This is a genomic window from Streptomyces sp. NPDC001700, assembly GCF_053596435.1.
Genome location: NZ_JBSFGE010000039.1, coordinates 1 through 55,820, shown reverse-complemented (window position 1 = coordinate 55,820; position 55,820 = coordinate 1). Strand labels below are relative to the sequence as shown.

At 72.3% G+C, this 55,820-nt stretch carries 53 protein-coding genes, 1 rRNA gene and 2 riboswitches (1 of these 56 running past the window's edge); of the genes, 21 read left to right on the top strand and 33 right to left on the bottom strand.

Annotation, left to right across the window (positions count from 1 at the left end):
- Together ACWC5C_RS39930 and ACWC5C_RS39925 are read left to right on the top strand one after the other, a co-directional pair.
- Nucleotides 1–82, top strand: the end of a protein-coding gene (locus tag ACWC5C_RS39930; RefSeq protein ID WP_450883904.1) for a SpoIIE family protein phosphatase. It extends 2,432 nt beyond the left edge of the window; 82 of the gene's 2,514 nt are visible here — the last part of the coding sequence; its start codon lies beyond the left edge, outside the window; it ends in the stop codon at nt 80–82.
- Nucleotides 83–259: 177 nt separating this feature from the next.
- Nucleotides 260–1,576, top strand: a complete 1,317-nt coding sequence (locus ACWC5C_RS39925; RefSeq protein WP_450883902.1) for a GAF domain-containing protein — start codon at nt 260–262, stop codon at nt 1,574–1,576.
- A gap of 10 nt (nt 1,577–1,586) precedes the next feature.
- On the opposite strand, the gene aspA is transcribed toward ACWC5C_RS39925, so the two are convergent.
- The 4 genes from aspA to ACWC5C_RS39905 form a co-directional block, all read right to left on the bottom strand.
- Nucleotides 1,587–2,990 (bottom strand): aspartate ammonia-lyase, encoded by a 1,404-nt coding sequence (aspA, locus tag ACWC5C_RS39920; RefSeq protein ID WP_450883900.1) that lies wholly within the window; start codon nt 2,988–2,990, stop codon nt 1,587–1,589.
- Between the two features lie 43 nt (nt 2,991–3,033).
- Nucleotides 3,034–4,068, bottom strand: coding sequence for an asparaginase (locus ACWC5C_RS39915; protein ID WP_450883920.1), 1,035 nt, complete (start codon nt 4,066–4,068; stop codon nt 3,034–3,036).
- An 85-nt stretch (nt 4,069–4,153) separates the two neighbouring features.
- Nucleotides 4,154–5,617, bottom strand: coding sequence for an amino acid permease (locus ACWC5C_RS39910; RefSeq protein ID WP_450883898.1), 1,464 nt, complete (start codon nt 5,615–5,617; stop codon nt 4,154–4,156).
- 29 nt (nt 5,618–5,646) lie between these two features.
- Nucleotides 5,647–6,306 (bottom strand): FadR/GntR family transcriptional regulator, encoded by a 660-nt coding sequence (locus ACWC5C_RS39905; protein ID WP_450883918.1) that lies wholly within the window; start codon nt 6,304–6,306, stop codon nt 5,647–5,649.
- 250 nt (nt 6,307–6,556) lie between these two features.
- Between ACWC5C_RS39905 and ACWC5C_RS39900 the strand changes: the two genes are divergently transcribed.
- The 6 genes from ACWC5C_RS39900 to lnt all read left to right on the top strand — a co-directional run bounded on the left by ACWC5C_RS39900 (nt 6,557) and on the right by lnt (nt 16,040).
- The gene (locus ACWC5C_RS39900) at nt 6,557–7,864 is read left to right on the top strand and encodes an enolase C-terminal domain-like protein (protein WP_450883916.1); all 1,308 of its coding nucleotides are present in this window, start codon (nt 6,557–6,559) and stop codon (nt 7,862–7,864) included.
- Between the two features lie 521 nt (nt 7,865–8,385).
- Nucleotides 8,386–9,414, top strand: coding sequence for a sugar ABC transporter substrate-binding protein (locus ACWC5C_RS39895; RefSeq protein ID WP_450883896.1), 1,029 nt, complete (start codon nt 8,386–8,388; stop codon nt 9,412–9,414).
- Nucleotides 9,411–10,925 (top strand): sugar ABC transporter ATP-binding protein, encoded by a 1,515-nt coding sequence (locus ACWC5C_RS39890; RefSeq protein ID WP_450883894.1) that lies wholly within the window; start codon nt 9,411–9,413, stop codon nt 10,923–10,925. The genes ACWC5C_RS39895 and ACWC5C_RS39890 overlap by 4 nt, the downstream gene beginning before the upstream one ends.
- A 24-nt stretch (nt 10,926–10,949) precedes the next feature.
- Nucleotides 10,950–11,960, top strand: a complete 1,011-nt coding sequence (locus tag ACWC5C_RS39885; RefSeq protein ID WP_450883892.1) for an ABC transporter permease — start codon at nt 10,950–10,952, stop codon at nt 11,958–11,960.
- 37 nt (nt 11,961–11,997) lie between these two features.
- A complete protein-coding gene (locus tag ACWC5C_RS39880; protein ID WP_450883890.1) occupies nt 11,998–14,439 on the top strand; it encodes a SpoIIE family protein phosphatase in 2,442 nt (813 codons plus the stop codon).
- Nucleotides 14,436–16,040: an apolipoprotein N-acyltransferase gene (gene lnt / locus ACWC5C_RS39875; protein WP_450883888.1), complete on the top strand. Its 1,605-nt coding sequence runs from the start codon at nt 14,436–14,438 to the stop codon at nt 16,038–16,040. Before ACWC5C_RS39880 ends, lnt begins: the two co-directional genes overlap by 4 nt.
- Here lnt and ACWC5C_RS39870 read toward each other — a convergent pair.
- Together ACWC5C_RS39870 and ACWC5C_RS39865 are read right to left on the bottom strand one after the other, a co-directional pair.
- Complete coding sequence (locus ACWC5C_RS39870; RefSeq protein WP_450883886.1) at nt 16,015–16,917, bottom strand: Gfo/Idh/MocA family protein; 903 nt, start codon at nt 16,915–16,917, stop codon at nt 16,015–16,017. The genes lnt and ACWC5C_RS39870 overlap by 26 nt on opposite strands.
- Before the next feature lie 33 nt (nt 16,918–16,950).
- Nucleotides 16,951–18,150 carry an FAD-dependent monooxygenase gene (locus tag ACWC5C_RS39865; protein ID WP_450883884.1) on the bottom strand — a complete coding sequence of 400 codons (1,200 nt, stop codon included), beginning with the start codon at nt 18,148–18,150 and terminating at the stop codon, nt 16,951–16,953.
- 75 nt (nt 18,151–18,225) lie between these two features.
- On the opposite strand from ACWC5C_RS39865, the gene ACWC5C_RS39860 reads away from it, so the two are divergent.
- Together ACWC5C_RS39860 and ACWC5C_RS39855 are read left to right on the top strand one after the other, a co-directional pair.
- Nucleotides 18,226–18,879, top strand: a complete 654-nt coding sequence (locus ACWC5C_RS39860; RefSeq protein WP_450883882.1) for a TetR/AcrR family transcriptional regulator — start codon at nt 18,226–18,228, stop codon at nt 18,877–18,879.
- Between the two features lie 40 nt (nt 18,880–18,919).
- Complete coding sequence (locus tag ACWC5C_RS39855; RefSeq protein WP_450883880.1) at nt 18,920–19,432, top strand: DinB family protein; 513 nt, start codon at nt 18,920–18,922, stop codon at nt 19,430–19,432.
- A 14-nt stretch (nt 19,433–19,446) separates the two neighbouring features.
- Here ACWC5C_RS39855 and ACWC5C_RS39850 read toward each other — a convergent pair whose 3' ends face one another.
- Nucleotides 19,447–19,908: a hypothetical protein gene (locus ACWC5C_RS39850; RefSeq protein WP_450883878.1), complete on the bottom strand. Its 462-nt coding sequence runs from the start codon at nt 19,906–19,908 to the stop codon at nt 19,447–19,449.
- Between the two features lie 107 nt (nt 19,909–20,015).
- On the bottom strand, nt 20,016–20,996 hold the full coding sequence (locus tag ACWC5C_RS39845; protein WP_450883876.1) for a helix-turn-helix transcriptional regulator: 981 nt from the start codon (nt 20,994–20,996) through the stop codon (nt 20,016–20,018).
- Nucleotides 20,997–21,094: 98 nt separating this feature from the next.
- On the opposite strand from ACWC5C_RS39845, the gene ACWC5C_RS39840 reads away from it, so the two are divergent.
- A complete protein-coding gene (locus ACWC5C_RS39840; RefSeq protein ID WP_450883874.1) occupies nt 21,095–21,517 on the top strand; it encodes a DUF3224 domain-containing protein in 423 nt (140 codons plus the stop codon).
- Here ACWC5C_RS39840 and ACWC5C_RS39835 read toward each other — a convergent pair.
- From ACWC5C_RS39835 to ACWC5C_RS39815, 5 genes are all read right to left on the bottom strand, one after another.
- On the bottom strand, nt 21,502–22,197 hold the full coding sequence (locus tag ACWC5C_RS39835) for a uracil-DNA glycosylase (protein ID WP_385437585.1): 696 nt from the start codon (nt 22,195–22,197) through the stop codon (nt 21,502–21,504). The two genes, ACWC5C_RS39840 and ACWC5C_RS39835, sit on opposite strands and share 16 nt — an antisense overlap.
- Nucleotides 22,198–22,323: 126 nt before the next feature.
- Complete coding sequence (locus ACWC5C_RS39830; RefSeq protein WP_450883872.1) at nt 22,324–23,088, bottom strand: SDR family oxidoreductase; 765 nt, start codon at nt 23,086–23,088, stop codon at nt 22,324–22,326.
- Between the two features lie 20 nt (nt 23,089–23,108).
- Nucleotides 23,109–23,870 (bottom strand): 3-oxoacyl-ACP reductase FabG, encoded by a 762-nt coding sequence (fabG, locus tag ACWC5C_RS39825; protein ID WP_385437588.1) that lies wholly within the window; start codon nt 23,868–23,870, stop codon nt 23,109–23,111.
- 162 nt (nt 23,871–24,032) lie between these two features.
- Nucleotides 24,033–24,452, bottom strand: coding sequence for a DUF3037 domain-containing protein (locus tag ACWC5C_RS39820; protein WP_385437590.1), 420 nt, complete (start codon nt 24,450–24,452; stop codon nt 24,033–24,035).
- Complete coding sequence (locus tag ACWC5C_RS39815) at nt 24,425–25,249, bottom strand: HipA family kinase (protein ID WP_450883869.1); 825 nt, start codon at nt 25,247–25,249, stop codon at nt 24,425–24,427. The genes ACWC5C_RS39820 and ACWC5C_RS39815 overlap by 28 nt, the downstream gene beginning before the upstream one ends.
- Nucleotides 25,250–25,404: 155 nt before the next feature.
- On the opposite strand from ACWC5C_RS39815, the gene ACWC5C_RS39810 reads away from it, so the two are divergent.
- Entirely contained in the window at nt 25,405–25,896 is a 492-nt protein-coding gene (locus ACWC5C_RS39810; protein WP_450883867.1) for a Rieske (2Fe-2S) protein, read from the top strand.
- Here the strand turns inward: ACWC5C_RS39810 and ACWC5C_RS39805 are convergent.
- Nucleotides 25,883–26,512, bottom strand: coding sequence for a cysteine hydrolase family protein (locus ACWC5C_RS39805; RefSeq protein WP_385437596.1), 630 nt, complete (start codon nt 26,510–26,512; stop codon nt 25,883–25,885). The two genes, ACWC5C_RS39810 and ACWC5C_RS39805, sit on opposite strands and share 14 nt — an antisense overlap.
- Before the next feature lie 119 nt (nt 26,513–26,631).
- Between ACWC5C_RS39805 and ACWC5C_RS39800 the strand changes: the two genes are divergently transcribed.
- Nucleotides 26,632–27,099 carry a pyridoxamine 5'-phosphate oxidase family protein gene (locus ACWC5C_RS39800; protein ID WP_450883865.1) on the top strand — a complete coding sequence of 156 codons (468 nt, stop codon included), beginning with the start codon at nt 26,632–26,634 and terminating at the stop codon, nt 27,097–27,099.
- Nucleotides 27,100–27,115: 16 nt separating this feature from the next.
- On the opposite strand, the gene ACWC5C_RS39795 is transcribed toward ACWC5C_RS39800, so the two are convergent.
- Together ACWC5C_RS39795 and ACWC5C_RS39790 are read right to left on the bottom strand one after the other, a co-directional pair.
- A complete protein-coding gene (locus tag ACWC5C_RS39795; RefSeq protein ID WP_450883863.1) occupies nt 27,116–28,021 on the bottom strand; it encodes a LysR family transcriptional regulator in 906 nt (301 codons plus the stop codon).
- Nucleotides 28,022–28,108: 87 nt separating this feature from the next.
- Nucleotides 28,109–29,443, bottom strand: coding sequence for an aminotransferase class I/II-fold pyridoxal phosphate-dependent enzyme (locus ACWC5C_RS39790; RefSeq protein WP_450883861.1), 1,335 nt, complete (start codon nt 29,441–29,443; stop codon nt 28,109–28,111).
- 37 nt (nt 29,444–29,480) lie between these two features.
- Here ACWC5C_RS39790 and ACWC5C_RS39785 point away from each other — a divergent pair, with 37 nt between their 5' ends.
- The gene (locus ACWC5C_RS39785; protein WP_450883859.1) at nt 29,481–30,179 is read left to right on the top strand and encodes a pyridoxamine 5'-phosphate oxidase family protein; all 699 of its coding nucleotides are present in this window, start codon (nt 29,481–29,483) and stop codon (nt 30,177–30,179) included.
- A gap of 50 nt (nt 30,180–30,229) precedes the next feature.
- Here the strand turns inward: ACWC5C_RS39785 and ACWC5C_RS39780 are convergent, their stop codons facing one another.
- Together ACWC5C_RS39780 and ACWC5C_RS39775 are read right to left on the bottom strand one after the other, a co-directional pair.
- Entirely contained in the window at nt 30,230–31,285 is a 1,056-nt protein-coding gene (locus ACWC5C_RS39780) for an EamA family transporter (RefSeq protein ID WP_450883857.1), read from the bottom strand.
- A 32-nt stretch (nt 31,286–31,317) separates the two neighbouring features.
- Nucleotides 31,318–31,845, bottom strand: a complete 528-nt coding sequence (locus ACWC5C_RS39775; protein ID WP_450883855.1) for a Clp protease N-terminal domain-containing protein — start codon at nt 31,843–31,845, stop codon at nt 31,318–31,320.
- Nucleotides 31,846–32,080: 235 nt separating this feature from the next.
- On the opposite strand from ACWC5C_RS39775, the gene ACWC5C_RS39770 reads away from it, so the two are divergent.
- Both ACWC5C_RS39770 and ACWC5C_RS39765 read left to right on the top strand, forming a co-directional pair.
- Nucleotides 32,081–32,695 carry an HAD domain-containing protein gene (locus tag ACWC5C_RS39770; RefSeq protein WP_450883853.1) on the top strand — a complete coding sequence of 205 codons (615 nt, stop codon included), beginning with the start codon at nt 32,081–32,083 and terminating at the stop codon, nt 32,693–32,695.
- Between the two features lie 52 nt (nt 32,696–32,747).
- A complete protein-coding gene (locus tag ACWC5C_RS39765; RefSeq protein WP_450883851.1) occupies nt 32,748–33,176 on the top strand; it encodes a type II toxin-antitoxin system Rv0910 family toxin in 429 nt (142 codons plus the stop codon).
- 25 nt (nt 33,177–33,201) lie between these two features.
- Here the strand turns inward: ACWC5C_RS39765 and ACWC5C_RS39760 are convergent, their stop codons facing one another.
- A complete protein-coding gene (locus tag ACWC5C_RS39760; protein ID WP_450883849.1) occupies nt 33,202–33,849 on the bottom strand; it encodes a PadR family transcriptional regulator in 648 nt (215 codons plus the stop codon).
- A gap of 98 nt (nt 33,850–33,947) precedes the next feature.
- Between ACWC5C_RS39760 and ACWC5C_RS39755 the strand changes: the two genes are divergently transcribed.
- The gene (locus ACWC5C_RS39755; protein ID WP_450883847.1) at nt 33,948–34,763 is read left to right on the top strand and encodes a PhzF family phenazine biosynthesis protein; all 816 of its coding nucleotides are present in this window, start codon (nt 33,948–33,950) and stop codon (nt 34,761–34,763) included.
- 25 nt (nt 34,764–34,788) lie between these two features.
- On the opposite strand, the gene ACWC5C_RS39750 is transcribed toward ACWC5C_RS39755, so the two are convergent.
- Nucleotides 34,789–35,622, bottom strand: a complete 834-nt coding sequence (locus ACWC5C_RS39750; RefSeq protein WP_450883845.1) for a CPBP family intramembrane glutamic endopeptidase — start codon at nt 35,620–35,622, stop codon at nt 34,789–34,791.
- 127 nt (nt 35,623–35,749) lie between these two features.
- On the opposite strand from ACWC5C_RS39750, the gene ACWC5C_RS39745 reads away from it, so the two are divergent.
- The gene (locus tag ACWC5C_RS39745) at nt 35,750–37,612 is read left to right on the top strand and encodes a substrate-binding domain-containing protein (RefSeq protein WP_450883843.1); all 1,863 of its coding nucleotides are present in this window, start codon (nt 35,750–35,752) and stop codon (nt 37,610–37,612) included.
- A 6-nt stretch (nt 37,613–37,618) separates the two neighbouring features.
- Here the strand turns inward: ACWC5C_RS39745 and ACWC5C_RS39740 are convergent, their stop codons facing one another.
- The gene (locus ACWC5C_RS39740; protein WP_450883841.1) at nt 37,619–39,121 is read right to left on the bottom strand and encodes a glutamate--cysteine ligase; all 1,503 of its coding nucleotides are present in this window, start codon (nt 39,119–39,121) and stop codon (nt 37,619–37,621) included.
- Nucleotides 39,122–39,579: 458 nt separating this feature from the next.
- Here ACWC5C_RS39740 and ACWC5C_RS39735 point away from each other — a divergent pair, with 458 nt between their 5' ends.
- Together ACWC5C_RS39735 and ACWC5C_RS39730 are read left to right on the top strand one after the other, a co-directional pair.
- Complete coding sequence (locus ACWC5C_RS39735; protein ID WP_385437621.1) at nt 39,580–40,167, top strand: hypothetical protein; 588 nt, start codon at nt 39,580–39,582, stop codon at nt 40,165–40,167.
- A 267-nt stretch (nt 40,168–40,434) separates the two neighbouring features.
- A complete protein-coding gene (locus ACWC5C_RS39730) occupies nt 40,435–40,641 on the top strand; it encodes a DUF5999 family protein (protein WP_385437646.1) in 207 nt (68 codons plus the stop codon).
- A 94-nt stretch (nt 40,642–40,735) separates the two neighbouring features.
- On the opposite strand, the gene gcvP is transcribed toward ACWC5C_RS39730, so the two are convergent.
- A complete protein-coding gene (gcvP, locus tag ACWC5C_RS39725) occupies nt 40,736–43,642 on the bottom strand; it encodes an aminomethyl-transferring glycine dehydrogenase (RefSeq protein WP_450883838.1) in 2,907 nt (968 codons plus the stop codon).
- Nucleotides 43,643–43,703: 61 nt separating this feature from the next.
- Nucleotides 43,704–43,831, bottom strand: a riboswitch (glycine riboswitch).
- Nucleotides 43,832–43,929, bottom strand: a riboswitch (glycine riboswitch). It lies immediately after the preceding riboswitch.
- Nucleotides 43,930–44,072: 143 nt separating this feature from the next.
- On the opposite strand from gcvP, the gene ACWC5C_RS39720 reads away from it, so the two are divergent.
- On the top strand, nt 44,073–44,390 hold the full coding sequence (locus ACWC5C_RS39720) for a PRC-barrel domain-containing protein (protein ID WP_039936641.1): 318 nt from the start codon (nt 44,073–44,075) through the stop codon (nt 44,388–44,390).
- On the opposite strand, the gene ACWC5C_RS39715 is transcribed toward ACWC5C_RS39720, so the two are convergent.
- From ACWC5C_RS39715 to rrf, 11 genes are all read right to left on the bottom strand, one after another.
- Nucleotides 44,366–45,883: a DNA polymerase IV gene (locus ACWC5C_RS39715; RefSeq protein ID WP_450883836.1), complete on the bottom strand. Its 1,518-nt coding sequence runs from the start codon at nt 45,881–45,883 to the stop codon at nt 44,366–44,368. The two genes, ACWC5C_RS39720 and ACWC5C_RS39715, sit on opposite strands and share 25 nt — an antisense overlap.
- 59 nt (nt 45,884–45,942) lie before the next feature.
- Nucleotides 45,943–46,569, bottom strand: coding sequence for a MerR family transcriptional regulator (locus ACWC5C_RS39710; protein WP_450883834.1), 627 nt, complete (start codon nt 46,567–46,569; stop codon nt 45,943–45,945).
- Between the two features lie 168 nt (nt 46,570–46,737).
- Nucleotides 46,738–47,211, bottom strand: coding sequence for a bifunctional nuclease family protein (locus ACWC5C_RS39705; protein WP_009713203.1), 474 nt, complete (start codon nt 47,209–47,211; stop codon nt 46,738–46,740).
- 52 nt (nt 47,212–47,263) lie between these two features.
- Nucleotides 47,264–48,025 (bottom strand): transcriptional regulator FtsR, encoded by a 762-nt coding sequence (gene ftsR / locus ACWC5C_RS39700; protein ID WP_450883831.1) that lies wholly within the window; start codon nt 48,023–48,025, stop codon nt 47,264–47,266.
- 21 nt (nt 48,026–48,046) lie between these two features.
- Nucleotides 48,047–48,901 carry an FHA domain-containing protein gene (locus ACWC5C_RS39695; RefSeq protein WP_450883829.1) on the bottom strand — a complete coding sequence of 285 codons (855 nt, stop codon included), beginning with the start codon at nt 48,899–48,901 and terminating at the stop codon, nt 48,047–48,049.
- 133 nt (nt 48,902–49,034) lie between these two features.
- Nucleotides 49,035–50,087: a DUF881 domain-containing protein gene (locus ACWC5C_RS39690; RefSeq protein ID WP_450883827.1), complete on the bottom strand. Its 1,053-nt coding sequence runs from the start codon at nt 50,085–50,087 to the stop codon at nt 49,035–49,037.
- A 920-nt stretch (nt 50,088–51,007) separates the two neighbouring features.
- A complete protein-coding gene (locus ACWC5C_RS39685) occupies nt 51,008–51,340 on the bottom strand; it encodes a small basic family protein (RefSeq protein ID WP_014058688.1) in 333 nt (110 codons plus the stop codon).
- Complete coding sequence (locus tag ACWC5C_RS39680) at nt 51,337–52,275, bottom strand: DUF881 domain-containing protein (RefSeq protein ID WP_450883825.1); 939 nt, start codon at nt 52,273–52,275, stop codon at nt 51,337–51,339. The genes ACWC5C_RS39685 and ACWC5C_RS39680 overlap by 4 nt, the downstream gene beginning before the upstream one ends.
- 117 nt (nt 52,276–52,392) lie before the next feature.
- Complete coding sequence (locus tag ACWC5C_RS39675; protein ID WP_450883823.1) at nt 52,393–54,888, bottom strand: sugar phosphate nucleotidyltransferase; 2,496 nt, start codon at nt 54,886–54,888, stop codon at nt 52,393–52,395.
- A gap of 109 nt (nt 54,889–54,997) precedes the next feature.
- Nucleotides 54,998–55,606: a CDP-alcohol phosphatidyltransferase family protein gene (locus tag ACWC5C_RS39670; RefSeq protein ID WP_385437633.1), complete on the bottom strand. Its 609-nt coding sequence runs from the start codon at nt 55,604–55,606 to the stop codon at nt 54,998–55,000.
- 149 nt (nt 55,607–55,755) lie between these two features.
- Nucleotides 55,756–55,820: ribosomal RNA gene (gene rrf / locus ACWC5C_RS39665) — 5S ribosomal RNA — on the bottom strand; the annotation flags it as partial.

The following is a 55,820-nucleotide window of genomic DNA, read 5'->3' as shown; positions in this document are numbered from 1 at the left end:
GACCCAGAGCTGGGGCACCCGGCAGACCGGCAGCGGCAAGACGATCTGGGCTGAGCAGTCCCTCTCCCCCACCGACTGCTGACCGCGACCGGGGCGCCACGTCCGTACACTTCACTACAATCGGCGGCAAGCAGCCCTGGTCGTCATGGACTTGAGGCCGCACCATGGCATGCGGCGTCCGGCTTCCGGCGGACGCCGCTGCCCGCCGCCGTGGCGGGGCGGCCTGCATCATTCGCGGCGGAACGAAAGGCCGCAATCCATGCGAACTGAAGCCACGCGCCCGGGCGACCCCCTGGCCGCGCTGAGCCCCGCCGAGTCGGCCCGGCTGATGGCCGTCATACGGGACGCCGCGCTGAGCCGGGGCAGGCTCCCGCTGCCCGCGCGCCCGGTGATCGGCCAGTCCTGGGACCGGATGCTGCGGCTCGGCCTCGACCCGGACCGGGGCGACGACCGGGGGCTGCTCAGTCTGGACGAGCTGGAGCGGCGCAGGCAGGCGACGCGGCTGGCCGATGTGCTGCCGACCCTGCACAGCGGGCTGCTGGAGGCGGCGGAGGCGGCCCAGCACATCATGATCATCGCGGATGCCGACGGCCGGGTGCTGTGGATCGACGGCCATCGCGGGATCCGCCGCCACGCGGAGGGGATCGCCCTCACCGAGGGCGCGCACTGGGCCGAGGAGACGGCGGGGACCAGCGGGATCGGCACCGCGCTCGCCGTCCGGGCCCCGGTGCGGGTGCACTCCGCGGAGCACTTCGTCCGCGCCTTCCACACCTGGAGCTGCGCCGCCGCGCCGGTGCGCGATCCCCGGGACGGGCAGCTGCTCGGCGTCATCGACATCAGCGGGCCCGCGCCGACGGCCCACCCCACCGTGCTCTCCCTGGTCACGGCGACCGCCCGGTGGGCCGAGGGCGAACTGCGGCTAGCCCACAGCCGCGAGCTGGACGCGCTGCGCGCCCTCGCCGCGCCCGTCCTCGCCCGCATCCCCGGCAAGGCCGCCGTGGTGGACCGGCACGGCTGGGTCGCCGCCGTCACCGGCGTCAGCCCCCGGGACCACCGGCTGCCGCTGCCCAAGGCGGCGCGGGAGGCGCCGTACGGGCCGGTCTGGCTGCCCGCGCTGGGTACGTGCGCGGTGGAACCGCTGCCCGGCGGTCATCTGCTGCGGGTGCTCGACGGCGAGGACGGCGACCCGGCGGCGCCCGCCGGTCCGGGCCACCTGGTGCTGGACGTACGCGACCGGCACCACTGGTCGCTGACCTTCTCGGGCCCCTCCGGCACCTGGACGCACGGGCTCAGCGCGCGCCACGCCGAACTGCTGCTGGTGCTCGCCGCGCACCCCGAGGGGCGCACGGCGGCGCAGCTCGCCGACGACCTGTTCGGCGACCCGACGCGTACGGTCACGGTGCGGGCGGCGATGTCGCGGCTGCGCGGACGGCTCGGGGCGGTGCTCACGCACCGCCCCTACCGGTTCGCGGACCGGATCCGCGTCGAGGTGCGGGGGCCGGACCGGCGGCAGGATCTCCTGCCGTTCAGCGTGGCCCCGGCGGTCGCCCGGCTGCGGACCGCGCCCGTCTTCTAGCGCGTACGTCCTAGCGCGTGCCCGCGACCTCCTCCGGGCTCAGCACCTCGGCGAGGCGCTCGGCGGGCAGCAGGCCCTTCTCCAGGACGAGTTCGGCCACACCGCGCCCGGTGGCCAGGGCCTCCTTGGCGATGCTGGTGGCCGCGCTGTAGCCGATGTACGGGTTGAGTGCGGTGACCAGGCCGATGGAGTTCTCGACGGTGGCGCGCAGCTCGTCGGCGTTGGCGGTGATGCCGGAGACGCACCGGTCGGCGAGGACCAGGCAGGCGGCGCGCAGGTGGGTGACGCTCTCCGAGAGTGAGTGCAGGATGATCGGCTCGAAGGCGTTGAGCTGGAGCTGTCCGGCCTCGGCGGCCATGGTGATGGCCACGTCGTTGCCGATCACCTCGAACGCCACCTGGTTGACGACCTCGGGGATGACCGGGTTGACCTTGCCGGGCATGATGCTCGAACCGGCCTGCACCGGCGGCAGGTTGATCTCATTGAGCCCGGCGCGCGGACCCGAGGAGAGCAGCCGCAGATCGTTGCAGCTCTTGGACAGCTTGACCGCGATCCGCTTGAGAACGCCCGACAGATGGACGAACGCCCCGCAGTCCTGGGTGGCCTCCACCAGGTTCGCGGCGGTGATCAGCGGCAGCCCGGTGATGTCCTCCAGATGCCCGCGAGCGGCCTCGGCATAGCCCTTGGGGGCGTTGAGGCCGGTGCCGATCGCGGTCGCGCCGAGGTTGATCTCGTGCACCAGGCCGGAGGCCTCCAGCAACCGGCTCTGGTCCTCCTCCAGCATCACGGCGTACGAGGAGAACTCCTGGCCGAGCGTCATGGGCACCGCGTCCTGGAGCTGGGTGCGGCCCATCTTCAGGATGTCGCGGAACTCCTCGGCCTTGGCGGCGAAGGCGAGCCGCAGCGTCTCCATGGCCGCGTGCAGCTCACGGACGGCGATGATCGTGGAGACGTTGACGGCGGTCGGGTAGACGTCGTTGGTGGACTGGCTGAGGTTGACGTCCTCGTTGGGGTGGAGGATGCCGTACTCGCCCTTTTCGTGGCCGAGGATCTCCAGGGCCCGGTTGGCGATGACCTCGTTGGCGTTCATGTTCGTCGAGGTACCGGCGCCGCCCTGGATCACGTCCACGGTGAACTGGTCGTGCAGTTCACCTCGGCGTATCTCCTGGCAGGCCGCGGCGATGGCGTCGGCCTTGAGCGAGGAGAGCAGGCCCAGGTCCTCGTTGGCGCGGGCCGCTGCCTCCTTGACGGCCGCCAGGGCGCTGATCAGGTGCGGGTAGGCGGCGATGGAGGTGCCGGTGATCGGGAAGTTCTCGCAGGCGCGCAGGGTGTGGATGCCCCAGTACGCGTCGGCGGGGACGTCGCGGTCGCCGAGCAGGTCGTGTTCGCGGCGTGAGCCGGGGTCAGCGGTCATGGCTGTGCGTGGTTCCTTGCGAGTGAGGGTGGGAACGGGCGGATCAGGCCGTGGGCAGGGCGAAGGCGTCGGTGGCCTGGAGCCGGCCGACCGTGGAGTCGCCGCCGACGACCGGGGCGGTGGCGAACTCGGCGAGGACGTCGGGCGCTATGCCGCAGTGGGCGAGCGCGGCCGCCGCCACCGGCATCCGGGCGCGGTCGGCGCCGTCGGCGATCTTGACGACGACGGCCCGGCCATCGGACAGCCCGGCCAGCTGCACGCCCTCGAAGCCGTCCTTGGCGAGCAGCCCGGGGACCTTGCGCATCAGCCGGGCGACGTCCCGGTCGTCGCCGGACGCCATCTCGGGGTAGGCGCGCATGGCGTCCGCGACCCGGCCCTCCGGGGTGTCCGGGGCGGCCGAGGCGATGGCGGCGGCGGCGCGGGCGAGGCCGAGCGGGGAGACGGAGAACAGCGGCGCGCCGCAGCCGTCGATGGTCACCTGGGCGACCCGCTGTCCGGTCAGCTCCTCCACGGTCTCGGCGATCACCTGCTGGAGCGGGTGGGCCGGGTCGAGGTAGTCCTCCAGCGACCAGCCGCGCAGCTTCGCCGTGTACAGCATCGCGGCGTGCTTGCCGGAGCAGTTCTGCGCCAGCCGGGAGGGCTTGCGGTCGGCGCGCAGCCACGCCTCGCGCATGGCGGAGCCGTACGGCAGGTCGGGGGTGTTGCGCAGCTCGTCCTCGGTGAGACCGGCCTCGTCCAGGATGCGCCGGGCCCCGGCCAGATGGGTGTCCTGGCCGGAGTGGCTGGCGGCGGTGAGCGAGAGCAGCGCGCCGTCCAGCGGCAGCCCGGCGCGCAGCAGCGCGACGGCCTGTACGGGCTTGAGCGCGGAGCGCGGGTAGAACGCGGCGTCGATGTCGCCGGTCTGGAACGCGACCTTGCCGTCGGCGGCCAGCACGACCGCCGACCCATGGTGCACGCCCTCGATCACACCAGCGCGTACGACATGGGCGACCGGCACATGGCGGGGTTCGCGGATGACGGGGGGCTCGGCCGGGGTGGGGCGAGCGTCGTCGGTGTGCGGCCGGGGGGTGTGATTCATGGTGGTGGTGTTGCTCCGGTCGTCGGGGTGGTTCACGGGTTGGTTCATCGGCCTGGTCCGGGGGTTTCCCCGGCGCCGGGCCGGTCTATTCCTTGGTCGCCGCCGCCTCGTCGCGGACGGATTGCACCCGGCCCCTGGTACAGAACCAGCCGATGACCAGGGCCAGCGCGATACCAGGGAGCGCCATCACGGTGAGTCGGCTGGGTCCGCCGTCGGCCCACATCAGGACCATGACGGAGAGGAGGAAGCCGAGGGTGACGATCTCGGTGTACGGCGAGCCGGGGAGCCGGTAGCTGGGCCGGGTGACGTGACCGGCCTTGGCGCGGCGCCAGAAGAGCAGATGGCAGATCATGATGATCGCCCAGGTGGAGAGGATGCCGAGCGCCGCGAAGTTGAGCACGATCTCGAACGCTTCCTTGGGCACGACGAAGTTGAGGCCGACGCCCAGCACACAGACCGCGGAGGTGAGGAGGATGCCGCCGTAGGGCACCTGGGTGCGGCTCATCTTGCCGGTGAACTTGGGCGCGGAGCCCGCCATGGCCATCGAGCGCAGGATGCGGCCGGTGGAGTAGAGGCCGGAGTTGAGGCTGGACATCGCGGCGGTCAGCACGACGAGGTTCATCACATCGCTGGCCGCGGGCACCCCGAGCTTGGAGAGCACGGTGACGAAGGGGCTCTGGTCGCCGGAGTAGGCGTCGGAGGGCATCAGCATGGAGAGCAGCACCACGGAGCCGACGTAGAAGACGGCGACGCGCCACATGATGGAGTTGATCGCCTTGGGCATGATCTTCTCCGGCTCCAGGGTCTCGCCCGCGGCGACGCCGACGAGTTCGACGGAGGCGTAGGCGAAGACGACGCCCTGGATGACCAGCAGCATGGGCAGCGCGCCGTGCGGGAACAGGCCGCCGTGCTCGGTGATCATGCTGGGCCCGGTGGCCTGACCGTCCACCGGGTGTCGGCTGACCAGCAGGAAGATGCCGATCGCCATGAAGAGGACGAGCGCGCCGACCTTGATGATGGCGAACCAGAACTCCAGCTCACCGAAGATCTTCACGGAGATGAGGTTCACCGTCAGCACGACGGCGAGCGCGATCAGCGCGATCACCCACTGCGGTATGTCGGAGAACATGCCCCAGTAGTGGGTGTACGTCGCGACGGCGGTGATGTCGGCGATGCCGGTGGTGGACCAGTTGAGGAAGTACATCCAGCCCGCGACGTAGGCGCCCTTCTCGCCGAGGAACTCCCGGGCGTAGGAGACGAACGCGCCCGAGGACGGCCGGTGCAGCACCAGCTCGCCGAGCGCCCGCACCACCAGGAAGGCGAAGAGGCCGCAGACCGCGTACGCCAGGGCCAGCGAGGGCCCGGCGTCCTTCAGGCGCCCTCCGGCGCCGAGGAACAGCCCGGTTCCGATGGCACCGCCGATGGCGATCATGTTGACATGCCGGGCCTTGAGGGACTTGCTGTAGCCGGCGTCGCCGGCATCGACATGCTGGGGCTGATCGGGCCCTTCGCCGTGGCGTTCTTCCTGCCGGAGGGACTGCTCGCTCACGCCTGCTGTCCGCCTTCCGTTGGTATGCATCACACGCCGTCCGCCGAAGCGGGGCGCACGATGGAGGTCAGGGTGGTCTCGACCCGTTCGAGGTGGTGGGTCATCGCCGCCACCGCGTCGTGTTCGGACCCGTCGGCGAGCGCCTCGACGATCGCCCGGTGTTCACGGTTGGACTGCTCCCGGCGGCCGCCGAGTTCGTTGAGAAACGCCGACTGCCGTGCCAGGGCATCGCGGATCTCCTCGATGACCCTGCGGAAGACCGGGTTCTGCGCCGCCTGGGCGACGGCGAGATGGAACGTGGTGTCCATCGCCACCCAGGCGGTGGTGTCGGTTTCCCGCTCCATCCGGTCCAGCAGATGGGAGAGGTGGTCGAGATCCTCGACGGAGCGGCGCAGTGCCGCGTAGCCCGCGACGGGGATCTCGATGTGCCGACGCACCTCCAGCAGGTCGCTCGCGGCGTAGTCCCCGAAGGTGGGGTCCTGTACCGGACCGCTGGAGATGACGAACGTGCCCTTGCCGGTGCGCGAGGCGGTGAGCCCCATGGTCTGCAGGGCCCGCAGGGCCTCGCGGAGCACCGGGCGGCTCACCTCCAGGCGACGGCACAGCTCGACCTCGGAGGGGAGTTTGTCCCCCACCGCGTAGTCGCCGCGCTCGATGGCACCCCGGAGGTGGCTGAGGACCGCTTCCATGGCACTCACGCGACGAGGAAACGATTCAGCGCCTGTCTGGCTGTCTGACAAGTTCACCCGAGGATCCTCAGCTGTGCGCCAAAGCGTTGTCAAGGCTTCTGATGCGGCGAATGATTCGGCCGCGTCGCGAATGAATCCAGCCAGCCTGTGCCCTGTTTGCCCACATATGGACTTTTCGCCCTTCGGGTCGGAGACTGCGATTGAGGGGCTGCCGAGAGGGCTGCTGATGGCCGCACGCACGGCGACGAGGATGAAGACGACGAGGACACGGATCACGGCGCTCGATACCCATGACATCCGCTTTCCCACGTCGCGCTGGCTCCATGGGTCGGACGCCAGCCACCCCGACCCGGACTACTCGACCGCGTACGTGATCGTCCGCACCGACGCCGGGGACGGGCTGGAGGGGCACGGCTTCTGCTTCACCATCGGCCGCGGCAACGAGGTCGAGGTCGCGGCCATCGACGCGCTGCGCCCCCGGCTGGTCGGCACCGAGCTGCCCGGTCTGCCCGCCGGTCTGGCCGACGTCTACCGGGCGCTCGCCGACGACGGGCAGCTGCGCTGGCTGGGCCCGGAGAAGGGCGTCACCCACATGGCGGTCGCGGCGGTAATGAACGCCCTGTGGGACCTCACCGCCAAGCGGGCCGGTAAGCCGCTGTGGAAGCTGCTGTCCGATCTGCCCCCGGAGGAACTGGTCGCCCTCGCCGACTTCCGCTACCTCGCCGACGCGCTGACCCCCGACGCCGCCCTGCGGATCCTGCGCCGCGCCGCCCCCGGCAAGGCCGGGCGCGAGGCCCGGCTGCGGGCCGAGGGCTACCCCGCGTACCTCACCTCCTGCGGCTGGCTCGGCTACGACGACGACCGGCTCGCCCGCGCGGCGCGGGCGGCCGTCGCCGACGGCTTCACCCAGATCAAGCTGAAGGTCGGCGCCGACCCCGGCGACGACCTCCGGCGCTGCCGGATCGCCCGCGAGGCCATCGGCCCCGGCATCCGGCTGGCGCTCGACGCCAACCAGCGCTGGGAGGTCGGCGAGGCGGTCGAGCGGACCCGGGCGCTGGCCCCCTTCGCCCCGTACTGGATCGAGGAGCCGACCAGCCCGGACGAGATCATCGGGCTGGCCGCGATCCGTCGCGCCGTCGCACCCGTGAAGGTCGCGGCGGGCGAGCACGTGGCGAACCGGGTCATCTTCAAACAGCTGCTGCAGGCGGACGCGCTCGATGTGCTCCAGCTGGACGCCTGCCGGGTCGGTGGCGTCAACGAAAACCTCGCGATCCTGCTGCTGGCGGCGGAGTTCGGGGTGCCGGTGTGGCCGCATGCCGGCGGTGTTGGGCTGTCCGAACTGGTCCGGCACCTGGCCATGTTCGACTACGTCGCGGTCTCGGGGACCCGGCGGGACCGGGCCATCGAATACACCGAGCATTTGCATGAGCACTTCCTCGACCCGGCGATCGTCACCGCGGGCCACTACCAGGCCCCCACGACCCCCGGCTTCAGCTCGGCCCTGCGCCCCGAGGCGCTACGGACGTACGCGTACCCGGACGGCGCGGCCTGGGCGTAGGGCCTGCGGCGGCCTGTCCCCTACCCGCCCCTTCCCGAACCAGGGGGCTCCGCCCCCTGACCCCCGGACGCCCTCCGGGCGTGTGTCCTCAAGCGCCGGACGGGCTGATTCTCCAGCCCGTCCGGCCCTTGAGGACCAGGACCCGGGACAGAGCACCCCACACCCCCAACCCGTCCGGCCCTTGAGCACCAGGACCCGGGACAGAGCACCCCACACCCCCAACCCGTCCGGCCCTTGAGGACCAGGACCCGGGACAGAGCACCCGCACCCCCAGCCCGTCCGGCGCTTGAGGACCGGGGCACGGGGCGGAGCCCCGGATCGGGAAGGGGCGGGGTGGGGAAAAACCCGCCACCCCAACAGACGGCACCCCCAGCCCGTCCGGCGCTTGAGGACCGGTTGGGGGAAGGCCCCGGTGGGGCGGTTGCGCGGCGTGGCCCGCCTGGTGTGCGGGCCCGGCGGTCGTATGGTCACAGCCGGGGAGGTCTTCGAAAGCCGTTCCGCGACCTGGAGCCGGGAGCACGATGCGCACGACGCGCCACCGCCTCGCCACCGCCGCCATGGCCCTCGTGCTGGTCGGCGGCCCCGCCGCATCGGGCTGTTCCGAGGGGGACAAGGGCGGGCGGCGGGTCGGCGTCGTGGTGCCGTTCCTCACCTCGCCGTTCTGGGAGGCGTACGACCGCGACATCCCCCGGCAGGCCGCCAAGGTGGGCGTCCGCGTGCTGCCGACCGTGAACTCCAACAACGACGCGAGCCGCCAGGTCGGCGACATCCGCAATCTACTCGCCCAGAACATCGACGGCCTGGTCGTCTCCCCCATCGACTCCGCCGCGATCGTCACCGGCCTGAGGGCCGCGCAGCGGCGCGGCGTCCCGGTCGTGGCCGTCGACGTGGCCCCCGACCGGGGCAAGGTGGCGATCGTGGTGCGGGCCGACAACCGGGCGTACGGGGAGAAGGCGTGCCGGAGCCTCGGCCGGGCCGTCGGCGGACGCGGCAAGGTGGTGCAGATCGAGGGCGACCTGGCGTCGGTCAACGGCCGCGACCGCACCGCCTCGTTCGACCAGTGCATGCGGCGCCACTATCCGCACATCCGGATCCTCGACATCGCCGCCGGATGGCAGGCGGACAAGGCGGCGGCCGGGCTGGAGGCGCTCTACAGCGCCAATCGCGACATCAAGGGCATCTATCTGCAGGCCGGGGGCGTATACCTCGCCCCCACGCTGCGTACGCTGCAGCGCCACCGGGCGCTGCACCCGGCGGGCCACCGGGGCCATATCGCGATCGTCTCCAACGACGGGATCCCGCAGGAGCTGGACGCCATCCGCAAGGGGTGGATCGACGCGACCGTCTCGCAGCCCACCGACCTCTACGCCCGGTACGCCATGGTCTACATCAAGCAGGCCATGGCCGGGAGGCCGTTCCGGAAGGGGCGGACCGATCACGGCAGCACCATCGTCGAGGTGCGGCCCGGCATCCTGGAGGATCAGCTTCCGGCGCCGCTGGTGACCCGGGCCAATGTGAACGACCCGGGGCTCTGGGGCAACAACGAATGACCACCGAACGGCCACCGCTGTGCGAGGCGCGCGGGCTCACCAAGCGGTACGGGCCGACGGTGGCCCTGCGGGACGCGGGCATCACCGTACGGGCGGGCGAGACCCACGCCCTGGTCGGGCGCAACGGCGCGGGCAAGTCCACGCTGGTCGCCGTGGTCACCGGGCTGGAGCGGCCGGACGCGGGCACGGTGTGGTTCGAGGGCGAGCCCGCCCCCGCCGCCGCGGACCGGGCGGCCTGGCAGCGCCGGGTGGCCTGCGTCTACCAGCAGTCCATGATCATCAACGAGCTGACGGTCGCGGAGAACCTGTTCCTGGGCCATCAGCCGGTCCTCCCCCGCACCTCGGTGATCAGCTGGCGGCGGACCCGCCGCCGGGCCCGCGCGCTGCTGGACGCCTGGGGCGTGCCCGTGCACGAGGGCGCGCGGGCCGGGGATCTGAGCGTCGAGGACGCCAAGCTGGTGGAGATCGCGCGGGCGCTCTCCCGGGGCACCCGCTTCGTCATCCTGGACGAGCCCACGGCGCAGCTCGACAGCCGGGCGACGGCACGGCTGTTCGCGCGGATGCGGCGGCTCCAGGACGCCGGGGTCACGTTCCTGCACATCTCGCACCATCTGCGCGAGGTGTACGAGATCTGCCAGGCCGTCACCGTCTTCCGGGACGCCCGCAGGATCGTCACCGCGCCGGTCGGCGAACTGCCCACCCGGGCCCTGATCGAGGAGATGACCGGCGAACCGGCCGCCCCCGCCCGGCCGGGCAAACCTCCCCCACCCGTCCCCGGGGGCGAGGTGGCGGTACGGGTCGAGCGGCTGAGCGGCGCGTACTTCCACGACGTCAGCCTCACCATCGGGGCCGGTGAGGTGGTGGGGCTGGCCGGGCTCGCGGGCTCCGGCAGCCATCAGCTCGGCGAGGCGCTGGCCGGGCTGCACCGGCCGACCGCCGGGCGCATCGAGGTCTTCGGCCGTCCGCTGCGGCTCGGCAGCGTCACCTCGGCGCTCGCCGCCGGGGTCGGCTGTCTGCCGCGCGACCGCCGTGCGCAGGGGCTGATCCCGCTGCTGTCGGTGGCCGACAACATCACGCTGCCCATCGGCGACCGGCTCGGCCCCCGGGGGCTGATCCGGCCGTCCGCGCGGGACGCGGTGGCCCGCCGGGCCATCGAACGGCTCGGCATCACCACCCGGGGCCCGGCCCAGCGGGTGACCGCGCTGTCCGGCGGCAACCAGCAGAAGGCCGTCATGGCCCGGGCGCTGGCCACGGATCCCCGGGTGCTGGTGCTGATCGACCCGACGGCGGGGGTGGACGTACGGTCCCAGCGCGATCTGCTGGAGACCGCGCTGCGGGCCCGGGCCGAGGGGCGCGCGGTGCTGATCGTCTCCGATCAGCTGGGGGATCTGCGGGCCTGTGACCGGGTGGTGGTGATGGTGGGCGGCTTCATCACCGTCACCCACCGGGCGGGCTGGACGGACCGGGAACTCGTCGCCTCGATCGAAGGGGTCACCCTCGGCCATGAATGACCTCATCCACGAACAGCCTCGCTCATGAATGACCTCGCCGAGGGCGCGCCGCAGGCGACCCGCGCCCGCCGCCTCGTCCCGGTCCGGATCCGCGATCTGGCGCTGCTGCCCGCCGTCGTCCTGCTGCTGATCATCGGCGCGGTCGGCAACCCCGACTTCCTCGACCGGGACAACCTGGTCAACATCCTGGGCGCGTCCTCCGCGCTCGGGCTGCTGGTGCTCGCCGAGGCGATGATCCTCATCAGCGGCCGGATGGACCTCTCGCTGGAGTCGATCGCGGGCCTGGCCCCCGCCCTCGGCTTCCTGGTCGTCATCCCGGCCGCCTCCGCGGGCTTCGGCACCGAGCTGCCCACCTGGGTCGGGCTGCTGCTCATCCCGCTGGCGGGGGCGGCCATCGGGGCGGTGAACGGCGCGCTGATCGTGGGGCTCGGGCTCAACGGGTTCATCGTGACCCTGGCGATGAACATCGTGCTGCGCGGCGTCCTCATCGGCCTGGTCTCCGGCAGGACGCTGTTCGACGCGCCGGACGCGTTCTTCGCGCTCGGCTCGCGGGAGTGGCTGGGGGTGCCGGTCTCGGCGTGGGTGACCGCGCTGTGCTTCGCGCTGGCCGGGTTCGTCCTGCGCTACCACCGGCTCGGCCGCGCGGTGTACGCGATCGGCGGCAACGCCCCCGCCGCCCGGGCGGCGGGCATCCGCACCGCGCGGGTCGGCTGGACGGTGCTGGTGGTCGGCGGGGCGCTGGCGGGGCTGGCCGGGCTGGTCATCGCGGGGCGGGTCGGCGCGGTGGGCGCCAACCAGGGCAGCGGTCTGATCTTCACGGTGTTCGCGGCCGCGGTGATCGGCGGGATCAGTCTCCGCGGCGGCCGGGGTTCCCTGCTCGGCGCGCTGCTGGGCACCCTGTTGCTGGGCATGCTGGAGAATCTGCTCACCCTCGCCCAGGTGTCCTCCTTCTGGATCCAGGCGATCTACGGCGGGATCATCCTGCTCGCACTGGTCGTCGCACGGCTGACGACTGGGGAGGCCCAGGAGTCATAGTATTAAGGGAAATGTCTCCGCAGATGGGACGGGTGCGATGGCCATCCCCGAGGGAATCGCGCCGACCGAAGCGCATGTCCCGTTCGACATGGCCGATGCGGCGACGGCCCTGCTCGACGCCACGGGGACCGTCGTCGGCTGGACCACAGCGGCGGAACGGCTGCTGGGCTATCCGGCGCCGGAGGTGCTGAAGCGGCCCGCCGCGATGCTGCTGGCCGCGCCGGAGGACGCCGCGAAGGCGGTGTCCATCGCCGAGCAGTGCGGTGAGCACGGCGGCTGGGGCGGGCTGCTGGAGGTCCGGCACAGGTGCGGCCACCGGCTCGCGGTGGGCCTGCGGGTCTCGCCGGTGGCCGGGCTGAGCGACCGTACCTGCTGGCTGATCTCGGCGATCGACGTGGCGACGATCCCGACCTGGGCGGTCAGCGGATCGCTGCTCCAGGCGTTCCTGACCCGCTCCCCCATCGGGATGGCCGTGCTCAGCCCGGACCTGCGGTACGTATGGATGAACGACACCCTGGAGCGCTACGGCGGCGTCCCGCGCGACCAGCGGCTGGGCCGACGGATGGCGGACTCGCTGCCGGGCCTGGACACCGAGGCGCTGGAGGCGAAGATGCGCCAGGTGCTGGAGACCGGCGTCCCGGTGATCGACTACGAGTACCGGGGCTGGACCATGGCCGAGCCGCACCACGAGCACGCGTACTCGACCTCCTTCTTCCGCCTCGACAACGCGGACGGCCATCCGGTCGGCGTCTGCTACATGGGCATCGACGTCACCGACCGCTGGCGGGCCCGGGAGCGCCTCGCCCTGCTCAGCGAGGCCAGCGAGCACATCGGCAGCACCCTGGACGTGATGCGCACCGCGCAGGAGCTGGCCGAGTTCGCGGTGCCCCGGCTCGCCGACTTCGTCACCGTCGACCTGCTGGACTCCGTGCTGCGCGGCGAGGAGCCCCCGGCGCAGCGGACCCGGCACCTCCCCCCGTTCCGGCGGGCGGGCCAGGCCTCCATCCACGAGGGCTGCCCGGAGTCCATCGCGACGCCCGGGGACGCGGTCGCCATCTCCCCGGCGTCGCCGTTCGCGTGCAGCTTCCTGGAGGGCGAGGCGATCCTCGACCCGGAGCTGGACGCCTCGCTGGACGCGTGGACGGGCGACGACCCGGCGCGGACCCGGAAGGTCCACGAGTTCGGGATGCGCTCCCTGATGGTGGTCCCGATCTGTGCGCGCGGCACCATCCTGGGTGTGGCGTCGTTCGTCCGCACCCGGCATCCGGACCCCTTCGAGCCGGACGATCTGGTGCTCGCCGAGGAGCTGGTGACACGGGCCGCGCTGTGCGTGGACAACGCCCGCCGCTACAGCCGCGAGCACACCGCGGCCCTCGCGCTGCAGCGCAGCCTGCTGCCGCACGACCTGTCCGGCGGGCAGGCGCTGGAGGTGGCCTCGCGCTATCTGCCCACCGACGCGCGCAACGGGGTCGGCGGCGACTGGTTCGACGTCATCCCGCTGTCCGGGGCCCGGGTGGCGCTGGTGGTCGGCGACGTGGTCGGGCACGGCATCACCGCGGCGGCCACGATGGGGCGGCTGCGCACCGCCGTGCACACGCTCGCCGACATGGACCTGCCGCCCGAGGAGCTGCTGGCCCACCTGGACGACCTGGTCATCCGGCTCACCGAGGAGGAGTCGGGGCAGGAGGGGGTGGGCACGGCGGTGCTGGGCGCCACCTGTCTGTACGCGGTGTACGACCCGGTCACCCGGCGGTGCACGATGGCCCGGGCCGGGCATCCGCCGCCCGCGGTGGTGGACCCCGGCGGCTCGGTCTCCTATCCGCCGCTGCCCGCCGGTCCCCCGCTGGGGCTCGGTTCGCTGCCGTTCGAGTCGGCGGAGCTGGAGCTGCCCACGGGCAGTCTGATCGCGCTGTTCACGGACGGCCTCATCGAGACCTGCGACCAGGACATCGACGTCGGGCTCGGGCGGCTGAGCAACGCCCTGGCGCAGCCCGGGCTGCCGCTGGAGGAGCTGTGCTCGACGGTCGTCGACGCCCTGCTGACCCGTCCGCAGTCGGACGACGTGGCGCTGCTGCTGGCCCGTACGAACGCGCTGGGCGCCGGGCACGTCGTCTCCTGGGACCTGCCCTGCGACCCGGCCGTGGTCGCCAACGCCCGCTCGCTCGCCGTCCACCAGCTCGCCGAATGGGGTCTGGAGGAGCTGGTGATGACGACCGAGCTGATCGTCAGCGAGCTGGTCACCAACGCGATACGGCACGGCACCGGCCCCATCCGGCTGCGGCTGATCCGGCATGACGTGCTGATCTGCGAGGTCGCGGACGCCAGCAACACCTCGCCGCGGCTGCGCCACGCCCGGACCACCGACGAGGGCGGCCGCGGACTGTTCCTCGTCGCGCAGATGACCCGCCGCTGGGGCACCCGCTACGCCGAGGGCGGCAAGCTCATCTGGGCCGAGCAGGACCTTCCGGGTGCGGCATGAGGCACGCTCCGGCGCGTCCCCGCCCTATCCATGATCGGCTTCCTCGCGCACACTGGTCCCATGCCAACGGGAGGGGGGCATCCGGCGTGCGTGGCGAGGTGCGGAGGCGGTGGCTGGCCTCCCGTTGGGGGCGCGGCGGGGCCGCGGTGGTCGCGGGCGCGCTGCCCGCGCTGGCGTTTCCCGCGCCGTCGCTGTGGTGGTTCGCGTACGTCGCCCTGGTGCCCTGGCTGCTGCTGATCCGCTCGGCGCCCACGCTGCGGCGCGCGGCGTACGACGGCTGGCTGGGCGGGGCCGGGTTCCTGCTCGCGGCCCACCACTGGCTGATGCCGAGCCTGCATGTGTTCATCGTGCTGCTGGCGCTGCTGCTGGGCGTGTTGTGGGTGCCGTTCGGCGCGGTGACGCACCGGCTGCTGCACGGCTCTCCGGGGCCGGGCCGGGCGGGCGCCGCGCTGGTGGTGCTGCCGTCCGCGTGGCTGCTGGCCGAGCTGGTCCGGTCCTGGCAGTACCTCGGCGGGCCGTGGGCGCTGCTGGGGGCGAGCCAGTGGCAGGTTCCCGCCGCGCTGCGGCTGGTGTCGGTGGGCGGGGTGTGGCTGGTCGGCTTTCTGCTGGTCCTGGTGAACGTCGCGCTCGCCCTGCTGATCGCGCTGCCCCGGGCCCGTACCGTCGCGGTGGCCGGGCTCACGGCGTGCGGTGCGGCGGCGGCCGGGGGGTGGGCGTGGGCGCCGGTGCCGCAGGAGAGCGGGACCGCGCGGATCGCGGTGGTGCAGCCGGGTGTGATCAAGGGGCCGGAGCCGCGTCTTGAGCGCAGCGTCGAGCTGACCCGGCAGCTGGCCGCCCGCCATCCGGATCTCGTGGTGTGGGGCGAGTCCAGCGTCGGCACGGATCTCGGCGACCGGCCGCGGCTGGCGAAGCGGCTGGGCGGGCTGTCCCGTTCGGTGGGCGCGGATCTGCTGGTCAACGTGGACGCGCGGCGCAGCGATATGCCGGGCATCTACAAGAGTTCGGTGCTGATCGGGCCGGAAGGGCCGACCGGCGCCCGCTACGACAAGATGCGGCTGGTGCCGTTCGGCGAATACGTTCCGGCCCGAGGGCTGCTGGGCTGGGTCACCTCGGTGGGCAAGGCGGCCGGTGAGGACCGGCATCGCGGAGTCGAGCAGACGGTGATGCGGCTGCCGGGGGGCCTGCGGATCGGTCCTGAGGTCTGCTTCGAGTCGGCGTTCCCTGACATGAGCCGCAATCTGGCGCGGCACGGGGCGCAGGTGCTGGTCGTCCAGTCGGCGACGTCGACGTTCCAGCAGAGCTGGGCGCCCGAGCAGCACGCCACACTGGCCGCGCTGCGCGCCGCGGAAACCTGGCGGCCGATGGTGCACGCGACGCTGACCGGCACGAGCGCGGTCTTCGGCCCGCGCGGCGAGCCGGTGGGCGAGCGGATGGGTACGGGCACCAGCGCGGCGGAGGTCTACTCGGTGCCGCTGGCGGAGGGCACCAGCCCGTACGCGCGGACCGGGCCGCTGACGGTGTACGCGGCGCTGGCCGCGCTCGCGGTGTACGGGGCGACGGAGGCGGTCCGGGTGGTCAGGCGCCGTTCACCGCGTCGCTGATCACCCGCTCGCACAGTTCATGGGTGCGCAGCGCGTCCGAGGCGTCGAGCCGCCTGCCGGTGCGCACGGCGTCCAGGAAGGCGTCGGTGATCTGCTCGATGCCGCGCTGCCGGGCGACCGGCACCCAGTCGCCGCGGCGGCGCACGCTCGGCTGCCCCTTGTGGTCCGTGATCTCGGCGAGGTTGGCGACCTGCCGCTTGGTGTCCTGCCCTGAGACCTCCAGGACCTCCTCGGTGGACCCGCTCATCCGGTTCATCACGCCGAGCGCGGTGAACCCGTCGCCGGACAGCTGGAGCACGACGTGGTGCAGCAGCCCGTCGCACATCCTGGCGCGTACGTCGATGTGGTCGACCGGGCCGGGGGCGAGGAAGCGCAGGGTGTCGACGACGTGGATGAAGTCGTCCAGGACGAGGGTGCGCGGGTCCTCGGGCAGGCCGACGCGGTTCTTCTGCATCAGGATCAGATCGCGCGGATGGTCCCGGCACTGCGCGTACCCGGGGGCGTAGCGCCGGTTGAAGCCGACCATCAGGCTCACCTCGCGGTCCTCGGCCAGCCGCACCAGCCGCTCGCTCTGCCCGAGTTCGTAGGCGAGCGGCTTGTCGACGTACGTGGGCACCCCGGCGTCCAGCAGCCGGGTGACGAGCCCGGCGTGCTCGGCGGTCGGGGCGTGCACGAACGCGGCGTCGAGGTCCGCGGCGAGCAGTGAGTCGAGGCCGGTGTGGCGCTGGGCCTCAGGCACCCGGTGGGTGTCGGCGACCCGCTGGAGGGTGGCCGGGGTGCGGGTGTGCAGATGGGGCTCGAGACCGGGCCGCGCCATGAGCACGGGCAGATAGGCCTTCTGTGCGATGTCGCCGAGACCGATGCAGCCGACCCTCACGATGCCTCCTGGTGTTCGGTGGCCGTGTCCACCCTATGCGGCCTCCCGGGCGACGGGGGCCGGGGGCCGCCAGTCGGCGATCCCGTCGAAGCCGCGCAGCAGCAGCCCGGGGGCGAGGCGGGTGGCGGCGGCGAGGGCGGTGTTACGGAAGCCCACGGCGGGGGCGCTCGTGAGGGAGAGCGCGCGGGCGGAGCGCGCGGAGCGGCGTACGACGCCCATGGTGCGCGGCAGCCGGGCGCGGGTGTACGCGGCGAGCGCGGCGGCCGGGTCGGCGGCCCGGGCCTTCAGGGCCGGTGCCAGATGGTGGGCGAGGACGACGGCGTCCTCGATGGCCTGGTTGCCGCCCTGCCCCAGGGTGGGGGCCATGGCGTGGGCCGCGTCGCCGAGGAGGGCGGTCCTGCCCCGGTGGTAGGCGGGCAGCGGTTCGGTCATGTGCAGGACGTCATGGCGCGGGACGGCGCCCGGTTCGGTGGCCGCGAGGATGTCGGGGACCGGCCGGTGCCAGTCGCCGAAGAGCCGGAGCAGTTCGGCCTTCTCGCCGCCCGGGGCGCGTCCGCCGGGCGCGGTGAAGGCCGCCGCGTACGCGTAGACCCTGCCGTCCCGCAGCGGCTGGCTGCCCCAGAGCAGCCCCCGGCCCCAGGTCTCATGGGGTGCGAAGGGGCGCCCGAGGGTGGGCACGACGACGCGCCAGGTGGTGAATCCGGCGTAGCGGGGCCCGGGGTGGCCGGGGAACAGCGCGCGGCGGACCGCCGAGTGGACGCCGTCGGCGCCGACCACGAGATCGGCCTCGTACTCCCCGTCCGCCGTGGCTACCCGGGCCGGGCGGCGGTCGTCGCCGGGGTCGGTCAGCTCGGCGGGGGCGCCGGTGCGTACGCATCCCCCGGGCAGCCGGGAGGCGAGCAGTTCGACGAGGGTGGCGCGGTGGAGCAGCACCACCGGGCCGCCGAACCGCTCGGCCGCCGCAGCGCTGTCCATCCGGGCCAGCCAGCGCCCGCCGGGGGCGCGCAGCCCGCCGCCGCCCTGCCAGGCGGCCAGGGCGCGGACGTCGTCGCCGAGGCCGACGGTATCGAGGGCGCGCTGCGCGTTGGGCGCCAGGGCGATCCCGGCGCCCACGGGGTCGAGCGTTGCGGCGCGCTCCAGGACGGTGACGGACCAGCCGCGTTGGTGCAGGGCCGCGGCGGCGGTGAGCCCGCCGACTCCGGCGCCGATGACGACGGCTCGGGGCTGTTCCATGATTCCTCCCGTTGCACTACAGGTGTAGTGACACCGAGGCTACTACACCTGTAGTGCGGGCGGTAGGTTGGCCGTATGACCGCTGCCCACACCTCCGCCCGCGCCGCCGCACCGGGTGGATCCCGCGCCGAGCTGATCGCCGACACCGCCCTCGCCCTGCTGGCCGAGCGCGGTATGCGCGGGCTGACTCACCGCGCGGTGGACGAGGCGGCCGGACTCCCCCCGGGCTCGACGTCGAACCACGCCCGCACCCGCGCCGCCCTGCTCAAGGCGGCCGTCCGGCGGCTGGCCGAGCGGGAGGCGCAGGTGCTGCGGCCCGGCGAGATGCCCCACCCGGGCGACGCCGCCCTCCACGGCGGCGGCCGCCACGGTGGGGACGCCGATCCGCTCCCCGCGCTGGCCGACGCGCTCGCCCTCGCCCTGCACCGCTCGCTCACCCAAGCGCCCGACCTGCTGATCGCGCGGTACGAACTGGCGCTGGAGGCGACCCGCCGCCCCGAGCTGCGGGAGTTCTACGACGCGACGGGACGCGGCTTCCGCGAGCCGCTGGAGGCCCTGATGGCCGCCGTGGGCTCCGCCGAACCACGGCGGCACGCCCAGTCGCTGGTCGCCTGGTGCGAAGGGCAGATGTTCAGCTGCGCGGCCGGGGCCGACCATGCCGCGATCCCCGAACGCGCGGCGCTGCGCACCGGGTTCGAGGAGCTGCTGCGCGGCATGCTGAACCGATAATCCGTGGCACGGCGGAAAGCGGTGCCTCATGATGCTCGCCATGACGACTACCGAACGCCGCGACGCGCCCCGCACCGCCGATGAACGCACCAGCCTGGAGGGGTGGCTGGACTTCCACCGCGCGACCCTGGCCCTCAAGTGCGAGGGGCTGGACGACAAGCAGCTGCGCGAGATCGCCGCGCCGCCGTCCGGGCTCACCCTGCTCGGGCTCGTACGGCATATGGCCGAGGTCGAGCGGAGCTGGTTCCGGCGGGTGCTGGACGGTCAGGACGCGCCGCCGATCTGGTACAGCGACGAGGACCCGGACGGCGACTTCCGGGTCACCGAGGCGGACACCGGCGAGGCCGCCTTCGCGATCTGGCGCGACGAGATCGCCGAGGCCCGCGCGGCCGCCGCCACGCACTCCCTGGACGAGGTCGTCAGCCGCCGCGACCACGGCCACGGGGACTACAACCTGCGCTGGATCTACCTCCACATGATCGAGGAGTACGCCCGCCACAACGGCCACGCCGACCTCATCCGCGAGCGCGTCGACGGCGTCACGGGCGACTAGACCTCCACGGCCCGTCAGAGCGCGAGCCGTTGCCCCAGCCGGGCGATCGCGGCCCGCACCCGGTCGCCGTACGGATCGTCGCCCAGCGTGCCCGCGCTCGCCCGGGCCAGCGCCAGCTGGCTGCGGGCCGCCGCCTGCTGGCCGAGCTTCGCGTAGTCGGTGGCCAGGTTGAGGTGGAGGGCCGGGTAGAGGGCGCGCAGGGCGGGGGCGGCGGTGCGGGCGCCGGGCCGGTCCGCCGCGGCCAGGGCCAGCAGGTCCCACAGCAGCTCATCGGCCGGATCGTCCTGGGTGTCGGCCAGATAGTGGGCGAGCGCGCAGCGGTGGAACGCGTCCCCGTCGCCCGCGATCTCCCGCCACAGCGCGGCCAGCCGGTTGCGCGCCTCCTCGCGGTCACCGCCCCGGTGCAGCATGACCGCCTGCCCGATCCGGGTCAGCACGGCGTCGTCCTCCGGCGCCTCCCGCCGTACGTCCGCCATCCGGTCCTCCCGCCTGCACACCGCGCGGGGTCCCCCGCGTGCGGCCGACGCTAATGGCGGGGCGGGTGAACGCCCGTCAGGCGGGCCCATCGGGTCAGTCCGGCGGGTCAGTCCGGCGGCCCGTACCGCTCGGCCAGTTCGGTGACGGCGCGGGCGACGGCGGCCCGCAGCTCGGGCGGGCCCAGCACCTCGGCGTCGGTGCCCAGCCGCAGCATGTCGTGGACGGCGACGGGCAGCGACTCCACGGGCAGCACCACCCGCGCCCTCCCCCGGTCGTCGGGCGGGCCCGCCCCGGCGGCCGCCACCGCGCCGACCGCGCCGAACTGCATCGGCAGCAGCCGCAAGCCCCGCTCGGTCAGCAGCAGTTCGGCCTCGCCCCGGAAGCGCATGGCCTCCAGGGCGCTGGCCGACTCCTGCCAGGAGGCGGCGAGATCGAACCCGGCGGGGCGCTCGAAGACGTCCGTGAGCACCTCGGCGGACAGGATCCGCGCCACCCGGTAGCTGCGGATGGTGTCCTCCACCCTGGCCACCAGATACCAGATGCCGCCCTTCAGGACGAGGCCGAGCGCGTGCAGCTCCCGGTCCACCTCGCCGCGCCAGCGCCGGTAGCGCACCCGCAGCACCCGGCTCCGCCATACGGCCTCGGCGGCCGCCGCGAGGTACGGCACCGGCTCGGCGTCCCGGAACCAGCCGGGCGCGTCGAGGTGGAAGCGCTCCTGGATGCGGCGCGACCGCTCGTCCAGCTCGGGCGGCAGCGCGGCGCGCAGCTTGAGCTGGGCGGTGGTGAGGTCCGCGCCGAGGCCCAGTTCGGCGGCCGGTCCTGGCATTCCGGCGAGGAAGAGCGAATCGGCCTCGTCGCCGGTGAGCCCGGTCAGCCGGGTGCGGTAGCCGTCCAGCAGCCGGTAGCCGCCCGCCGGACCCCGGTCGGCGTACACCGGCACGCCGGACGCGCTCAGCGCGTCGATGTCGCGGTAGACGGTACGGACCGACACCTCCAGCTCCGCGGCGATCTCCGGCGCGGTCATCCGGCCCCGGTTCTGCAGCAGAAGGAGCAGGGAGAGCAGGCGGTCGGCACGCATACGGTCCATTGTGGCGCCGTACCTGACAGAAGGTGTCAGGTACGGCGGGCAGAGTCGTCTCCACCAGCGCACGCACCAGCGCACGGACATCTCCGAAGGGACCCGCCATGACAGGGCCAGCCACGACCGGGCACGCCACCGGTACGTTCACCTTCACCGACTGGCAGGAGAAGCCGGTCGGGGAGGCCGAGGGCGGGGCGAAGCTCGCCCACGCCACCGTGACCAACGGCTACTCGGGCGCGCTCGAGGCGTCCGGCACCGCCTGTCAGTACGCCATCGTCTACCTCCCCGACAAGACCGGCGGGTTTACCGGCCATGAGCTGGTGGACGGGCGGCTCGACGGCCGCCGGGGCAGCTTCGTCCTCGCCCAGCACGGCACCTTCGGCGAGGACGGCACTGTGCGGTGCGCCTTCGAGGTGGTGCCGGGCTCGGGCACCGGCGAGCTGGCCGGGCTCACCGGTGCGGGCTCGTTCACCGCCCCGCAGGGCGTCAAGGCCGTCCCGTACGCCTTCGACTACGCGCTGGGCTGAGCCGGTGCGAGGTCCGGGATCCGCCAGTCGATCGGCGTGTGCCCCTGGGCCTTCACCGCCTCGTCGATCTGGGTGAAGGGGCGCGATCCGAAGAACTTCTTCGCCGACAGCGGCGAGGGGTGCGCACCCTTCACCACCACATGCCGCTCCTCGTCGATCAGCGGCAGCTTCTTCTGGGCGTAGTTCCCCCAGAGGACGAAGACGGCCGGGTCGGGGCGGGCGGCCACCGCGCGGATCACCGCGTCGGTGAACTTCTCCCACCCCTTGCTCTTGTGGGAGTTGGCCTCGCCGCCCCGGACCGTCAGCACCGCGTTGAGCAGCAGCACGCCCTGCCGGGCCCACGGCATCAGATAGCCGTTGTCCGGGACGGGGTGGCCCAGCTCGTCCCGCATCTCCTTGTAGATGTTCCGCAGCGACGGCGGGGTCTTGACGCCCGGCCGCACCGAGAAGCACAGCCCGTGCCCCTGGCCCTCGCCGTGGTACGGGTCCTGCCCGAGGACCAGCACCTTCACCTGGTCGTACGGCGTGGCCTCCAGGGCGGCGAAGACCTCCTCGCGCGGCGGGTACACCGGACCCTTGGCCCGCTCCTCCTCGACGAACTCTGTCAGCTCCTTGAAGTAGGGCTTCTCCAGCTCCTCGCCGAGGACACCGCGCCAGGACTCGGGCAGCACGTAGGCCACGTCAACAACCTCCGGTCGTGTTCCGTTTACGGGCACGAACCTACCGGCGGCCACTGACAGCGCCGCCCGCCGGGGCGGCGCTGGTCAGTTATGGGGCTGATCAGTTACGGGTGGGCCTTACGTGCGTCAGCCGACGCCCGCGTTGAGGAAGACGCCGCCGTCCACGACGAGCGTCTGGCCGGTGATCCACGCGGCCTGCTCGGAGGTGAGGAACGCGGCCGCGCCCCCGATGTCCTCCGGTACGCCGAGCCGCCCGAGCGGATACGCCGCGGCGGCCTCCGCCTCCCGCCCCTCGTACAGGGCGGTGGCGAACTTGGTCTTCACCACGGCGGGGGCGATCGCGTTGACCCGCACGCCCGGCGCGAACTCGTGGGCGAGCTGCGCCGTGAGGTTGATCATCGCGGCCTTGGACACGCCGTACGCGGCGATGAACGGCGAGGGCGTCATCCCGGCGACCGAGGAGATGTTGACGATCGCGCCGCCGTTCTCCTTCTGCCACGCCTTCCAGGTCTGCTGGGCGAAGCCGAGCGCCGAGACGACGTTGGTCTCGAAGACCTTGCGTATCACCGCGAGGTCGAGATCGGCGATGGGCGAGTACACCGGGTTCGTACCGGCGTTGTTGACGAGGTAGTCGACGCGCCCGAACGCCTCCATCGCGCGCTCGACGGCGGCCGCCTGGTGCGCCTCGTCATGGGCCTTGCCGGGGACGCCGATCACCCGGTCGGCACCCAGCCGCTCGACGGCCTCCTTCAGGGCGTCCTCGTTGCGGCCGGTGATGCACACCCGGTCGCCGCGTGCCACCATCGCCTCGGCGATGCCGTAGCCGATGCCCCGGCTGGCGCCGGTGACGAGCGCGGCCTTGCCGCTGTCCTGAACAATCTCTTTGGTCATGGGATTCGTTAAGCTCCTGATCAGTTGAGCGGGCCGCCGGCCACGTACATCACCTGGCCGGAGACGAACCCGGCCGCGTCCCCGGTGAAGAACGCGACCGCGTTCGCGATGTCGTCCGGCTGCCCGACGCGCTGCACCGGGATCTGGCTCGCGGCCGCCTTCTGGAAGTCGTCGAAGCCCATGCCGACGCGCTCGGCGGTCGCGGCGGTCATGTCGGTGGCGATGAAACCGGGCGCCACGGCGTTGGCGGTGACGCCGAACTTGCCCAGCTCGATGGCGAGGGTCTTGGTGAAGCCCTGCATACCGGCCTTGGCGGCGGCGTAGTTGACCTGGCCTCGGTTGCCGAGCGCCGAGCTGCTGGAGAGGTTGACGATACGGCCGAACCCGGCGTCCACCATGTGCTTCTGACAGGCGCGGGACATCAGGAACGCGCCCCGCAGATGCACGTTCATGACCGTGTCCCAGTCGGACTCGCTCATCTTGAAGAGCAGGTTGTCGCGGAGCACACCGGCGTTGTTCACCAGGATCGTCGGCGCGCCCAGCTCTTCGGCGACCCGCGCGACCGCGGCCTCCACCTGCTGCGCGTCGGATACGTCGCAGCCCACGGCGATGGCCTTGCCGCCCGCCGCGGTGATCTTCTCCACGGCGCTCGCGCAGGACGCCTCGTCGATGTCGAGCACGGCGACGGCGCGCCCCTCCTCGGCCAGCCGCGCGGCGGTCGCCGCGCCGATGCCGCGGGCCCCGCCCGTCACGATGGCGACACGCTGCTCATTGGTGGACATGCGGGTTCTCCTCGCCTCGGGTGGCGGCTCACCGTCCCGGCGTCCGGGAGTCCCGGCACCCGGGGGTGAGCAACCGCTTAGTCGCTTCAGCAGACGAGACGCTATGAGGCCCGCCGCCCACTGTCAACGACCCGCTGTGATGCCCTTGCTCACCCTCGCCCGTCAGCGCACCAGCAGGTCGAGCAGCCGCTCGACCTCCGCCTCCGCGTCCGTGGTCAGCCCGGTGTGCACCGGCCCCGGCTGGACGACCGTCGAGCGCGGCGCGACCAGCCAGCGGAACCGCCGCCCCGGGTCGTCACCGGCCGCCTGACCGGCCCGTTCTCCCCCACGGCAGACACCCTCCACGGCGTGCAGCGCGGCCCGTACGCCCGCCACGTCCGCCGACGGGTCGAGCGCGAGCAGCCGGGTCTCGTCCAGATGGGTGCGGGCCGCGACGAACGACGTCGCGCGGCAGTACACGACGACGCCCGCGTTGATCAGCTCACCGCGCTCCACCCGGGGTACGACCCGCACCAGCGCGTACTCGAACACATCCCGGCCATGGTGCAGCCCGCTCACTTCGCTGCCTTTCCGTCGACCCATACCCGCAGCCAGTCGGGAGCCTTCGACGGCCCGTCACCGGAGCGCTCCCCGAGCGTGATCCTTTCACCGACCGCGGCGGCCCGCTCCAGCAGCACGCGCACATAGGCGCGGCGCACCGCGTCCGGGCTGTCGAAGCCGGGCTCGTCCGTCAGCCACTCGTCGGGGATGTCGGCGGTGACCTCGGTCAGCAGCTCCTCGGTGACCCGCGGCGCGAGCGCGGCCTCGGCCGCCGCCACATCCGGGGCGAACGGGGCGAGCACATGGTCGGAGGCGTCGTACGGCTTGGCGGCGGCCGCGTCCAGACCGCGCCAGCTGTGGTGCCAGATCATCGTGGCGCCGTGGTCGATCAGCCACAGCCTGCCGTGCCACACCAGCAGATTGGGGTTGCGCCAGGACCGGTCCACGTTCCCGATGAGCGCGTCGAACCACACCACCTCCCCGGCCTCTGCCGCGCCCACCTCGAAGGCCAGCGGGTCGAAGCCGAGCGAGCCGGGCAGATAGTCCATCCCCAGGTTGAGCCCGCCACTGGCCTTCAGCAGCTCCTGCACCTCCTCGTCCGGCTCACCCAGCCCGATCACCGGATCGAGCTGGATCCGCACCAGCTCCGGCACCCGCAACCCCAGCCGGCGGCCCAGCTGCCCGCAGATGACCTCGGCGACGAGGGTCTTCCGGCCCTGGCCCGCGCCGGTGAACTTCATGACGTATGTACCGAGATCGTCGGCCTCGACGATGCCGGGAAGCGACCCGCCCTCGCGCAAGGGCGTGACATAGCGGGTGGCCGTGACTTCAGGGAGCATCCGCCCAGGCTACTGACCGCCCTCCTGATCACCGCAAAGCCTTTTCCGGGCGGGCCGCCCCACCAGGGCCCGGCCAACAAGACGCCCGGCGGTTGAACATGTGAGCGCCGGGCCGCGTATGGAATCGAAACGTCCCTGGATCAGGAGGCACCACCATGACGCAGCCGGAAACCACCGGATGGGGCACCACCCGTCGCGCCGTCGTCTCCGCTGCCGGAGCGGCCGGGCTGGCCGTCGCCCTCACGGCTTGCGGTAAGGATGACGGCGGGACGGACGACTCGCAGAGCGCCGGTTCCGCACAGGAGTCGGCCGGGGCCGGGGAGCCGGGCGCGGGAGGCGACGCGTCGGCGGGCGGGGGCGGGATGGAGCTGGCCAAGACCTCCCAGATACCGGAGGGCGGCGGCATGGTCTTCAAGAATCACAAGGTCGTCGTGACCCAGCCCTCGGCGGGGCAGTTCAAGGCGTTCTCCTCGATCTGCACCCACCAGGGGTGCTCGGTCGGCGACGTGTCGGACGGCACCATCAACTGCCCGTGCCACCAAAGCAAGTTCGACATCAGCGACGGCAGCCCGAAGGGCGGACCGGCCACGAAGGCGCTGCCCGGCGCCAAGATCACGGTGGAGGGCACCTCGATCAAGATGGTCTGACCGCCTGCCAGCAGGCGAGGACGTCCTCGGTCGAGGTGACGGTCGCGACGAGGGCGAGGGTGTGGCGGACCATCGCCGGGGTGTACGAGGCGGGCACCCCGGCGATGGCGTCCTCGGGCACCACGGCCGTATAGCCGAGGTTGACCGCGTCGAAGACGGCGTTGGGTATCGCCACATTGGCCGACACGCCGACGATGACCAGGGTGCGGCAGCCCAGATTGCGCAGCAGCGCGTCCACACCGGTCCCGGCGAGCGGCGACAGGCCGTGCAGCCGCCGCACCACCAGATCCTCCGGGCCGACCGGAACCGGTTCGGCGATCCGTACCGCGTCGCTCCCCACGAGCTGCCGCACCGGCAACCGCTCGGCGGCCCGGAACAGCCGCGCGTTGCGGTTCGCGCCGCGCCCGTCGGCGCGCCGCTCGGCCACCGCGTGCAGCACCTGTACGCGCGTGTCGTGGGCGGCCGACACCAGCCGGGCGACACGCCCGAGCGCGCCGGACTCCCGGGCCTCGGCGGCGAGTTCGGGAAGCGCGCCGTCCGGACCCACCACGCCGCGCTGGCACTCCACGGTGAGCAGGGCGCAGCCCTCGGGCCGGAGCAGTGCGGACAGCGGCACGGCGGCCTCCTGGCTTCTTGGGCCGGGCTTCTCGCGTCGGGCTTCGCGGCCCGGACGCGCCGGAAGCCGGGAGCGTAACGGCCATTGCCTATGGAGGGAAGAGTCGCGATTCTGTGCGGATGACCGTCACCCAGCGGCGGGGACGCCGCATCATGATGACCGCGGCCGAGCTGGACGCCTTCCTCGCCGAACAGCGCACCTGCCGGGTCGCGACCGTGTCCGCGGACGGGCGGCCGCATATCAGCGCGCTGTGGTTCGGCTGGGACGGCACGGCCCTGTGGCTGTACTCCCTGACCCGCAGCCGCCGCTGGGCCGAGTTGCGCCGCGATCCCCGGCTCTCGGTGATCGTCGACGACGGGCACGACTACGGTGAGCTGCGCGGCGTCGAGCTGAGCGGCGAGGCCGTCTTCGTCGGCGAGGCCCCGCGCTCGGGCGCGCCGTGTCCCGAACTCGACGCGCCGGAGCGGATGTTCGCGGCGAAGTACTTCGGCCTCGACGCCATGCCGCACGACGGGCGCCACGCGTGGCTGCGGCTCACCCCGGACACGGTCAGCTCCTGGGACTTCCGCAAGCTGCCCCAGGGCTGAGCGCGGCCTTTGTCGTTCAGTCGACGATCTTCTCCCCCACCGACCGCAGCACCTCCACCGCCGCGCGGATGGAGGGCCTGCGGTCGGCGTCGGCGCGCCAGATCGCGTAGACGTGCCGCCGCATCGAGGGCGGGCTCACCGGCACCATCCGCACCCCCTCGGGCACCGGGCCACGGCCGAGCCGGGGGATGACGCCGATCCCGAGCCCGGCGGCGATCAGCGCGAGCTGGGTCTGGTGCTCCCGCGCGGTGTGCCGGATGTGCGGCTCGATGCCCTTGCCGCGCAGGGTCACCATCAGCCAGTCGTAGCAGAAGCCGCCCTCGGGCCAGGAGATCCACTCGTCGTCCACGAAGTCCTCCGGCTGGACCGCGCAGCGGTCGGCGAAGGGGTGGTCGGCGGGCATCGCCACGTCCACCAGGTCGTCCAGCAGCGCCGCCTTGACCAGCCCGTCCGGCACCGGCAGCGGCTTGTTGTACCAGTCGAGGACGACCGCCAGGTCGATGTCGCCGCGCACCACCGCGGGCACCGACTCATCCGGCTCCATCTCCTGCAACCGGGCGCGCAGCTCCGGATGTTCGGCCCGCATCCGCTCCAGCGCGGCGGGGAAGAGACCACGGACGGCGGTCGGGAAGGCGCCCAGCAGCAGCTCGCCGACCGCGTGTCCGCGCTGCGCCTCCAGGTCCGACTGGGCCAGCTCCACCTGGGACAGGATCCGCGCCGCGTGGTCGGAGAGCAGCCGCCCGGCATCGGTGAGCCGCACCCCGCGGCCGTTCTTGGCGAGCAGCTGCTGCCCGGTCTCCCGCTCCAGCTTCGACAGCTGCTGGGAGACGGCCGAGGTCGTGACGTGCAGTCCTTCGGCCGCACCGCTCACGGAGCCGTGCCGGGCCACGGCGTACAAGGTGCGCAGGCGATCCAGATTCATGTAAGCGATGCTACGCGATGCAACGCACACATTACCGATTGTTCTAAGAGGTTGTAATCCACAAGCGTATCCTCGCCGGGGCAGGCCTCAGTCCACCCGGCCCGCCGGTACCGGGCCCCTCGCCACCGCCGAGGCCACCGCGTCGGCGACCCCCGGCACCTCGTCGAGGCGCAGCGGAGAGACCGTCACCCGCAGACCCTGGCCCGAGGCCACCCGGAACCGGGCGCCCGGGGCGACGGCCCAGCCCATGGACAGGAGGCGGGCCACCGCGCCCGTCTCGTCGGGCACCGGGACCCAGGCGTTCATCCCGCTGCGCCCGTGCGCGGCGACGCCCCGCTCCCGCAGGGCCCCCACCAGGGCGTCGCGGCGCGCGTCGTACGACGCCGCGACGGCCGCCGCGTCCACCGCGCCGGTGCGCCACAGCCGCGTCACGGTGTCCTGCAGCAGGTGGCTGACCCAGCCGGGGCCGAGCCGCTGCCGACCGCGCAGGCGGTCCAGGGTGACGGAGTCGCCGGTGAGCACCGCGAGGCGCAGATCGGGGCCGTACGCCTTGGCGGTGGAGCGGACCAGGGCCCAGTGGTCCGTGGTCCCCGCGAGCGGACACAGGGGCAGGTCCACGATGCCGTGACCGTGATCGTCCTCGATGAGCAGCACACCAGGGTGACCGGCGAGGACGGCGCGCAGCTCACGGGCGCGCGCCGCGCTCACCGCCGCGCCCGTCGGATTCTGCGCCCGGTCGGTGACGACGAGCGCCCGCGCCCCCTGGCGCAGCGCCCGCTCCACCTCCTCCGGCAGCGGCCCGTCGTCGTCGAGCCCGACGGATACGGTGCGCAGCCCGAGCGCCGGGACGAGGTCGAGCAGGCTGCCCCAGCCGGGGTCCTCGACGGCGACCGCGTCACCGGGCCGCAGATGCGCGGCGAGGACGCGCTCGATGGCGTCGAGCGCGCCGGAGGTGACGGCGACGGGCCCGTCCGGCACGCCGTCCGCGTCGAAGGCGGCACGCGCCGACTCGCCGATACCGGGGGCGACCCCCGGCGCGCCGTACAGCGTGGGGCACCCGGCGGCGCGCGCGGCGGCCTCCGCGAGGGCCGGGCCGAGCGGCGGCAGCAGGGCGGGGTCGGGGTTGCCGGTCGCGAGATCACGCGCGCCCGGGGCCTCGACCCGGAGCCATTCGCGGGGCGTGCTCGCGGGGCGCGCCCGCACCCGGGTCCCCCGGCGGCCCGCCGTCTCGACCACTCCGCGCTCACGCAGGACGCGATAGGCGGCCGCGACGGTGTTCGGATTGACGCCCAGCCGCGTGGCCAACTCCCGCTGCGGCGGCAGCGATTGACCCGGCGACAGGGCCCCGGCGCCGACCGCCCGCTCCACACTGGCCGCGATCTCCGCCGCACCGCGCCCTTCGATCGGATATTCTCCTAGCACAAAACACAGTATGCACTAGTGCAATGGGAGTGCGCAAATGAGTGCGACCACCGAACCGGACGAGACCACCGAGCCGGGCGACACCGTCTACGCCGCGACCGACCGCACCATCCCGACCCGGGCCCGGCAGCGCGCCTCGTACGACAAGGACGTGGTGCACGCGATCCTCGACGAGGGGTACATCTGCCATCTGGGCTTCATACGCGACGGCGCCCCGGTCGTCCTGCCGACCCTCTACGCCCGCTCCGGGAGCCGCCTCTACGTCCACGGCTCGACCGGCTCGCGCCCCTTGCGGATGGCGGGCGCCGAGGACCCGGGGCTGCCGGTGTGCCTGACGGTCACCCACCTGGACGGCCTGGTGCTCGCCCGCTCGGCGTTCCACCACTCGCTCAACTACCGCTCGGTGGTGGTGCACGGCACCGCCCACCAGGTGCGGGACGAGGCCGAGTGCGCGGCCGCGCTCGACGCGCTGGTGGACCATGTGGTGCCGGGCCGGGCCGCCGACTCCCGCCCCGCGAACGCGAAGGAGCTGGCCGCCACCGCCGTACTCCGCCTCGACCTCGACGAGGTCTCCGCCAAGGTGCGCACCGGCGGCCCCAACGACGAGCCGGAGGACATGGCGCTTCCGTACTGGACTGGCGTGGTCCCGGTCGCCCGGACGTACGGCGCGCCCATCCCGGCGGCCGACCTGGCGCCCGACACGCCCGTACCTGGCTATGTCGCGTCGCTGACCTGACCCGGCAGACGGCCTGACCCGGCAGACGGCCCACCCCGGCAGGCGGCGCGCTACGAGGCCGGATCCCCGGGGCGGCCCTCCGGGGGTTCGTCCGCCGTCGCGCGGCGCCGCCCCCGCTCGGACGCGGCGGGCGCGGGCTCGGCGGGCGGCGCCCCCGCCGCCACCGGCTCCGCCCCCGCCGCCTTCGGCGCCGACGTCTGCGCGATCAGCGCCCCGCCCAGGACGAGCAGACCGCCGACGACCTGGACCGCGCCCAGGTGTTCGTCCAGCAGCACCCAGGCCAGCACCGTCGCGACGACCGCCTCCAGGCAGGCCACCACCCCGGCCACCTGTGGCGACAGCCGGCGCACCGACAGCACCCCGGTCAGATACGCGACCACCGTGGCGACCAGCACGATCCAGCACAGCAGCAGCACCGCGGGGACCCGCGTGCCCGCGAGGTCCGCCTGACCGGTGAGCACCGGCCAGTGGGTCTCCCACGGCCGGGCGATCACCGTCATCGTCGCGGCGCCGATCAGCAGCCCGTAGGCGATGACGCCGAGCGGATCGGCCGCGTCCTGTCCCTGGCTGCCGTGGTCGGACAGGACGAAGTAGCCGACCTGGCAGCACGCGGCGCCGAGCGCGAGCAGCAGCCCCAGCGCGTCGAAGCTCAGCCCGGACCACACCTCCACGACACACGCGAGCCCGCCCACGGCGAGCACGACGCCGACCGCCGCCGACCGGCTCACCGGCCGCCGCTGGACGAACCGGACCCAGCCCAGCACCAGCGCGGGCGCGAGGTACTCGACGAGCAGCGCGACCCCGACCGGGATGCTCGACAGCGCGGCGAAGTAGAAGGCCTGGACGCCCGCCACGGCCAGCAGGCCGAACCCCAGGAGCAGCCCGGGGCGCCGCAGCGGCAGCCGCCGGTGGCGCCAGACCAGGGGCAGCATGACGAGGGCCGCGCCCGCCACCCGCAACCAGGTGACCTGCAGCGGTTCGAGCCCCGCCTCGATCAGCGGTTTGGCGGCGACGCCCGAGCCGCCGAACGCGAGCGCCGAGACCAGGGCGAGCCCCAGACCGACACCCCTGCCCTGATCATGGTGCTGGCCTCGCGTGCTGTGCATCGGGCCATCATGTCAGCCCGATGTCAGGACCGTCACCCCGTTGGCAGCTGACACCTTTCCCCGTCCAGCGCCGTGACCAGCAGATCCACATCCACCCCGGCCCGCCGCAACACCTCCGCGGCCCGGCACTCCCGGTCGTAGGTCAGCGCGGCGAGGAGGTCGGGGCCCTCGGCGAGTAACGCGCCGCGCGCCGCGGCGCGCCCGACCGCCGCCGCCATCGCGGACGCGGCCGCCGGGGACCAGCCGGGCAGCCCGTCCCCGGCGCCGGTCGCGGACGTCTCGACCGTGCCGCTCCACCGGAGCCCGTAGCCGATGGTGCGCTGCACCAAGTAGCCGAGCAGCCGCGCCACTTGGGGCGGGCCACCGGCGAACGCGCCCCACACCCGCGGGTCGTTCTCCACCAGGGTGTGCAGCAGATGGGCCGTGTCGAGCTGCTGGTCGGCGTCGCGTACGGCGCGCCGACGGGCCCCCGTGACCACGGCGGTCAGCCGCTCGCCCAGCCGGTTCTCGAACCCGGCACCGGCCGGACCGGCGGAAGCGGAAAGGGTAGGACTTCGCACGCTCTCACCCCATCAGTCCCTTGAGGCCAAAGCATCCTCGGCGGGAAGCATGTGCGTATCCCACCGTAGTTGGGCCCCGATGACCGGAAATCATCCTCGGGGAGGAGAGAACCCGGCCTTCTTCCGGATTCCGAATCCCCTCGAAACTCACGCGGCACGCAACCGCCGCCGCCCCGGGAGCCGTCCCCCACTCACAACCGCGTCTTTCCGCCGCACAGTGCCGCCAAGGAGTCCGATGACCGCCCGGCCGCTGCTCTTCCTGGACATCGACGGTGTCCTCAACCCGGTCCTGCCGACCGACGGGTTCACCGCCTACGACATACTCGACTTCACCGTGCTGCTCTCCGCCACCCACGCCGACTGGCTGCGCGAGCTGTCCGCCTCCTACGAACTTGTCTGGGCCACGACCTGGGAGCACGAGGCCAACCGCCATATCGCGCCACTCCTCGAACTGCCCCGGCTCCCGGTCGTGGAGTTCACCGGCTACCGGCCTCGGCCGGACGATCCGAAGCTGCCCATCCTCGACCTCTTCGCGGGCCGCAAATGGGCGCCGATCCTGCGGTACGCCGCGGGCCGCCCGTTCGCCTGGGTCGATGACGTGATGCCGGAGCGGCTGGTGTCCCGGTCCGGACTGCGCCGCGACCGGCTGCTGCTGCCGGTCGACCCCGCGCACGGGCTGCGGCGGGAACACGTCGACCGGCTGCTGGAGCATCCGCCCCGGGCGCGCCGCCTGCCGAGGCTGCGGCGGCGCTCCGGCCGGGAACCGCGAGCTGACGGTTCGTCAGTATTGAATGTTCCGGGCCGCGCGGCTACGGTGCGCGACACGCCACGCTCCCGGCGCCCGGTCTAGAAGACGGCGCGCCGGACACTCGCCGCCGGACCCCCGGAAGGGACGGACCTCCATGGCCGAGGTCAGCGCGCAGACCCGCATCGAGGCACCGGTCTCGACGGTGTGGGCCCAGCTCACGGACTTCTCCTCGTACGGCGACTGGAACGTCACCCACACCGGATTCCCCCAGGGCGCCCCCGCCTCGCTCCAGGCTGCCGCGACCTACCAGGAGAACATGCGGCTGATGGGCTTCCCGGCCGAAGTGACCTGGACCGTCGAGGAGTACGAACCCGGACGGCTGCTCGCCACCCGGGGCAAGGGCCCGATGGGCGTGATCCTCGGCATGCGCTACGCGCTGACGCCGGACGGGGACGCGACGACGGTCCGTATCGACGGCGACTTCACGGGTGCGGCGGTGTCCCTGATGGCCGGAAAGCTCAAGGACTCGGCGACCACGGCGCTGAACGAGTCACTGCGCAAGCTCGCCGCGCTGGTCGCGTAGCCCCGCCACCCCGCTTCCCCCTCACTCAGCCCTCGTCGGCCTCGTCCTCCTGCTCGGCGAGGATCAGGTACAGCCGCTTGCGCGAGTCGTTGATGACCGACAGCGCCTTCTGCTGCTGCTCCGGGCTGCCCGTCTTCCAGACCTGCGCGAACGCCTCCATCAGACCGAATCCGGCCTGCCGGACCTCCTGCATAGCCTCCCAGTCGATGCCGCGCCCGGCCTCTTCCCACGGGGCCTGCGGCCCCGCCTCGGCCTCGGCGCTCCCGGCCTCGGTGAGCGCGTACAGCTTCTTGCCGCCGTCGCTCTCGCTGCTGATCATCCCCTCGTCCTCGAGGAGCTGCAGCGTCGGATAGACCGAACCGGGGCTCGGCTTCCACGCTCCCCCGCTGCGCTCGGCGATCTCCTGGATCATCTCGTAGCCGTGCATGGGACGGTCCTTCAGCAGCGCGAGGATCGAGGCGCGCACATCGCCGCGCCGCGCCCGGCCACGCCGTCCGCCGCCGCCACGCCCCCGGCCGCCGAACGGAGGCCCCCCGAAGGGGGGTCCGCCGAAGCCGCCGAAGCCGCCCGGGCCAGGCCCGAACGGCCCGAAGGCCGCGCGCCGCTCCTCGAACTCACCACCCCGGTCGCGCCGACCGGCTCCGCGGTGTTCCTGTCCACGGAAATACCTCATCGTGACGCTCCTTCCATCGTCGATCCATCACGATGGCTCAACGATATATCGGAACCGATCGGATGACAATGCCCCGACCGCCCCCTACCGTCGGGGCCATGCGCATGCGAATCGTCGACGCCTTCACCGACCGCCCCTTCGCCGGTAACCCGGCGGGAGTCGTCCTCCTGGACGGCGACGCCTTCCCGGACGACGCCTGGCTCCAGGACGTCGCCGCCGAGGTCAACCTCTCCGAGACCGCCTTCGCCCACCCGCTCCCCGAGGGGGCCGGGGCCGACTGGGCGCTGCGCTGGTTCACCCCGGCCACCGAGGTCGCCATGTGCGGGCACGCCACGCTCGCCACCGCTCATGTGCTGCGTACGACGGGCGCCGCGACCGGCACCGTACGGTTCGCCACGCTCAGCGGGGTGCTGTCCGCGACCGGCGACGCCGACGGCACGATCACCCTGGACTTCCCGACCGCCCCGCTGACCGAGGTCCCGGTCGCGGACGAGGTGACCGGCGCGCTCGGCGCCACGGTCCGCTCCGCCCGGGACACCGGCCCGCAGGTGGGCGATCTGCTGGTGGAGCTGGCCGACGAGCAGGCCGTACGGGCCCTCACCCCCGACCTCGCGGCGCTCGGGCGGCTCGTCAAGCGGGCGGTCATCGCGACCGCGCTCCCCGAGGACCCGGCCCGTGGCTATGACTTCGTCTCGCGCGTCTTCGCGCCCGGCGTCGGCATCGACGAGGACCCGGTGACCGGCAGCGCGCACACCGCGCTCGCGCCCTTCTGGTCCGCCCGGCTCGGCCGCGACGAGCTGACCGGACTCCAGGCCTCCGCCCGCACCGGGCTGGTCCGCACCGCGCTGCGCGGCGACCGTACGCTGCTGACCGGCCGGGCCGTCACCGTCATCGACGGCGAGCTGCTGGTCTGAACGGCCCGCGAGGAGGGCTGGCGACTCAGGCGGTGGGCAGCCAGCCCACCTTGCCCGCCAGCAGGGCGTAGCCGACGAACGCCACGATGTCGATCAGCGCATGCGCGGCGATCAGCGGCCCGACCCGCCCCCACCTGCGGTAGAGCAGGACGAAGATGACGCCCATCGCCAGGTTGCCGAAGAAGCCGCCGATCCCCTGGTACAGGTGGTACGAACCACGCAGCACCGAGCTGGCCAGCAGCGCGGCCATCGGGGTCCAGCCCAACTGCCCGAGCCTGCGCAGCAGATAGCCGACCACGATCACCTCCTCCAGCACGGAGTTCTGCACGGCGGAGATGATGAGCACGGGCAGCTTCCACCACACGTCGGGCAGCGACTCGGGCACGACCGTCAGATTGCCGCCCGCCGCCCGCGCGCCCAGGTAGAGCAGCAGCCCGGTGCCGCCGATGCCCGCCGCCACCACGGCGCCCCACGCCAGGTCGGAGCGGGGCCGGGTGCGGTCGAAGCCGATCGCCCGCAGCCCGGCGCCCTCCCGCAGCAGCAGATGCGCCACCAGCGCGACCGGCACCAGCGCGGTCGCGATCCCGAACAGCTGCCAGGCGAGATCCAGCCATGGACGACCGGGCGCCTGGGAGGCGTTGAGGGTGGCCGCCTGGTCCTTGAGCCCGCCGGGCCTGGTCACCGAGCCGATAAAGCTGATCAGCGCGGACAGGGCGCTGGCGCCGAGCGACAGCGCCAGCACGAGCAGCGTCTCGTTGCGCAGAATCCGTCGCGGCAGGTCACCCTCGATCGCGGGCAGCTCCGCCCCACGCGCCCCTGACTCCACTCCTGCCTCCCACTTCCGCTCTTCATACCGCATCGGCGCGCCCGCCCCGCTAAGGTCTCGAAAACACATCCGAGATCGCGCACGAGCAGGCTGGGCCGGGCGCCATCCGCAGGCGCGCCGTCCCTCCCGCCGGCGTCATCTTCCAGGAGAGACAGATCGCATGGGACGCCACAGCCAGCCAGAAGAATCCGACGATCCCGACTACTCCGGCATATTCGATGCCATGGACCGCGCCGACCACACCGGTCACCCGGGCCACAGCGAGCGCATCGATCACTCCGCACCGGACAATACGGGGTCCAGACCCGGCGCGTCCTCCCGACGCCGGACCGTGGCGATCTCCACAGCGCTGGTGCTCGCCGTCGCGACCGGTGCCGTGGTGGTCTTACGCGGCGGGCTGCTGCCGTCCGCCGAGTCCTGCCGGAGCGATGCGGTACGGCTCTCCGTGGCCGCGTCCCCGGACATCGCCCCGGGCTTACGCGCCGTGGCCGACCGCGCCCGGAAGGCGGGCATCCGGTCCGATGGCCGCTGTCTGGACGTGAAGGTCACCAGCCGCCCAGCGTACGAGGTGGCGAACGCGCTCGGCAGGGTGGACCGCACTCCGGGGTTCCAGGTGTGGGTGCCGGACTCCAGCGTCTGGGTCGAGCGCGCGACCACCTCCCCGGTCAGCGCCGCGCCCCTGGACACGCTCGGCGGGATCGCCTCCTCCCCGGTCACGGTCGCCACCACCTCCGCGGCCTCCGGACGGCTCGGCTGGCCGGAGAAGACGTACGACTGGGCGCAGCTGGCCGAGGCGGGAAGCGGCGACGGCAGCCCGCGGCTGGGAACCGCCGATCCGGCGCGCAGCGCCACCGGGCTGCTCGCCCTCGCCCGGATCAACGGGTCCATCGCGAAGGCGGGCGCGGGCGACGGGAAGGCCGCGACCGATACGCGCGCCGCGGCCAACGCCAAACTGCTGTCCCAGCGGGCCGCCACGACCGACGCCGACCTGCTGAAGACGCTGCCCCGGCGCGGCCAGGCGGTGGTCCTGTCCGAGCAGGCCGCCTTCGCGCACAACGCGGCGGCGGGTGACGCGTCCCGCCTCGACCTGTTCTATCCGAAGGACGGCACGGCCGAGCTGGACTACCCGTACACGGTGCTCAATGACCGTGAGCTGACCACCGTACGGGCGCGGGCCGCCACCCGCTTCATGACGCTGCTCACCGATCCGAGCGGCCGCCGGACCCTGCGGAAAGACGGCTTCCGGACGGCGGACGGCAAGGTCAGCGAGCCGGTGGCGCGGGCCGCGGGCGGCCGCACCCCGCAGCCGTACGCGGTGACGCCCGCCCCCGGGCCGTCCGCCCGGGAGGTGGAGGCGGCCCTGGGAATGTGGACCATCACCGTGCAGAGCGCCCGGCTGAACACGGTCGTCGACGCCTCGGCCTCGATGAGCGACCCGGTGCCGGGCCGGGCCGGACAGAGCCGGATGGACGTCACCAAGGCGTCGCTGCGGCAGGCCCTGACCCGGTTCAACTCCCAGGACGAGATCGGGCTCTGGGAGTTCTCGACCGGGCTGGACGACGACCGGGACTACCGGGAGCTGGTCGCGGCCCGCCGCCTCGGCGCGCAAACCCCGGACGGAACCGGCCAGCGCGACGCGCTGACAGCCGCCTTCGACGCGCTGAAGCCGCTCCCCGAGGGCTCGACCGGGCTGTACGACACCACGCTCGCCGCCTACCGGCAGGCCCAGGACACCTTCGTACGGGGCAAGTTCAACGCGGTGGTGATCCTCACCGACGGCGCCAACCAGGATCCGGGCAGCATCTCGCGCGCCGCCCTGGTCAAGGAGCTGAAGCGGCTGGTCGACCCGGACCGCCCGGTGCCCCTCATCGCCATCGCGGTCGGCCCGGACGCCGACCAGGCCGCCTGCCAGGAGATCGCCCGCGCGACCGGCGGATCGGCGCAGCGGGTCAACGACCCCGCGCAGATCAACACAGCCATGCTCAAGGCGATCGTCGCCGCCGGAGAGGCGGGCGCGAACTGATCCAGGTCACGCCGACAGGTCGGCGGGCCAGGTGTGGACGGGCGCGTCGGTCCGCATCAGGGCGCAGTAGCGGCGGGTCATCGCGGCGAGCGCGGCGTCCCGCCCCAGCCCGCTGTCCCGCGCCCGGTGGTACGTCGCGGCCTGCCAGGACGCGCCGTTGACCCGCAGGGCGCAGCGCTGCTCGATCACCCCGAGGTAGCGGTCGCGGTCGGCGGGCTCGACGCCCCAGGCGTCCAGCCCGGCGGCGGCCAGCGGCAGCAGCTCATCGAGCACCAGCCGGACGGCGGGGGTGCGCGCCAGGGACGAGGACCGGCCGGGCTTCGGCCATTGCAGAACGGTGTCGATGCCATGGCGGCACGCGGCGTCGAAGTTGGCCGCGGCGGCGCTGAACGGCAGCCGGGTCCACACCGGGCGGGGCTCCTCGGCGAGCGCTCTGACCAGCCCGTAGTACAAGGCGGCGTTGGCGATGACATCGGTGACGGTGGGGCCCGCGGGCAGTACCCGGTTCTCCACCCGCAAATGCGGTACGCCGTCCACGACTTGGTAGACGGGCCGGTTCCAGCGGTAGATCGTGCCGTTGTGCAGCACCAGCTCCTGGAGGTCGGGCACGCCGCCCTCGTCCAGGATGCGCAGCGGCTCCTCGTCGGCGCCGGTGGACAGCAGCGGCGGGAAGTAGCGCAGGTTCTCCTCGAAGAGCTGGTACGCGTCGGTGATCCAGCGCTCGCCGAACCAGGTGCGCGGCCGCACCCCCTGCGTCGCGTATTCCGGTGCGCGTACGTCGGTGGCCTGCAGGAACAGCGGCGGACGGGACTCGCGCCACACCTCACGGCCGAAGACGAAGGGGGAGTTGGCGCCGATGGCGATCTGCACGGCGGCCACGGCCTGCGCCGCGTTCCACACGGCGGCGAAGCGTCCGGGGGTGACCTGGAGGTGCAGTTGCACGGAGGTGCAGGCGGCCTCGGGGGCGATGGTGGCGCTGGCGTAGCTGATGCGCTCGCGGCCCTCGATATCGATGAGGAAATCCTCGCCGCGGGCGGCCAGCATCTGTTCGTTGAGAAGTTTGTAGCGGTCGTCGTAGGACAGGTTGGCCGATCCGAGATCCCGGGCGGCCAGGGTCGGCAGAATTCCGATCATCACGATCTCGGAGGACACCTCGCGCGCCTTGCGGTCGGCATATGACAGTCCCGTTCGCAGCTCTTCCGAGAGCTGGTCGAGAACCCGCCCGTGCAAACGATGCGGCACGATGTTCACTTCAAGATTGCACTGTCCGAGTTCGGTCTGGAAATCGTGACTCGCGATGCGCTCCAGAACCTCTGTGTTCATCATCCTCGGCAGCCCGTCGGCGCCTGCGAGATTCAGCTCGATCTCCAGCCCCATGAGATTCTTCGGGCGGTCGAATCGCTTGTCGGCCAGGAGCCGGGACAGCGCGTCGAGGCCCTCCCGCAACCGCCCGCGCTGCCGCTGCCGACCCGACGGATCGAACTCACCGGCTACGACCTTCTCCCCCATCGGAGCTACCTCCTTGAGTGGATCATCAGCGCCCGCACCGCGCACACCACGCTCGATGATGCCCGCCAATGTGATCGATAACGCCCCGCGCACCCCGCCCAGCCGGTAGGCTCTCAACAGTGGCGCATTGCTCCAGAAAAATGGAGCGGTAGGATCCAGCCTACCGCGACGGACGTAAACCGCCAGGTCATATCCGTGCATCAGGCACCGAATCGGGGGAAATCCCCGCGCCCGCACGGACCGGAAATCACCTTGTGCGCAATATCGGGGACAGCTAGCCGAAACACGGCCGGAACATGTGTCGTATAAACTCGCTTTACGAGGCAGAGAGATAACGCCCGGACATCTCGTCCCGGCCCCCTCTGACCCGCGTACCGAGCTACGTACACCGACAGCGCGCGTCCATACCCTGGCCCGCTATCGCTCCACCGTGTCTCCGAAGTGAGAGGCGACCCACCATGCCGCTGCTCGTGCCCCCGGCCCCCGCGCCCGCCCTGCGCAGCGTCCTCACGGCCCTTGGTTCCCCCACCGCTGTCCGTGAGGTCCGTACCCCGGCACTCAGCTCCCTGTCCGGCCCCTTCGAACCCGAACTCCCGCTCCCCGTCCACGTCCTGGACGGCATCACCACCCCCGTCGGCCCGCCGCGGGTCAGACTCACCGGCTGGCGCTTCATGCTCCGGGACGACGACCGCACGGTGGCCGCCGCGGAGGCCAGGCTCACCGCCGACGGCTGGGCCTTCTCGCACTTCTCCGAGGGTCCTTACGTGGCCTCGGCCGAACTCGCCCTGCGCCAGGCCGAGTCACTGCCCGCCGCGTACCAGCCACGGTTCCTGTCGATCCCCGAGCTGTACATGGTGGCGCTGTGGCTGCACGGCGACCCCGCCGCGGACGCCGCCGAGGGCGGTATCGAGGCCGGGGACCTGCTGGTGCCGCTGGCCCCGGCGCCGCCGGGCATCGCGGCCCACCACCCGCACCCCGCGGCCGATCTGCTGCCCGTCCTCACCCATCGGCTGACCCCGGCTCCGCTGCTGGGTTCCCCTGCCTGACCTGCCCCTTCCCTGACGGATGGCGCGCCCCGTGGCCCAGCGGGCCACGGGGCGCCGCGCTACGGGCGGGTAACAGTCCCGCCAGGGTCAACCGTCCGGTCGGGTGATGCGTCATCATCTAGCGAGACCGGTGCCGCGAAATCCCTGCGGAATCCTTGCCGCAGGGCAACACTGGAGCAACCAACCGACACTCAACGGGGGGCGGCCTACATGAACGCCGCAGCGAGCAGCAGGACATACACCTCACCGCAGCGAAAGAACCTCGCCATGTGCCAGCATCAACCAGCGTGCCCGTCAGCCGACTCCGCCGACCGGGAGGCCGCCCATCTCGTGGCGCACCATCCGGAGCAGGGCTGGAGCCTGCTGTGCAACGGTGTCCTGCTCTTCGAGGACACCGGTGAGCTGCTGCCGGACGGGCGCGTCATCGCCCCGTGCCGACCGCTCGCCACCGAGCACGTCGTGACCGCCGCCTAGGACTGACCACCTCAGCGGCGATTGGCAATTATCAGGGGCCGGCCCGGCGAGCACCCGCCGCACCGGCCCCATCGTTGTGTTCAGCTCGTTGTGCTCAGCTCTCGTACGACTCCATCGGCGGGCAGGAGCAGACGAGGTTCCGGTCCCCGAACGCCCCGTCGACCCGCCGCACCGGCGGCCAGTACTTGTCGGCGGCCGAGACCCCGGCCGGGAAGACCGCCTCTTCCCTGGTGTACGCGTGGTCCCACGCCCCGCTCAGCGCGGCGGCCGTATGCGGCGCGTTCCGCAGCGGGTTGTCGTCCTTGGTCCACTCGCCCGAGCCGACCTTGTCGATCTCCGCGCGAATCTCGATCATCGCCTCGCAGAACCGGTCCAGTTCCGCCAGGTCCTCGCTCTCCGTCGGCTCGATCATCAGCGTCCCGGCGACCGGGAACGACATCGTCGGCGCGTGGAACCCGTAGTCGATCAGGCGCTTGGCCACATCGTCGACCGTGACCCCGGTCGCCTTGGTGAGCGGCCGCAGGTCCACCACGCACTCGTGCGCCACCAGCCCGCCGGGCCCGGTGTAGAGCACCTGGTAGTGCGGTTCCAGCCGCTTGGCGATGTAGTTGGCGCCGAGCACCGCGGCCTGCGTGGCGTTGCGCAGCCCCTCGGCGCCCATCAGCCGGACGTACGCCCAGGAGATCGGCAGGATGCCCGCCGAGCCCCACGGCGCGGCCGACACCGGGCCGACCCCGGTGGCCGGGCCCGCGGCGGGCTGCAGCGGGTGGTTGGGCAGGTACGGCGCGAGGTGCGCGCGCACCGCGACCGGGCCGACGCCCGGACCGCCGCCGCCGTGCGGGATGCAGAACGTCTTGTGCAGGTTCAGATGTGAGACATCGCCGCCGAACCGGCCGGGCTCGGCCAGCCCCACCAGCGCGTTGAGGTTGGCGCCGTCCACGTACACCTGGCCGCCCGCGTCGTGCACGGCCGCGCAGATCTCGGTGATGTGCTCCTCGAACACCCCGTGGGTGGACGGGTAGGTGACCATGAGGACGGCCAGCTGCTCGCCGTACTGCTCGATCTTGGCGCGCAGGTCGGCGGCGTCCACCTCACCGTCCTCGCCGGTCTTGACGACGACGACCTTCATGCCCGCCATGACCGCGCTGGCCGCGTTGGTGCCGTGCGCGGAGGACGGGATCAGGCACACCGTGCGCTGCGGCTCGCCGTTCGCCCGGTGGTACGCCCGCACGGCCAGCAGCCCGGCCAGCTCGCCCTGCGATCCGGCGTTCGGCTGGAGGGAGACCTTGTCGTAGCCGGTGACCTCGGCCAGCCGCTCCTCCAGCTCGCGGATCAGCGTCAGATAGCCGTGGGCCTGCTCGATCGGCGCGAAGGGGTGCAGCGCGCCGAACTCCGGCCAGGTGACCGACTCCATCTCGGTGGTCGCGTTGAGCTTCATGGTGCAGGAACCGAGCGGGATCATGCCCCGGTCCAGGGCGTAGTCCCGGTCGGACAGCCGCCGCAGGTAGCGCAGCATGGCGGTCTCGGAGCGGTACTGGTGGAAGACCGGGTGGGTCAGGTACGTGTCCGCGCGCAGCAGCTCCGCGGGCAGCGCGTCGGCCGCCGAGGCGTCCAGCTCGTCGATGTCGGGAGCGCCGCTTCCGTCTCCGCCGTCGACACCGAAGGCGGACCACACGGCGGCCAGCTGGGCGCGGCCGGTGGTCTCGTCGCACGCGATGCCCACGTGGTCCGCGTCGGTCAGCCGGAGGTTGACCCCGGCCTCCCGGGCAGCGGCGACGACATCGGCCGCCTTGCCGGGGACGCGCGCGGTGAGGGTGTCGAAGAAGGCGCCGTGCGCCACGTCGACGCCGCCCGCCCGCAGCCCCTCGGCGAGGACGGTGGCGTAGCGGTGGGTGCGGCGGGCGATGCCCGCGAGCCCGTCCGGGCCGTGGTAGACCGCGTACATTCCGGCCATCACGGCGAGCAGGACCTGCGCGGTGCAGATGTTGCTGGTGGCCTTCTCACGGCGGATGTGCTGCTCACGGGTCTGCAGCGCGAGCCGGTACGCCTTGTCCCCGTCGGCGTCCACCGACACCCCGACCAGTCGGCCGGGCAGGCTGCGGGCGTGGGCGGCGCGCACGGCCATGAACCCGGCGTGCGGGCCGCCGAAGCCCATGGGCACACCGAACCGCTGGGTGCTGCCGACCGCGATGTCCGCGCCCAGCTCACCGGGCGAGGTGAGCAGGGTGAGCGCGAGCAGGTCGGCGGCGACGGTGACGATCGCGCCGAGCGCATGGGCCCGCTCGATGACGGGGCGCGGATCGCGGACCGCGCCGGAGGCGCCCGGGTACTGGAGCAGCACGCCGAAGACGCCGCGCTCGGCGATCTCGTCCGGGATGCCGTCGCTCAGATCGGCGACCACGACCTCGACGCCGGTCGGCTCGGCGCGGGTCTCGATGACCGCGATGGTCTGCGGCAGACAGTCGGCGTCGACCAGGAAGACGCCCTGCTTGACCTTGCCGACGCGCCGCGACAGCGCCATGGCCTCGGCGGCGGCCGTGGCCTCGTCCAGCAGCGAGGAACCGGCGGTCTCCAGGCCGGTCAGATCGGCGACGACGGTCTGGAAGTTGAGCAGCGCCTCCAGGCGGCCCTGGGAGATCTCCGGCTGGTACGGGGTGTAGGCCGTGTACCAGGCGGGGTTCTCCATGACGTTGCGCAGGATCACCGGCGGGGTGAAGGTGCCGTAGTAGCCGAGCCCGATCATGGACGGCAGCACCTGGTTGCGGTCCGCGAGCGCGCGCAGCTCGGCGAGGACCTCCGCCTCGCTGCGGGCGGGCGGCAGCCGCAGCGCCTCGGCGCTCTTTATGACCTCGGGTACGGCGGCGGCGGTCAGCTCGTCGAGGGAACCGAACCCGACCTGGGCGAGCATCTTGGCCTGCGCTCCGGCGTCGGGGCCGATATGCCGCTGCTCGAATGGAGTACCGCGCTCCAGATCGGCGAGCGAGATGCGGTGGGTGGTCATCAGCGGGGGCCTCCTGGTCAGCACGACCGGCGAGGGGCACCGCGGCGCGGGTGCCCGGACGGCCTCCCCCTCTGTCATCTCAACCTGAGAGCTTCACCGGTCCGCGTGTGGCCTGACCGGCTTTCACCGTCGGTGAGGAGGGGTTCCGGAGCTGTGCTCCCCGTGGCCCACCCTGCTTTCCAGAGTGACCTCACCCGCGCGGTACGTGTGCCTGAGAGATTCCGGGGAGGATTTGCTCCTTCGGCGCCCCCGACACCATTGTCGGAGGACTCTCCCGCACGGGGTCTGCAGCCACAGCCAGCGTACCAGCGCGTCTACGGGCGGGAGGGGTTGGTCGCCAGGTGCTCGAGTGGCCGCGTACGGGGATGTGGCTTTTGGTAGGTATCACTGGATCACCGCCATCTGATCGTCGCCACCTGTGGGAGAGAGCGTGCAGACGGACATCGACCCGCGGACCCTGATCGGCCGCAAGGCATTCGACCGCGAGGGCGCCAAGATCGGCACCGTGGACGAGGTCTACCTCGACGACGCGACCGGCGAGCCCGAGTGGGCGGCGGTACGCACCGGCCTGTTCAGCCGGGACGTCTTCGTACCGCTCGAACCGAGCGAGGTCGTCGGCGACGCGCTGCGGGTGCCGTACGACCGGGCGCTGATCAAGGACGCCCCGGACCTCGGCGTCGGCCGCCACCTCTCCCCGGAGCAGGAGCTGCAGCTGTACCACCACTACGGCCTGGACGTCACCGGCTGACCCCGCCCCTGGCTCCCGCCGGACCCGCCCGGCCCCTGACCGGCACCCGGACCGCCGCCCGGCACTCCGGCCGACGCCTCCGCCGCTTCCGGGGGCCGTACGAGCGGCAGCGGCTCGCCCGGCTCCAGCTCCGGGTCGTCCACCGCGAACGTCCGCACCCGGCCGGGCCCCGACCAGGGCAGCTCGAACCGTATGGTCACCCGCCCCACCCCGCTCCCCTGCACCCAGCCCGCCCCGAACTCGGCGTGCCGCACATCGGCCCCCGGCAGCCAGGCCCGAGGCCTCTCGGCGGCCTCAGCGGGCTCTGAGACGCCTGGGCTCTCCGGCTCCGGCACCTCGGAGCCGGGAGGCCTTCCCAGGGCCTCCACGGCGTCGTGAGCGGCTTGCGCGGCCTGCGCGGCCTGGGCCTCGTGGGCGGCCTGCGCGGCCTGGGCGAACAGATCCTCCTGCGTGTAGTCCGCGAGCCCCGAAACGCCCACCCCCAGCAGCCGCACCCCCGCCGTGGTGTCCACCCCGTCGATCAGCCGCGCCGCGGCCTCCTTGACCACGCCGGGGTCGTCGGTGGGCCCGCGCAGGGTCTCCGAACGGGTCAGCGTCGAGAAGTCGTACCGCCGCACCTTGATCACGACCGTACGGCCCGAACGGCCCGCCTCCCGCAGCCGCCGCACACAGCGGTCGGCCAGCCGCGCCACCTCCAGCTGCACCCGGGTGCGGTCGGTCAGGTCGACGTCGAACGTGTCCTCCACCGAGATGGACTTGGCGTCCCGCTCGGCGACCACCGGCCGCTCGTCCCGCCCGCTGGCCATCAGGTACAGCGATGTGCCGTGGGCCCGGCCCAGCAGCCGGACCAGCTCCGCCTCGCCCGCCTCCCGCGTCTCGGCGACGGTGTGGATACCGGCGCGGCGCAGCGCCTCCGCGGTGGCCGGGCCGACGCCCGGCAGGGTGCGCACCGGCATCGGGTCCAGCAGCTCCCGCTCGGTGCCGGGCTCGATGACCGCCATGCCGTCCGGCTTGGCCTGCTCGGAGGCGATCTTGGCGAGCATCTTGGAGCCCGCCAGCCCCACCGAGCCGGTCAGCCCGGTCACGGCCCGGATATCGGCCCGCAGCCGCTCCCCCACGGCCCGCGCCGCCTCCACCCGGGCCTCGGTGCCGCCCGCCTCCAGGTCCACGAATGCCTCGTCCAGGCTCAGCGGCTCCACCAGCGGCGACAGCTCCCGCAACAGCCCCATGACCTGGTCGCTGACCCGGCGGTAGAGGGAGAAGCGCGGGGTCAGATACGCCGCGTTCGGACAGAGCCTGCGGGCCTGCGCCATCGCCATGGCCGAGTGCACCCCGAACACCCGGGCCTCGTACGACGAGGTGGACACCACCCCGCGCGGCCCGAGGCCCCCCACGATCACCGGTTTTCCGCGCAGGCTCGGCTTGGATGCCTGCTCCGCCGAAGCGTAGAAGGCATCCATGTCCAGATGGAGAATCGTCGGCGCACCCCTCACATGTCCGATGCTGCCGCACGCCACTGACAATCGGCGCCCGGCGCGGGGTGGGAGCGCTCTCAGCCCGCCCGGTTGCGGCGCCGGGCGAGTTCGTCCGCGGGGTTGTGGCCCACCAGCGTCTCGCCGGTGTCCACCCGCTCGCCGTGCAGCTGGGACAGCGCGCTCTCCACGTCCCGCCACACCACGCCCACGGCGATCCCGAAGACGCCCTGACCGCCCTGGAGGAGGTCCACGACCTCGTCCGGCGAGGTGCACTCGTACACCGTCGCGCCATCGCTCATCAGCGTCATCTGGGCCAGATCGTCCAGGCCCCGGGTGCGCAGGTGCTGGACGGCGGCGCGGATGTTCTGCAGGGACACACCGGTGTCCAGCAGCCGCTTCACGATCTTGAGGACGACCACGTCCCGGAAGTTGTACAGCCGCTGGCTGCCCGACCCGTACGCGGGCCGCACGCTGGGCTCCACCAGGCCGGTGCGCGCCCAGTAGTCCAGCTGGCGATAGGTGATGCCCGCGGCCGCACACGCGGTGGGCCCGCGGTAGCCGACCGTCTCCGTACCCCCCGCGGCGGGCTCGCGTGGTGCCGTGGGCTGTGCCGCGACCCGAGCCTTCAGTACCGGATCGGCCGGTGCGCCCCCCTGGAGCGCATACGGACCGCCGGCTGCCGTGCCGTCGCCGGTGCTTCTCACGCCGACCTCCGTCCTCGACCTGCCTTCTCGAAGGTAGGCAGTCACCCGGGGTGCGTCAACGATCGCCACACTCGGCACGCCGAGTGATAATCACCCTGAGAGTGGTTTCCCGTGTCCCTCGTCCGGGAAAGGCTACTCGAATGCGCTAGCGAGGACCGGCAGACCGCGTCACTGGCTGCTGCTTCCGAAGTCCTCGGGCGAGATCTGGTCGAGGAACTCGCGGAACTTCTCCACCTCGTCCTCCTGCTCGTCCGGGATGGCGATACCGGCGTCGTCGAGCACGCCGTCGCTGCCGTAGATCGGCGTCCCGGTGCGCAGCGCGAGCGCTATGGCGTCGGACGGCCGCGCGCTGACCTCGACACCGCTGGCGAAGACCAGCTCGGCGTAGAAGACCCCCTCCCGCAGGTCCGTGATCCGGACCTCCGTGAGCGTCTGGCCGACCGCTTCGAGTACGTCTTTGAAAAGGTCGTGGGTCAGCGGGCGTGCCGGAGCCATGCCCTGCTGTGCGAAGGCGATCGCGGTCGCCTCCCCTGGTCCGATCCAGATAGGGAGGTAGCGATCGCCTCCCACTTCACGCAGGAGCACGATCGGTTGGTTGGAGGGCATTTCCACCCGGACACCCACGACGTCGAGCTCGTTCACACAGCAACCCTAGGACGTGCCCGGCCGGTTTGGATAGTCGGGGCCGGATCGGTCAGTGGGCGGCGGCCCGCAGCGCCGACTGGACCAGGGCCGCGTGCAGCCGGACGGAGAGCGTCGCCAGCTCGCGCGCACTGGCCTCCGCATGCGCTCTGGTCTGCGGATTCCGGTGCAGCCGCAGCGGTGCGACCACCTGCTCGACCAGCCCGGCCTCGCGCTCGGCGGCCGCTTTCATGATCCGCAAATGACGTGGTTCGAGGCCGAAGCGGCCCAGCTCGGCGAGCAACCGGGCGACCGTCACCGCCTCGACGTCATAGCCGCCGTCGCCGCCGTGCGCGATCAGTCCGTACGACTCCCAGTCGGCCAGCTCCGCCTCGCTGACCTCGGCGGACGCCAGCAGCTCGGCCCGGCCCAGCCGGGCAACGGTCGGGCGCTCCAGCGACTCCTGGGCGCCCGGCTCCAAAAGCTCACGCGGCCGCGCTCCCGGCGAAACGGCAGGAAGCTGCGGCCGCTCACCCCGCTCCAGGGCCTCCAGGTGCTCCCGGATGACCTTGAGTGGCAGGTAGTGGTCACGCTGCATGCGGAGGATGAGAGCGAGCCGCTCCACATCCTCCTGACTGAACTTGCGGTAGCCCGACGGCGTACGCCGCGGCTCCACCAGCCCTTCGGCCTCCAAGAAGCGGATCTTGGAGATGGTGACTTCGGGGAACTCATCCCGCAGCAGATTCAGCACGGCGCCGATGCTCATCGACCGGCTGCCCGGACCGCCCGCGGGGGCGGTGCCGGTACCGGCACCGCCCGACGGTGTCTGAAGCATGGACGGACCTCCCCTGACGGGTCAGATGCCGACGCCCCGCTGGCTCGGGTAGAAGACCAGCCGGTACTTACCGATCTGCACCTCGTCGCCGCTGGTCAGGACCACCGGCGCGTCGATCTGCTCCCGGTTGACGTACGTCCCGTTGAGGCTGCCGACATCGGCGACCGTGAAGCTGCCGTCCTGGCCGCGCCGGAACTCCACATGGCGGCGGGAGACCGTCACGTCATCCAGGAAGATGTCGCTCTGGGGGTGGCGGCCGGCCGTGGTCAGATCGCTGTCCAGCAGGAAGCGACTGCCCGAGTTCGGCCCGCGGCGGACCACCAGCAGCGCGGAGCCCAGCGGCAGCGCCTCCACGGCGGCCTGGGCCTCCGGGCTGAGCGAAGGCAGCGGCGTCTGCCCGGTCACCTCGGAGTCGTACGCCTCGATGCCGGAGATGGAGATCGTGGAGGTGGTCTCCGAGGCACGCTCCGAGGGCGCCTGGCCCCGCAGCGGCGCACCGCAGTTGGAGCAGAACCGGCTGTCCTCCGCGTTCCGATGCCCGCACCTCGTACAAACAGGCACTCCGGGACCTCCACCACTCCGCGAGGCCGATGGGTCCTCGAAACCTATGCGCCCGGCCGCCGAGGGGTCAACAGAAGACGCGCCCTGGCCGCCCGAAATGTCACCGCCCTGGCCGCCGATCTGATCCCGGAACAGCGGGCGCTCCTCGCTCCCCCCTCCGCTCTCGTCCGCAGCACGCCGTGCGCGGTGGCGGGCGGTGCCGCTCCCGCCATCCTGGCGTGCACTCTTCCCGAACAACTTCCCGAACAACTTCACGGGCGATTCCCCTTGACTGAAACAGACCCGCCCGTGGGGCAGGACAAACCCTCGATGCACACACCAGCAGACGGTCCGGACATCCTCACAACGTCCGTGACCACCAGACAGTTTCCATCACGCGCGACTCTTCTGGTGCGTCGACCCCCCGCATCCACATGGTCTCGCCGAGAGACCCTCATATCGAACCGCCTCACCGTGATGACGACCGAGCGTAGTCAGGGCGCTTCCCTGACCGCAAGGCGTCCACAACGATCTTCTTCTCCCGCTGGACGGACACGGTGGCCTGCTCCTTCTCCAGACTCTGCACCACTCCGCCCGGAATGTTCAGCGCCGGCTCCAGATCCTCCGGCTTGCCGATCACCTTCACGACGTACGGCTGCGTCACTTTCCGTCCATCGATCGCGACCGAGCCGCCGTCGTCCGAGAAGTAGGAGTTGGCGACCACCCGCACGGAGCCGATCTGGATCGCCTCGGCGCCCGCAGCGCGCAGCTCCTGCACCGTGTCGAGCAGCATGTCGGCCTCCACGGAGCCCCGGGAGTCGTCGATGGTGATCGTGATCCCCGGCCCCTGCGCGGCGACCGTGCCCGCGAGCACGCCCAGCTGCTGCTCCTTCTGGAGCGTCTGCTTACGGGCCTCCTCGGCCTGGTCCGAGCTGTTCTCCAGCTCGGTGCGCTGATTCTCCAGGCGGCGCTTCTCGTCCTGCAGCCGCTGGGTACGCGCGTCCAGCTCGTCCAGGATCCGCACCAGGTCCTCCTGGCGGGCCCCGCGCAACACGCTGTTCTCGTTGGTCGAGCGCACCTGGATGGCCAGGCCCAGACCCAGCCCGAACAGCAGCACGGCGACGATCAGCTGCGCCCGGGTCACCCGGGGCGGCCATACGCCCTTCAGCAGGCGCTGCCGACCGGTCAGCGCCTCCTCCTCCGCGCCCCCGGGCTTCCCGCCGCCGGGCACGTACCCGGCGGGCGGCCCGCCCTCGGCCGGACGCCGCCCTGCGGCACCCGGGCCCGGGCCCGGCCCCTTGGGGGGCTGGCCCTGCGGAACCGGCCCGCGAGGCGGAGCGTTCTGCGGCATCGGGGACCTGAGGGCGGGGCGGGGCCCGCCCGGCCCACCCTGCGCGCCCGCGCCGGGACGCCTCGCCTGGGGCGCCGGGGGCTGCGACGGGGCGGCCTTGCGCCGCTCCGCCGCCTCGGGGTGCTCGGGCTTCCCGCCCGCCCCCGCGCGCTTCTCCGGCGGCTTGGGCACCGAAGCCCCGGCCGCCCCACGCTGCGTGGGTGCCCCCTGCTGCCGCCCGGGCCCGCCAGGCCGCCCAGGTGCGCCCTCCTGGCGCGACTGCGCGGCCCGCTGAGGCGCACCAGGCCGCTCGGGCCCGCCGGGGCGCTGGGGTACGCCCTGCTGCCGCGGCTTCGCGGACTGCTCGGGCCCACCCCGCTGCTGCGGCTTCCCGGCTCGCCCGCCCGCGCCAGGCTGCCCAGGTGCGCCCTGCTGACGCGGCTGCCCGGGCCGCGCAGGCCCGGCAGGCCGCGATTCGCCGGGCCGCTCGGCCGCACCGGGTCGCTGGGGTGCGCCCTGCTGCCGCGGCTTCGCAGACTTCTCGGGGCCACCCTGCTGCTGCGGGCCAACGGACCGTCCAGGCGCACCAGACCGCTCGGGGGCGCTCCCCTGCACCGCATCACCCGGCCGCTCGGACGCAGCCGGGCGCTCGGGCGATGCCTGCGTCCGCGGCTTCGCGGACTGCTCGGGGCCGCTCGCCCGCGCCGAAGCGCCGGGCCGCCCGGAGTCGCGCGGGCTCTCCGCCGTAGTCCGCTCGTCGGTCGACGGGGACTTCTCGGCCGCTTCCGGCCGCTCTCTCTCCGGGCCGTCCGGGGACCCGCCGGGCTGCTCAGGCGCGGCAGGCCGCTCTGGTTCGCTCCGCTGTGCCGAAGCGCCGGGCCGCTCGGAGTCACGCGGCGTCTCCGCCGTGTCCCGCTCCTCGGCCGACGCGGCCGACTGGCCCTTCTCGGCCTGCTCAGGCCGCTCCGGCCCGCGCTGCGTCTCAGGCGCCTCAGTCCGCTCGGCCTGCTGAGGCGGGTTCTGGAGCTGCCCAGACTTACCGGCTCGTTCCGGCTCACGCGGCGTCTCGGGCCGCTCCGGCTTCTCGGGGGTGTCGTCAGTCGTCATCGGCCTCACGCCCGGAACACATGCCGACGGATCGCGGCAGCGTTGGAGAAGATGCGGATACCGAGGACGACCACGACCCCGGTGGACAGCTGGGCGCCGACGCCGAGCTTGTCACCGAGGAAGACGATGAGCGCGGCCACCACCACGTTGGACAGGAACGAGACGACGAAGACCTTGTCGTCGAAGATCCCGTCCAGCATCGCCCGGAAGCCACCGAACACGGCGTCGAGCGCCGCCACGACGGCGATCGGCAGATAGGGCTCGACCACCGTCGGCACCACGGGTCGGACCACCAGTCCGACCACGACTCCCACGATGAGGCCCAATACGGCGATCACGATGTGCCCTTCCCTGTTTCGGTGCCACCCTTACCGGCGCCGCCGGTTATGGGTTCTGCGCTGCGTACGATCAGGCTCGGCGCGGCCGGAAGCCGGACCGTGTCCTGGGCGGTAATGCTCGTGCGGATGTCGTAGTTCTCCTGCAGCACATGCAGGTACTGCCCATCGGCACTGTCCTGGAAAGCGGTGCTCAGCCGCTGCCCGTCCCCCACCGCGAGCACGGTGTACGGCGGCGCCAGCGGCTTGTTGTCGACCAGTATGGCGTCTCCCGCGGCCCTGATCGCCGAGAGCGCCGTCAGCCGCTGTCCGTTGATCGCGACGGCCTCCGCACCGGACTCCCACAGGCCGTTGACGACGCGCTGCATGTCGTGGTCGCGTACCCGCCCCGTATCGGAGAAGTCGTTGCTCTCCCGGGGGCCGCCGCCGCTCCCCGACGTGGACTCCTTGGCGTCGTCGACCGTCAGCTTGACGCCGGGACCGGACACCGCCGTCGCCCCCGAGAGCAGTGCCACCAGGTCGCCCTTGGCTCCCCCGTGCTTCTGCAGCGCCTGCCGCTGCTTCTCCCCCACATCGCCGCGGAGCCGGTCCACGCTCTTGGCGAGCCCGTCCGCCTTCGCGTTCCCCGACTCGATGCGGTCGATGAGTTCGCTTCGCTCCTTGGCCAGCGTCGGTGCCGATATCCGGGCCTCGGCGGCCCCGATGGTGACCACGACCGCCACCATCACCAGGCCCAGGGCCATCGTCAGCCTGCCGCGCAGGGTGCGCGGCAGGCGGGACCGGCCGGTCTCGCCACGCCGCTCGGCCGCCTCGGCGTAGCCGTCGTCGAGGCTGTGGTCCATCACGTTGGTCAGCAGCGACATGGACGCGTCCGGACGCGGACGCGGGCTCGGTGTTGTTGTGCTCCGAACGGGGGGCTGCTGCGACATGCCGCACATCGTCGCACGTCGGCGGCGCCGTCTCCCAATGGCCCCACCGGCGTGCCGGATCCGGGCCAGGGAGGCGGCGCCCCAACGTGTTCAAACGGGTTCAAGAGCCGCCGGAAGACCCCAGGATCAGCGGCCCGCGCTGTCCACGACACCGGCCCACTCGTCGAGCAGCGCCTGCGCGGACGCGTCGTCCGGGCCCTCCGCCCACAGGTGGGTGACGGCCTCGGCCGGGTCGGGCAGCACCATCACCCAGCGGCCGTCGGCCTCCACCACCCGCACTCCGTCGGTGGTGTCCACGGACCGGTCTCCGGCGGCCTCCACCACATGCCGCATGACCAGGCCCTTGACCGCCCACGGGGTGGCCAGGTCGCGCTTCTGCACATGGGCCCGCGGAATCCGCGCGTCGATCTGGCTGAGCGTCAGCTGGGTGCGCGCCACCAGTCCGATGAGCCGGACGAAGGCGGCCGTACCGTCGAAGACGCTGCTGAACTCGGGGATGATGAAGCCGCCCCGGCCGTCGCCGCCGAAGATCGTCGTCTCCGACCGGGCGACCCGGGTCAAGTCGTCCGCTGCGGTCGTCGTCCACTCCACCTGGGTGCCGTGGTACGCGGCGACCTGCTCGGCGATACGGGTCGTGGTCACCGGCAGCGCCACCCGCCCGCTGCGCCGCTCAGCGGCCACCAGGTCCAGCATCACCAGCAGCGCCCGGTCGTCCTCCACGATGCGGCCGCGCTCGTCCACGAGGGAGAACCGCTCGCCGACGGGGTCGAAGCGGACGCCGAAGGCCGCGCGGGCCGACGCGACGATCTCGCCGAGCCGGGCGAGCCCGGAGCGGCGGCCGTCGGCGGTCTCGGTGGGGCGCGACTCGTTCAGCCCCGGGTTGATCGTCAGCGCGTCCACGCCGAGCCGCCCCAGCAGGCTGGGGAGGACGAGCCCGGAGCTGCCGTTCGCCGCGTCCACCACGACCTTGAGGTCGGACTCGGCGATCCCGCTGACGTCCTGGGCCCGCAGCAGGGAGCCGGTGTACGAGTCGAAGACGCTCGACGGGAAGCTCAGGTCGCCGATCTCGCCGGGGAACGCCCGGCGGTACTCCTGGCGCGCGTACACCCGGTCCAGCTTGCGCTGGCCGCCCGCGGACAGGTCGGCGCCGCGCTCGTCGAAGAACATGATGTCCACGGAGTCGGGGACGCCGGGGGACGTACGGATCATGATGCCGCCCGCGCTGCCCCGGGCCGTCTGCTGGCGGGCCACCGGCAGCGGCACGTTCTCCAGGTCCCGCACGTCGATGGCGCTGGTCTGCAGGGCGGAGATCATGGCCCGCTTCAGGGCGCGGGCGCCACGGGAGTGGTCGCGGGCCGTGGTGACCGTGGAGCCCTTCTTGAGGGTCGTGGCGTACGCACCGGCCAGCCGCACCGCCAGCTCGGGGGTGATCTCCACATTGAGGATCCCGGATACGCCCCGGGCCCCGAAGAGATGGGCCTGTCCCCGGGACTCCCAGATGACCGAGGTGTTGACGAACGCGCCCGCCTCGATGGTCTTGAACGGGTAGACCCGCACGTTCCCCTGGACGATCGATTCCTCGCCGATCAGGCACTCATCGCCGATCACCGCGCCGTCCTCGATACGGGAGGCACGCATGATGTCGGTGTTCTTGCCGATCACACAGCCGCGCAGATTGCTCTGCTGACCCACATAGACGTTGTCGTGGACGACGGCCTTGTGCAGGAAAGCCCCGGTCTTCACGACGACGTTGGAGCCGACGACGGTGTGCTCCCGGATCTCGGCACCGGCTTCCACCTTGGCGTAATCACCGATGTAGAGCGGGCCACGGAGCACGGACTCGGGATGCACCTCCGCGCCTTCGGCGACCCAGACTCCGGGCGAGATCTCGAAACCGTCGAGTTCGACGTCGACCTTCCCCTCCAGGACGTCGGCCTGGGCCTTCACATAGCTCTCATGGGTGCCGACGTCCTCCCAGTAGCCCTCGGCGATATAGCCGAAGATGGGCTTGCCCTCCTTCATGAGCTGCGGGAAGACATCTCCGGACCAGTCGACGGGAACATCCGGCTCGACGTAGTCGAAGACTTCGGGCTCCATGACATAGATGCCGGTGTTGACCGTGTCCGAGAAGACCTGGCCCCAGGTGGGCTTTTCGAGGAAGCGCTCGACCTGGCCCGCCTCGTCGACGATGGTGATTCCAAATTCAAGCGGATTGGGGACGCGGGTCAGGCAGACCGTGACCAGCGCGCCCTTTTCCTTATGAAAATTGATCAGCTCGGTGAGGTCGAAATCGGTCAGGGCATCACCCGAGATCACCAGAAAGGCATCGTCCTTGAGCGCCTCTTCCGCGTTCTTGACGCTGCCCGCGGTGCCGAGCGGCTTCTCCTCGTTGGCGTAGGTCAGCTCCATGCCGAGCTCCTCGCCATCCCCGAAGTAGTTCTTGACCAGAGACGCGAGGAACTGCACGGTCACCACGGTCTCGGACAGGCCATGCCGCTTGAGCAGCCGCAGCACATGCTCCATGATCGGCCTGTTGGCCACGGGCAGCAGCGGTTTGGGCATGGTCGCGGTCATCGGGCGCAGACGAGTTCCCTCGCCCCCTGCCATTACGACGGCCTTCATGTCGGAAGCGTCCTCCTCGAAAGAGACGACGGTCATGCCGACCGCGCACGCCCGATGGCCCAAGAAATCGCTACGGGCACCCGGTGCTGGGTTGCCCACGACGGCGAACTCAGTCGGCCGCGGCGTCCGCCTTCACCAGCCGGCGGACCTGAACCACGTAGAGGACTCCTGCCCACCAATAGAGTGTTGTACCCCATCCGGCGAACGCCCATCCGAAAATAGCGGCGGTCGTGTGAAGCGGGCCGCTTCCATCACTCAGAAGGAGCAAGGGGAAGGCGTACATGAGGTTGAACGTCGCCGCCTTGCCGAGGAAGTTCACCTGGGGCGGCGGATAGCCGTGCCGCCGCAGGATCCACACCATCGCGACGAGCAGCACCTCGCGGCCGAGGAGAACGATGGGCAGCCAGAGCGGGAGGATGTCCCGCCAGGTGAGGCCGATGAGCGTGGACAGAATGTAGAGCCGGTCGGCGGCGGGGTCCAGGAGGCGGCCGAGGCTGCTGATCTGGTTCCAGCGGCGGGCCAGCATGCCGTCCAGATAGTCGCTCACCCCGCTGAGCAACAGCACCAGCAGCGCCCACAGGTCACTGTTGGGCCCGCCGAACTCGGGCCTCAGGATCAGCCACAGGAAAAGCGGTACGCCGAAGAGGCGAGCGGTGCTGAGGATGTTCGGGATGGTGAGTACACGATCCGTCTGGACCCGTGTCTCCTGAACCTCCACCCGGGGGCCTCCTGTGAGGGAATCAGCCGATGATGCCCCATGACTCTACCGGTAGTGACGGCGGGGCCTCTCACCGGGGAGGTGGTGACATATACGAAAAAGGCCCTGTCGGGAGCTTGAAGCTCCCAACAGGGCCTTTTCCAATGATTGTTCGGCGGCGTCCTACTCTCCCACAGGGTCCCCCCTGCAGTACCATCGGCGCTGAAAGGCTTAG

Bases quoted from the DNA above. Each gene is read 5' to 3' on its own strand.
- ACWC5C_RS39795 (WP_450883863.1), bottom strand. From the start codon at position 28,021: ATGAATCTGGATCGCCTGCGCACCTTGTACGCCGTGGCCCGGCACGGC.
- ACWC5C_RS39675 (WP_450883823.1), bottom strand. From the start codon at position 54,888: ATGAAGGCCGTCGTAATGGCAGGGGGCGAGGGAACTCGTCTGCGCCCG.
- ACWC5C_RS39830 (WP_450883872.1), bottom strand. From the start codon at position 23,088: ATGACCAAAGAGATTGTTCAGGACAGCGGCAAGGCCGCGCTCGTCACC.
- ACWC5C_RS39845 (WP_450883876.1), bottom strand. From the start codon at position 20,996: ATGGACCGTATGCGTGCCGACCGCCTGCTCTCCCTGCTCCTTCTGCTG.
- ACWC5C_RS39815 (WP_450883869.1), bottom strand. From the start codon at position 25,249: ATGCTCCCTGAAGTCACGGCCACCCGCTATGTCACGCCCTTGCGCGAG.
- ACWC5C_RS39860 (WP_450883882.1), top strand. From the start codon at position 18,226: ATGACCGCTGCCCACACCTCCGCCCGCGCCGCCGCACCGGGTGGATCC.
- aspA (WP_450883900.1), bottom strand. From the start codon at position 2,990: ATGACCGCTGACCCCGGCTCACGCCGCGAACACGACCTGCTCGGCGAC.
- ACWC5C_RS39820 (WP_385437590.1), bottom strand. From the start codon at position 24,452: ATGGGTCGACGGAAAGGCAGCGAAGTGAGCGGGCTGCACCATGGCCGG.
- fabG (WP_385437588.1), bottom strand. From the start codon at position 23,870: ATGTCCACCAATGAGCAGCGTGTCGCCATCGTGACGGGCGGGGCCCGC.
- ftsR (WP_450883831.1), bottom strand. From the start codon at position 48,025: ATGCTTCAGACACCGTCGGGCGGTGCCGGTACCGGCACCGCCCCCGCG.
- ACWC5C_RS39900 (WP_450883916.1), top strand. From the start codon at position 6,557: ATGAAGACGACGAGGACACGGATCACGGCGCTCGATACCCATGACATC.
- ACWC5C_RS39865 (WP_450883884.1), bottom strand. From the start codon at position 18,150: ATGGAACAGCCCCGAGCCGTCGTCATCGGCGCCGGAGTCGGCGGGCTC.
- ACWC5C_RS39730 (WP_385437646.1), top strand. From the start codon at position 40,435: ATGTGCCAGCATCAACCAGCGTGCCCGTCAGCCGACTCCGCCGACCGG.
- ACWC5C_RS39740 (WP_450883841.1), bottom strand. From the start codon at position 39,121: ATGGGGGAGAAGGTCGTAGCCGGTGAGTTCGATCCGTCGGGTCGGCAG.
- ACWC5C_RS39780 (WP_450883857.1), bottom strand. From the start codon at position 31,285: ATGCACAGCACGCGAGGCCAGCACCATGATCAGGGCAGGGGTGTCGGT.
- ACWC5C_RS39855 (WP_450883880.1), top strand. From the start codon at position 18,920: ATGACGACTACCGAACGCCGCGACGCGCCCCGCACCGCCGATGAACGC.
- ACWC5C_RS39680 (WP_450883825.1), bottom strand. From the start codon at position 52,275: ATGTGCGGCATGTCGCAGCAGCCCCCCGTTCGGAGCACAACAACACCG.
- ACWC5C_RS39840 (WP_450883874.1), top strand. From the start codon at position 21,095: ATGACAGGGCCAGCCACGACCGGGCACGCCACCGGTACGTTCACCTTC.
- lnt (WP_450883888.1), top strand. From the start codon at position 14,436: ATGAGGCACGCTCCGGCGCGTCCCCGCCCTATCCATGATCGGCTTCCT.
- ACWC5C_RS39765 (WP_450883851.1), top strand. From the start codon at position 32,748: ATGGCCGAGGTCAGCGCGCAGACCCGCATCGAGGCACCGGTCTCGACG.
- ACWC5C_RS39770 (WP_450883853.1), top strand. From the start codon at position 32,081: ATGACCGCCCGGCCGCTGCTCTTCCTGGACATCGACGGTGTCCTCAAC.
- ACWC5C_RS39895 (WP_450883896.1), top strand. From the start codon at position 8,386: ATGCGCACGACGCGCCACCGCCTCGCCACCGCCGCCATGGCCCTCGTG.
- ACWC5C_RS39750 (WP_450883845.1), bottom strand. From the start codon at position 35,622: ATGCGGTATGAAGAGCGGAAGTGGGAGGCAGGAGTGGAGTCAGGGGCG.
- ACWC5C_RS39925 (WP_450883902.1), top strand. From the start codon at position 260: ATGCGAACTGAAGCCACGCGCCCGGGCGACCCCCTGGCCGCGCTGAGC.
- ACWC5C_RS39785 (WP_450883859.1), top strand. From the start codon at position 29,481: ATGAGTGCGACCACCGAACCGGACGAGACCACCGAGCCGGGCGACACC.
- ACWC5C_RS39915 (WP_450883920.1), bottom strand. From the start codon at position 4,068: ATGAATCACACCCCCCGGCCGCACACCGACGACGCTCGCCCCACCCCG.
- ACWC5C_RS39880 (WP_450883890.1), top strand. From the start codon at position 11,998: ATGGCCATCCCCGAGGGAATCGCGCCGACCGAAGCGCATGTCCCGTTC.
- ACWC5C_RS39890 (WP_450883894.1), top strand. From the start codon at position 9,411: ATGACCACCGAACGGCCACCGCTGTGCGAGGCGCGCGGGCTCACCAAG.
- ACWC5C_RS39905 (WP_450883918.1), bottom strand. From the start codon at position 6,306: ATGGAAGCGGTCCTCAGCCACCTCCGGGGTGCCATCGAGCGCGGCGAC.
- ACWC5C_RS39745 (WP_450883843.1), top strand. From the start codon at position 35,750: ATGGGACGCCACAGCCAGCCAGAAGAATCCGACGATCCCGACTACTCC.
- ACWC5C_RS39735 (WP_385437621.1), top strand. From the start codon at position 39,580: ATGCCGCTGCTCGTGCCCCCGGCCCCCGCGCCCGCCCTGCGCAGCGTC.
- ACWC5C_RS39800 (WP_450883865.1), top strand. From the start codon at position 26,632: ATGACCGTCACCCAGCGGCGGGGACGCCGCATCATGATGACCGCGGCC.
- ACWC5C_RS39810 (WP_450883867.1), top strand. From the start codon at position 25,405: ATGACGCAGCCGGAAACCACCGGATGGGGCACCACCCGTCGCGCCGTC.
- ACWC5C_RS39885 (WP_450883892.1), top strand. From the start codon at position 10,950: ATGAATGACCTCGCCGAGGGCGCGCCGCAGGCGACCCGCGCCCGCCGC.
- gcvP (WP_450883838.1), bottom strand. From the start codon at position 43,642: ATGACCACCCACCGCATCTCGCTCGCCGATCTGGAGCGCGGTACTCCA.
- ACWC5C_RS39850 (WP_450883878.1), bottom strand. From the start codon at position 19,908: ATGGCGGACGTACGGCGGGAGGCGCCGGAGGACGACGCCGTGCTGACC.
- ACWC5C_RS39755 (WP_450883847.1), top strand. From the start codon at position 33,948: ATGCGCATGCGAATCGTCGACGCCTTCACCGACCGCCCCTTCGCCGGT.
- ACWC5C_RS39760 (WP_450883849.1), bottom strand. From the start codon at position 33,849: ATGAGGTATTTCCGTGGACAGGAACACCGCGGAGCCGGTCGGCGCGAC.